The following is a 57,671-nucleotide window of genomic DNA, read 5'->3' on the forward strand; positions in this document are numbered from 1 at the left end:
TATAACATAATTTATGAAAAGGTTCTGTATATTTTTATTAGCGGTATCATGTTTAGCATGCCATGAAGATTATGTGCCAAAACCAAAGGGGTTTTTAAGGTTAGAATATCCAGAAGCTAACTATTCCGAGGTTCATTTTAAAGCGTTACCTTTTACATTTCAAGGCAATACGATAGCTCAAGATATTAAGGTAAAGCCCTTGCAACAAGTAACTAAGAGTTATGGCGTAAATATTGAGTACTCTACGTTAAATGGGACTATTTTTTTAACTTATAAAGCGGTTGAAAATGATAAAAAAAGATTATACGATTTTATAGAAGATGCCCAAAAACTCACTTTAGAACACACTAAAAAAGCCGATGAAATACCGGTGTATCCTTATGAAAATAATGCGAATAAAGTTTACGGTTTATTATCGGAAGTAAAAGGAAATGTAGCTTCTCAAGTGCAATTTTATGTTACAGATAGTATAAATCATTTTATTACAGCCTCTTTGTATTTTAATACAAAACCAAATTACGATTCTATACTTCCTGCATCACAATATATCCAAAAGGATATGAAGCACCTTATGGAAACCATTAAATGGAAATAAAAAAAACGCTTCAGTTTATTAAACCAAAGCGTTATAATTTATTTTTAAAGTAAAAAGATATTAAGCTTTTTTAGCGCAACAAGCGTCTTTACAATCTACAGCGCATTCCATTTTTTTACCTTCTTTTACTCCAGCTTTGCAGCATGCTTTTTCGCATCCTGGCTCACAAGCTTTTGTGTTTTATTTTACAGTAGAGAAGGCGTCAACAACTTTCATATTTTTTACAGTATATAAATCGGCAACACTTGTAACTGTTTTGGTAAGAGATTCAGGAGACACTTTAGCTTCATCATACTCTACCATAGCTAATTTTTTATCAAAATCAACTTTAGACGATTTTACACCTTCCATTTTTGAGATTTTTTTCTCAATCGTTGCAGCGCATCCAATAGCACAAGTCATACCTTCAATAGTAAACTCCGCTTTCGCATAAGTTGCATTTGGATCCAATTTAGCTACAGACTCACTAGCGTGTTCAACTGTTTTTACTTCTGTTTTGGCTTCATTCTTACAGCTAAATGCAAAGGTTGCCATTACGGCAAGCATTAAAATATGTTTTATTGTTTTCATAAAAAGCTTTTAAATTTAATTAAACACAAAATTACTAAATACTTGTTGCTTAGCGTCTCAAATTTTGATTTTTTATGAATCTTATAACATCTTTTATGCAATAATTTTAGTTAAAAATGCATTAGATATTAATAGGAATTTATTATTTCCTGTTAATTTTAAATGAACTAAACCCAAATAAGACATGAAAAAAATAGCGCTTTCACTTCGGTTCGGGCTGGCTACAAGTGCCATATTAATAGCATATTTTTTAGTGTTGGGGCTGTTTAATTTGCATATAAATCCGCTTTATAGCTTATTTAATTTTGTAATTATTGGGCTTGGTGTTTATGAGGTCGTGCGGTTGCGTAAACTTCAAGATATAGAAACCTTCAGTTATAGTGAAGGTTTTAAAACTGGATTATTTACAGGTAGTTTTGCTACTGTTGTTTTTTCGGTATTTTTCTTAATTTATTCAACTGAAATTAATTTAGAATACCTGCCTAAACTTGTGAATTCTATGAATGGAAATTTCAATATTAATGCGGGTTTAATCACTTTTATTGTGGCTGTTATGGGCTTCACTACTACTTTAATTTCAACACTAGTGGTTATGCAACGATTTAAAATAAGTCAAAATATTTCCGAAAATAGATAAAACGTTTGTAAATTAATTAATTAGCAGTATATTTGCACCCGCTTATGGGTAAAATAAGCACATTTTATAAACAAATTAATTAATAAAAACGTTACGCTATGTACGCAATTGTAGAGATAGCAGGGCATCAATTTAAAGTTGAAAAAGACCAAAAAGTTTTTGTTAACCGTTTAGCAACAGAAGAAGGTAAGGAAGTTTCTTTCGATAACGTACTTCTAGTTGGTGATGGTGACAATGTAACTGTAGGCGCCCCAGCTATAGATGGAGCACAAGTAAGTGCAAAAATCTTAAGACACCTTAAAGGTGATAAAGTTATAGTTTTCAAAAAGAAAAGACGTAAAGGTTACCGTGTTAAAAATGGTCACCGTCAAGCTTTAACCGAAATTGTAATTGAAAGTATTGCTGCTTCTGGAGCTAAAAAAGCTGCACCAGCAAAAAAAGCTACTGCTAAAAAAGCAAAAGCCGATGACTTGAAAAAAGTTGAAGGTATTGGACCAAAAATTGCAGAAACTTTAGCTAATGCAGGTATTAGTACTTTTGCTGAATTAGCAAAAACAGATGCCGCTAAAATTTCTGAAATCATCGCTGATGTTCGTGGAAATCACGTAACAGATACATGGCCAGCACAAGCTCAATTAGCTGCTGATGGTAAATGGGATGAGTTGAAAAAATGGCAAGACGAATTAGATGGTGGTAAAGCTTAATTGCTTAACTACTTAAGTATAACAATATAAAAACCTTAAGATCATGGCTCATAAAAAAGGAGTTGGTAGTTCGAAGAATGGTAGAGAATCAGAATCGAAACGTTTAGGCGTTAAAATTTTTGGTGGTCAAGCTGCTATTGCTGGCAACATTATCATAAGACAACGTGGTAACACACATCACCCAGGTGAAAATGTGTACCAAGGAAAAGATCATACTTTACATGCTAAAGTTGATGGTCTTGTAAAATTTACTAAGAAAAAAGATAACAAATCTTACGTTTCTATAGAGCCTTTCGAAGCTTAGAAACTAAATTCTTAATAATTTAAAACCCTTTCTGTTAACAGAAAGGGTTTTTGTGTTTATTAAAATTAATGTTTTTTTTATGTTATCAACGTGTTAAATATAGATAATATATGAAGCATTATTAACATTAATTTAAAAAACACGTAATCTAGTTTGGTGTGTAGTTTTATTATTTCGTGCAGATAAAATAACTATTAACACATTATGAAAAAGAACAACGCATTTTTATTAATTGCACTATTATTTTCCTTTATAGGAATGTCTCAAGAAGGTAATATACAAGGGGTTATTACCGATAACGACGGATTAAAAGTTCCGTTTTGCAACATTATTATCGAATCATTAAAAAAAGGAGCAATTTCCGATGTAGATGGTAATTTTGTGCTTGTAGATGTTCCTGTTGGTAACCATACCGTAACAGTACGATATATAGGTTACGATGACGCTAATGCAGAAGTTATGGTATCTTCAAATGCAACCGTAACGCAGAATTTTACAATTGTTCCAAAGGCTTTAGAGCTCGACGGCGTAACTATAACGAGTTATGCTAGTGGACAAGCAAAAGCTTTAAATGCTCAAAAAAACAAGCAGAACATTACTAACGTAGTTTCCACCGATCAAATCGGGAAATTTCCTGATGCCAATATTGGGGATGCTATTAAGCGTATTCCTGGTATTACTATGCAAGTCGATCAAGGTGAAGCAAGAAATATTATTGTTCGTGGTTTAGCACCGCAATTAAATTCGGTAACTCTAAACGGTAGTCGTATTCCTTCGGCTGAAGGAGATAACCGTAACGTGCAAATGGATTTAATTCCGGCCGATATGATTCAGCTTATAGAAGTCAGTAAAGCGGTAACTCCCGATATGGATGCCGACGCTTTAGGGGGGTCTGTTAACTTAGTAACACGTACATCTCCCAATGGGTTCCGTGTATCAGCAACTGCAGGGTCGGGAGTTAATTATATTTCAAACAAAAAAATACTTAACGGATCTTTTTTATTAGGGAATAGAAGTGATAATGGAAAATTTGGATGGATGCTTTCGGCTTCGGTTAACGACAATGATTTTGGAAGTCATAACTTTGAATCTGAATGGGAAGATGAATTTGAGTATAATGCTAATGACGATGAAGATAACTTAGTTGAAGAAAACGTTAATCCGTACGTGAAAGCTTTTGAAATTAGAGATTATGTCGTTCAACGTGTACGACGTAGTTTTTCGGCTAATGTGGATTATGAATTTAATGCAAACAATAGTATTTATTTTAAATCTATTTACAACTGGAGAGATGATCGTGAAAATAGATTTAGATTAGAAAGTGAAATTTTAGATGGTGAAGATATTGCAACAGGAGATTTTACTATAGATGCCAATGGAAATTTAAGCATGTTTCCAGTTGAAGCAAAACGCCAAACAAAAGGCGGTATTGATAACAGTAGAAATAAAAATACAAGACTGGAAGATCAACGTATGCAAAATTACAATATTGGAGGTAAACATTTGCTTAATAAGCTCCAAATGGATTGGATGGCATCATATTCAAAAGCTTCAGAAGAGCGTTTAAACGAGCGTTATTTAGAGTACGAAAGCGAATATAGTATTAACTATAATAATGATTCTAGATTTCCTTTATTTACACCTGTAAATGCTAATGATGCGCTTTATAACAATTTTGAATTTGGCGAGCTAACGGAAGAAAATCAATATACCGAAGAAAAAGATTTTAATATACTAGCAAACTTTAAATTGCCTTTAAATTTGTTTAATGATGATAATGGATCGTTAAAATTTGGAGTAAAAACAAGATTAAAAAACAAAAATAGAGACAACAATTTTATAGAATACAGTCCAGAAGATTCTGCATTCGATTTACTTGGGGGTATTCCAACCCAAGACTATAGTAACCCAGATTTTTTAGCTGGAAGCCAATATGCGGTGGGATCGTTTGCTTCAAAAGAATTTTTAGGAGGGTTAGATTTAAATGACGTCGCAAAATTTGAAGCAGAAGATTTACCTGATGAATACTTAACAGCCAATTTTGATGTAGATGAAAATGTGTTTTCGGGATATGCTATGACAAACCAACAGGTGAGCGAAAAATTAAACATTTTATTAGGTGTTAGATTAGAGCATACTAGCATTAACAGTACAGGTAATGAAATTATTTTTGATGAAGATGGTGATTTTGCAGGAAGTAATAGCGTAACAGACAAAAACTCGTATACTAACATTTTACCTGGTGTACATTTAAAATACAACTTAACAGATCAAACTATATTGCGTTTTGCATGGACAAACACTTTAGCGAGACCAAACTATATCGACCTGGTTCCTTTTAGAGAAGTGAATAATGAAGATGAAGAAATTAAGTTAGGAAACTCCGAGTTAAACCCTACAACATCTATGAATTTTGATGTTATGGCCGAGCATTATTTTAAATCTGTTGGGCTTATTTCAGGCGGTGTTTTCTATAAGGATATTCAAGATTTTATTTATGTTTTTCAATATGAAGATGAAAATGATTATGATGTTTACCAACCATTTAATGGTGATAAGGCATCTATTTTAGGGTTTGAATTTGCTTTTCAACGTCAGTTAGATTTCTTACCTAGTTTTGCTAGAAATCTAAGTGTTTACTTAAATTACACGCATTTATCATCTTCAGCCGATGGTATTAGAAATGAAGATGGTGATGTGCGTACCGATTTAGATTTACCAAATACAGCTCCAAATATGTTTAACACATCGTTAGCTTACGCCGACAGAAAATTTAATGCAAGACTTTCTGGTAATTATTCTGCGGCCTATGTGGATGAAATTGGTGGGCGTGCTTTTGAAGATCGTTATTACGACAAACAATTTTTCTTAGATTTTAATGCAGGCTATAAATTTAGCAGCAACTTAAGTGTTTACTTAAGTTTAAACAATATTACCGACCAGCCGTTACGTTATTATCAAGGTGAAAAATCGAGAACCATGCAATCTGAATATTACGGGCAACGTTTAACCTTTGGTTTAAAATACGATTTGTTTAAAAGAAAATAATTATGATAAACTACAGTAAAATTGTAGCAATTAGCGGTTTAGTATTATTAGCGTCTTGTGGCAATAAGTTTCCTGAAATAGCGCCGGATGTTATTACAGAAAACACTTTGCATGACACCGATGATCCTGCTATTTGGGTGAACCCGACCGATGCGTCAAAAAGTATTATTTTTGGAACCGATAAAGAAACCGATGGTGCTATTTATGCCTTTGATTTAGACGGAAAAATTATTGAAGACAAAACCATTAGAAATATTAAACGACCAAATAATGTGGATTTGGAATATGGTTTTAAACTTAACGATTCAACCAAAACAGATATTATTGCTTTTACGGAGCGTGAAAATAAAACCATGCGCCTGTATTCGGTGCCAGATATGAAACCTTTGGACAACGGTGGGTTTCCTGTTTTTGAAAATGAAACGGAATTAGAATTTGATGCACCAATGGGGATTGCACTTTACAAATCGCCAAAAACCAATGATATTTATGCTATTGTTGGTCGGAAAAATGGACCGAAAGAAGGCTATTTACACCAGTATTTATTAACGGCGGATAGTTTAGGCGTACATGCTAAATTTGTTAGAGCTTTTGGTGCTTTTAGTGGTAAAAAGGAAATTGAAGCTATTGCTGTAGATAACGAAAATGGCATAGTTTATTATTCGGATGAAATGCACGGTATTCGTAAATATCACGCAGAGCCGTCTCAAGGTGATAAAGAAATTTATGTTTTTGGAGGTGAATATTTTAAACGTGATATTGAAGGTATTGCCATTGCAAAATATGATGACAAATCGTTTTTAATAGTGTCCAACCAACAAGCACACACCTTTTGTATTTTCGATTTAAAAACCAACGCATTTATAAAAGAGCTTAATTTGGGAACTTTAGAAACCGATGGTTGCGATGTTACTACGGTTGCTTTAGGTGATAAATTTCCTAATGGTGTTTTTGTATCTATGAATGATGAACAGAATTTTTATTTTCATGATTTGGCAAAACTGAAATTGTTAGAATAGATAATTAATAATTTTATTAAAAAGGTTGTTTGAACGGTAATATCAATTTTAGATTGAGTTACTTTTTTGAACAACCTTTTTTGTTTTAGTATAGATGTTAATATAATTGTTATATTGTTGAAAATATATTTTTAAATTATTAATTTGATAATTTTTTGCAAATTATATTGAATAATTGATTAAATTTAGACTTGTTGTATTTATATAATGTTTAACTTAATTCTTATGCCTATGTTACCTTTTAGATCTGAAATTAGAAATTCCCCAAGCAAACAAACGATTAAGATTTATTTAAGTGATCAATCGTTAGATTCTAGAATTAAAAAGCATTTGAAACACTTTAATGAAATAGAACTCGTTGAAACGAGAGAAAGTATTGGTCAGAACCGAGTAGCAAAGAATCTTACTGTGTTTTTAAAGGATGATATAGACATCGCAAAAATGAAATCTTCTATAGATTCTAGTTTGTGGTGGTATTTTGAAGAAGGGCATTTGGATTAATTTTTACAAGTATCAGTTGTTTAAGTGCTGTCTCTCTTCGGTCGACATGATTGATGATGCTATAAAAAGAAAATGCCGGAGTTATTTCGACGTAAGGAGAAATCGCATCCTAACTTGCGACTGTTGAGTCTGTTTATGTGATGTCTCTCTACGGTCGACATGACAAATAATGCTATAAAAAAAGAGAACTAGAATTACAGAAGAAGAAACATGGGCTTCTTTGTCATTTCGACGTGAGGAGAAATCACATCCTGCTTTGCCGTTGCTAGTCGGTAATTTGAGGAAGGGCATTTGGATTAATTTTTACAAGTATCAGTTGTTTAAGTGCTGTATCTCTTCGGTCGACATGATTGATGATGCTATAAAAAGAAAATGCCGGAGTTATTTCGACGTAAGGAGAAATCGCATCCTAACTTGCGACTGTTGAGTCTGTTTATGTGATGTCTCTCTACGGTCGACATGACAAATAATGCTATAAAAAAAGAGAACTAGAATTACAGAAGAAGAAATATGCGGTTTTCTGTCATTTCGACGTAAGGAGAAATCACATCCTGCTTTGCCGTTACTGGTCGGTAATCTCGCGATAGGGATTGCAGAGGCATCCTTTTTTTGCTAGCCAAAACTTGATTTTTTACTGAATTTTGTTTGAAATGGACAGATCTTGAAACAAGTTCCGAATGACTTTGCAAAAAAAGATATAGCGGAAAGCCCGGTTTATTTTGGCTTTTTTCGGCCAAAATAAAATTGCCAAAAACATATAAAACCAGTGTTCCCGATTCTTTTTAGGCGCTAATAGAAATTACATTCTGCTTTGCCTCTTGTGTGGTGTCTTCTACTGTCGACATGGCAAATGCGCATTCATGTTATAATAAAAAAATCCCAAACATATCTGCTTGGGATTTAATTTATAATTGAGATGCTGAAACAAGTTCAGCATAACAAAACGGTCGTTTTTTTAGTATCTGTAATGTTCTGGTTTGTATGGCCCCTCTACGGTTACTCCGATATATGTGGCTTGGTCTTCACGAAGTTCGGTTAGTTCTACGCCTATTTTTGCTAGGTGTAATTTTGCTACTTTTTCGTCTAAGTGTTTTGGCAACATATATACTTTGTTTTCGTATGCATCGGCATTGGTCCAAAGTTCAATTTGCGCTAATGTTTGGTTTGTAAATGAGTTAGACATTACAAAACTAGGGTGTCCTGTAGCACAACCTAAGTTTACTAAACGCCCTTCTGCAAGAACAATAATATCGTTTCCGTTAATGTTATATTTATCTACTTGTGGTTTAATAGTATCTTTTGTGTTACCGTAGTTTTTATTTAACCATGCCATATCGATTTCGTTATCGAAATGCCCAATATTACATACAATAACTTTGTCTTTCATGGCTTCGAAATGACGCCCTTGGATGATATCTTTATTTCCTGTAGTGGTGATAATGATATCTGAATTTGCAATAACGGTTTCTAATTTTTTAACTTCAAAACCATCCATAGCTGCTTGAAGTGCGCAAATTGGGTCTATTTCTGTAATGGTTACAATAGATCCAGCTCCTTTAAAAGAGGCTGCTGTACCTTTACCAACATCCCCATAACCACAAACGGTTACACGTTTACCAGCAAGCATAATATCGGTTGCACGACGAATAGCATCTACTGCAGATTCACGACATCCGTATTTGTTATCGAATTTAGATTTTGTTACCGAATCATTCACATTAATGGCAGGCATTGGTAATGTTCCGTTTTTTACACGCTCGTAAAGACGGTGCACTCCAGTTGTTGTTTCTTCTGAAAGTCCGTTAATTCCTGCTGCTAATTCTGGGTATTTATCTAAAACCATGTTGGTTAAATCGCCACCATCATCAAGAATCATGTTTAATGGTTTTCTATCTTCTCCAAAGAAAAGGGTTTGTTCTATACACCAATCAAATTCTTCTTCTGTTAATCCTTTCCACGCATATACGGCTGTTCCTGCTGCTGCAATGGCTGCTGCTGCTTGATCTTGCGTAGAGAAAATATTACAAGAACTCCAAGTTACCTCAGCACCTAAAGCTTGTAAAGTTTCTATTAAAACTGCGGTTTGTATGGTCATGTGTAAACATCCAGCAATTCGTGCGCCTTTTAATGGTTGTGCTTCACCATACTCTTCACGAAGGCTCATTAAACCTGGCATCTCTGCTTGGGCTAATTCTATTTCTTTTCGTCCCCAAGCTGCAAGAGAGATATCTTTAACTTTGTTAGCTACGTAAGGAATTGTTTTTGTGCTCATATTAGTTTTCTTTTTTATTTAAAACTTAAACAAGGATTGCGAATAGCACTTAAAATAGTTAAATTCGCTCGTCGAAATTGTATAATTTGTTTAAGATTGTGCAAAGGTAATCAATAACATTCAGAATATTAAATGCCACTTTATAAAACCATTACACCAAATTCACAAACTGTTGTTAAAATCTGGAAGATTACCGAGTCTTTTAATGATTTAATGTCGGAAATAACCTTAAAGCCGGAAACCTTAAAACGGGTTTCGGGAATGAAAAGTGAGCTGCACCAGCGTGGTTTTTTAAGTGTTCGTCATTTACTTGCAGCGTTTGGCTATGAGGATGCCGATTTGTTTTATGATGAAAATGGTAAGCCACATTTAAAAGATGGGAAACAAATTTCGATTACACATTCTTTTAATTTTTCTGCTGTAATTATTAGTGATCACATTATTGGAATTGATATTGAAAAACAGCGGGATAAAATTACCTTGATTGCTCATAAATTTATTGGGTATGAGGATGATTATTTAGATAAAACAGCCCCCGATTATATAAAAAAACTAACCACCGTTTGGTGCGTAAAAGAATCGCTTTACAAACTTTTTGCAACACCGGGCACGAGTTTTAAACAGTGCTTTTTGGTGATTCCGTTTGAAATACAAGATGAAGAAACCATGGCTTGGATTGATTATAAAGAAAAAAAACACCGTTATTTAGTGCACTTTTTTGAGTTTGAGGGTTTTGTGTGTGCTTTTGCTATTGGAGCATAATGATTGTTTATAAAAACATACAAAAAGGGAATAGGCAACTTGCGATTTTAATAGATCCTGATAAATTTTTAGTTGAAAAAACGGCTGCTTTTATTGAAAAGGTAAACCACTCGATAGCGACGCATATTTTTGTTGGCGGCAGTATAGTTGACGATTTTTTAACCGATATTTTAGTTGAAGAAATAAAGAAACACACCACAATACCTATTGTTTTATTTCCGGGCGATGTTACTCAAATTACTAAAAAAGCAGATGCTATTTTGTTTTTGTCTTTAATTTCAGGGAGAAACCCGGAGTATTTAATTGGGAAACATGTTGAGGCTGTTTCAAAATTAAAAAACTCGAATTTAGAAGTTATTCCAACAGGGTATATTTTAATTGAAAGCGGAAAAAAAACTGCTGTACAACAGGTTACCGAAACACTCCCTATGCCAGAAAACGACATTCAAAATATTGTAAATACCGCCAAGGCTGGTGAATTATTAGGCATGAAACTTATATATTTAGAAGCTGGAAGTGGCGCAGATTTTCCTGTTTCCACGCATATTATTTCAAAAGTAAAAAAAGAACTAAATATTCCGTTACTTGTTGGTGGTGGTATTAGAACTTTAGAACAGTTAGAAAAAGCCTATCAATCGGGAGCCGATTTAGTAGTTATTGGTACCGCTTTTGAAGAAGATGAATTATTCTTTGAATCAATAAAAAAACACTAATTTTTATGAACGCAATCTTTGAGTTTTTCTTTAAACAATATTCAGATTACGAAACTATTGATATTATTCTCGAAATAATAGCGGTAGTTTTCGGCTTTCTTTCCGTTTGGTATTCTAAACAAAATAAGCTTTTAGTATTTCCAACCGGCATGATTAGCACACTTATTTTTGTGTACTTATTATTAAAATGGGAACTTTTAGGCGATATGATGATAAATGCGTATTATTTTATAATGAGCGTTTATGGTTGGTATATTTGGACCCGGAAAACCGGAGACACCGTTTTAAACCCTGTTTCTAGAACGACTCTAAAAGAGAAAAAAACAAGTGTTATTATCTTTATTTCTACACTTATATTTGTTTTTGTGGTATACAAAGCGTTCGATAAATGGACCAGTTGGATGGCTTATGTAGACACCCTTACCACCGCCATATTTTTTGTTGGTATGTGGCTCATGGCACGAAGAAAAATAGAAAATTGGATTTTTTGGATTATTGGAGATATTATTTCAGTTCCACTCTATTTTTACAAAGGGTTCACCTTTACAAGTTTACAATATTTCGGATTTACATTTATTGCCATTTTTGGATATTTAGCATGGAAGAACACTATAAACAAGAACCTTCAAACTGTATAAAAATAGTTTTGTTCGATCTAAATTTTATTAAAAATCAACACTTTCTAAACAATTAGCTTGCCATTATATGCAAGATATATGTAAAACATATAAAATAGGCAGTTTGTTATCTAGTGTCAAATACCAAATAAAGAGAAACAATAATAGAACTAAAAACACGGGTACTGTGCTAAGTTCTCACAACTATCTATTAGAAACCAAGCGATGCTCTATAACCTATTGTTTAGAGATTTATGTTTCTAAAGTTGAAAAATATAAACTAGAAAACACCTACAGTTTATGTTTTTTATCCTATATTGACACACATTAAGGATGGGTGCCTGAGTAGGTAATTCAGAACCGTTTAAATTATGCTTATAGCTTTTTAAAATAAATTTATAAATAACGACCAACCAGATGTGTTATAAAGTGAAAAAAACACTAGGCACATTTTGAAATATAAAGATTAACCTAATTAAAACAAAAAATGATGTTTTCTGAAAAAGACACCAGACAAATTAACAGTAAAGGTATTGCACTAAAACAAGTTGAAGCACAAGTTTCCCGTATAAAAAACGGGATGACCTATTCTAATTTAATTGCCGCTGCAAACATAGGAAAAGGTATTGAAAGCTATAATAGCTACAAGAGTCAAGAGTTTATAAAACGGTTTGAAGACAAACAAAACGAACTCGATATTGTAAAATTTGTTCCAGCATCTGGTGCAGCATCTAGGATGTTTAAGTTTCTTTTTCAATTTCTAAAAAACTTTGATTCGAATAACGAAACAATTGACGCATACATTGAAAACAAAAATGATAAGCTTATAAAAACCTTTGTTGCTGGATTAGAAAACTTTCCATTTTATACAGAAGTTTTAACAAAAGCAAAAGCGATATATCCAAATTATGATAACTTCAGTAAAAGTGAAGCTTGTACAGCGTTTGTAAAAACGATGCTAGATGAAAATGCTTTAAATTATAGCTTTTTCCCAAAAGGACTATTACCTTTTCATACCTACAATAACGTTGCTGTAACCGCTTTTAGAGAGCATTTGTTAGAGTCAACCTTATACGCATCATCAAATAATAAAGCGAATCTTCATTTTACAGTTTCCGAAAAACATCATAAGTATTTTAATGCTGAATTAAGTAAAATTAAATCGGAATTAGAGGAAAAAACAAATACAACATTCAACGTCTCTTTTTCTTATCAAAAAGAAGAAACCGAAACGTTAGCTTTAACTACCGATAACCAAATTTATAGAAACGAAGATGGTTCTATTCTTTTTCGTCCGGCAGGTCACGGTGCTTTAATAGAGAACTTAAACGATTTAGATCACGACATCGTTTTTATTAAAAACATCGATAATATTGTTGTTTTCGAAAAAAATAAAGATGTCTCGGAATACAAAAAAATGCTTGGAGGTGTTTTAGTTGAAGCGCAAGAACGGGTTTTTAATTTCTTAAAACGATTAGATGATACCGATGTTTCAGAAGCTGAGCTGTTAGAAATAGCACAGTTTATTACTTCTAAAATGAATGTATCTATTGGTGATGATTTTGACGATTTAGCTTCCGAAGACAAGAAAAACTACCTAAAAACCAAATTAAACAAACCTATTCGTGTTTGTGGTATGGTTGAAAATGTTGGTGAACCTGGCGGTGGTCCTTTTTATGTAAAAGATAAAAATGGTGACGTGTCTTTACAAATTGTAGAGTTTGCTCAAATTGATATTGATAATACAGCACAGGCAGACATTGTAAAAAACGCATCGCATTTTAACCCAACAGATTTAGTTTGTGGTATTAAAAATTATAAAGGTGAAAAGTTTAATTTATTGAATTATGTAGATCCGGAAGCCGCTTTTATTACTATGAAAACCCAAAACGGAACCGATATTCAAGCCTTAGAGCTTCCCGGTTTATGGAACGGGAGTATGGCCGATTGGATTTCTATTTTTGTAGAAGTACCTTTAAACACCTTTAGCCCTGTGAAAACGGTAAACGACCTTTTAAAACCGGAACACCAAGGGTAATATGTTTAGTGAAGCCGCATTAATTCAAGAATTACAATTTAAAGCTGTAAGAAGCTCTGGTGCAGGCGGACAACATGTAAACAAAGTAGCTTCTAAAATAGAGTTGAGTTTTGATTTATTAAACTCTCAAGCCTTTTCCGAAGCAAAAAAAGCGCGTTTGTTAGCAAAGTTACAGCCTCGTTTAACGAATAACGGCGTGTTATTGATGCAATGCGGAGAAAGTAGAAGTCAGCATAAAAACAAGGATATCATAATTAAACGCTTTTTAGCATTGATAAAATCATCACTTATCATTCCTAAAAAGCGTATTCCTACTAAAATTCCAAAATCTGTGATTAGAAAACGTTTAAAAAACAAACGTAACCTTGCCGATAAAAAAGCCAATAGACGCAAGCCAGACTTAGATTAAAAAATTTTCAACTTTCTTACTTTAAAATTCTAAATTGTTACCTAAATTTGCACCGTTCTCAAAAAAGGGGTGCCTAATATCGGCTGAGATCATACCCATTGAACCTAGAACAGGTAATGCTGTTTAGGAAAATAACGTTTTTAGTTAGTGTAAAAAGACTTATCAAGTCTGAACACCAATTCTAATGGCGTGTGGAAAAACGAAGTCTATACTTCAAAAACATAATTTTTAATTTTAAAGAATAATGACCTCTTTTTATTCGATTATAAACATAATCGTAATGAAAAATAACTTTCTTTTTTTAGCACTATTTGTGCTATCACTCTGTGCAAATGCACAACAAAATCAAGTTCAAAAAGATTCGACTACTACAGAAATCCTTGATGAAGTTTTAGTAAAAGCGGTTCGTGTTAATGCCGATTCGCCCATTACCCATTCTAATCTTTCAAAGGAAGAACTTGAAAAACGTAATTTAGGACAAGATATACCTACCCTTATAAACTTTTTACCCTCAGTAGTTACTACAAGTGATGCTGGTGCAGGTGTGGGTTATACAGGTTTTCGTGTGCGTGGTACCGATGGTACACGAGTGAATGTAACTATTAATGGAATTCCATATAATGACCCCGAAAGTCAAGGCTCGTTTTTTGTAAATTTAGGCGATTTTGCTTCTTCTACAGAAAGCATACAATTGCAACGTGGTGTAGGAACATCAACCAATGGGTCTAGTGCATTTGGAGCAAGTTTAAACTTACTTACCGATGCCAATAGCGACGAAGCTTCGGGTGAAATTTCTAACAGTTTTGGAAGTTACGGCACCCGTAAACACACCGTAAAATTAAGCACAGGCTTATTAAATGACCATTTTGAAATTTCTGGACGTTTCTCAAAACTAGAATCCGATGGCTATGTAGATCGCGCTTTTACCGATTTAAAATCTTATTTTTTACAAGGGGTTTACAAAGATGGAAACACTTTAATTAAAGCCTTAACTTTTGGAAACGAAGAACGCACCTACCAAGCTTGGTATGGCTTAACAGCCGAAGAACTGAAAGAAAACCGTAGACAAAACCCATATACTTACGAGAATGAAACCGATAACTATTGGCAAGATCATTATCAATTACATTGGAATCAACGTTTTGATAATAACTGGTCGACTAATTTAGGTTTAAACTATACCAAAGGAAAAGGGTATTATGAACAGTTTGAAGATGATACTGACGAAATTAGCTTGTATAATGGTATAGTAGAGGCAACAGATTCATACGTTAACGATGACAACGAAATAGTTCCGATTACTGATGTTATTAGAAGACGTTGGCTAGATAATAATTTTTATGTTGTAAACGCTAACGTTACTTATAAAAATAATACGTTAGAGGTTATTTCGGGATTATCTTATAGTTCTTATGATGGTGATCATTTTGGAGAAGTTATTTGGGCAAAAGCGTTTTCTGAAGAAGGAAACATTCGTGATCATTATTATGATGGCGATGCCACTAAAAATGATTTTAGCCTATTCTCGAAAGCCACCTTTAAACTAAACAAAAAATTAACGGGTTTTGTAGATTTACAAGGGCGTTTTGTAGATTATAAAACGAACGGGTTAAACTCAGATCGTGTGGATTTTATTACCGATGCTAATTTTAGTTTCTTTAATCCTAAAGTAGGGTTAACCTATAAAAACTCGCAATTTAGTAGCTTTTATGGATCGTTTGCAGTAGCAAATAGAGAACCTAATCGTGATGATTTTGAAGCGGGAGTTACCAAAAATGAAACTCTTAATGATATTGAGTTAGGCTGGCGATTTAATAAAAATAAAGTAAGTGTGAATTCTAATTTATACTACATGTTTTACAAAAATCAATTGGTTTTAACAGGAGAACTTGATGACGTTGGTAGCCCAATTAGAGCCACTAGTGGAAAAAGCTATCGTTTAGGATTAGAGGTTGATGCTAACATTCAATTTAGTAAACAATTTAGCACGTCGACGAATGTTTCTGTAAGCGACAATAAAAACAGAAACTTTAATTCGGAGGTATCGGGAACATTAGAAAACCTAGGAAATACTAACATTTCGTATTCTCCTAATTTGGTTGTTGGTAATGCTATTAATTATTCGCCCGTAGAGCGTTTACAATTAGCATTATTAAGCAAATTTGTTGGCAAACAATATTTAAATAATATTGATGATAAAAACTCAAGATTGGATAGTTATTTTATAAACGATTTAAATATTCAATATGAAATAAAGCCAAAATCGATTTTTAAATCGATTGTATTATCTGGTTTAGTAAACAATATTTTTAACGTAGAATATGTTTCTAATGCTGTAGATTACGGTGGTGGTTACATCTATTATTTCCCACAAGCTCCTGCTAACTTTTTGGTTGGTGCTACCTTTAAATTTTAATTAAAAGCATGATTATACATCTTTCTAAATCTCACACTGCTAAGATTTAGAAAGATGTTAATTTGAAATGGTTAAGATACTCCCGTTTTTTCTCACTGGGTAAAACTTAAGTGTATATTCTAAGTTAGAAATATCTACATCTTCCTCTATTCTTACGGGTTCTCCAGTTGCTAAATTATATGTGTTTTTATCACTACAACCACAAGTAGCGTTAAAACCAGAATTAACCAAAACAGAACAATCGGCTTGTTGGTGGTTTGGATCTGCCGCATCCCAAGCAAAATAACCCGTACCCACTTTAATTACAATAATCCCTTTATTGCCTTCATTTGGTATATAAATGGAATTTCCAGTAAATTTTAATTGACTATATTCTGGAAGGGTTAAATTAATAGACACATTTACAGGTACATTTAAAAGATAGGGATTATCATTATTGTAATTTGAGTTATCACTGCATGCGATAAAAACAAAAGAGACTAAAAAAAGAAATGTATATCGCATGTGTTTTAAAATTTAATTAGTCCCAAGGGATGCTTTAGTTAAACGAAATATAAATGCTATTTCGGGATTCAAATATAGATGAAAATTTATCTTTAATAACGGTATAATTTTTAATTAAGTATAGCGTTTGTGGTATTCTATTTTTTAAAGCAGAACACTGGTAAAAAACGAAACGCGGCTAACACCAACTATTGCTACGAACTGTGCGCAAGGGATAGTAGTGGAAAGCCCACAGCTATACCAATGATAATTGGTGTAGCGCGGACTTGCAGCGGATAGCCCGACCCGCAGGGTTGCGCCCAAAACTAAAAAAGCCTCCAAAAAAAAATGGAGGCTTTTACTTTACAATTTTATTAAAATATTATGCTGAGTTTCTACTAGCATTAATGTTTCCGAAAAGTGATCGGGTTACAATTTTTTCGAAAATTTTAATTTGTTCTTCATCACGCACTTCGGCTTTTTCTAATTCTTGAATCTTTTTAAGCGCATATTGTTGTATGGTTAACAACGGCAACACAATAGATTCGCGAACTTGAATAGAGGCGCGGCCTGCGGGCTCGTTTTCCATAAGTTCTTTATAGCCTGTTAGTTTTAATAATAGGGCTTTGGTCGATTTGTATTCGTTATAAATAATATCCCAAAAGGCCCCAAACTCTTCGTCGTTGGACATGTATTTTGTTAAATCGAAAAACGATTTTGTTAAAGACATCATACTGTTTTCTAGCAGTGTTTTAAAGAATTTCGAGTTGTTGTATAGTTGTTCAACTTTATGAAACTCGCCACGATCTTCGTAAGCTTTTAATGCTTTTCCTACTCCGAAAAATCCTGGTACGTTTTGTTTTAACTGGCTCCAAGATCCCACAAAAGGAATAGCTCTTAAATCTGAAAACACCAATTTATCTGATGAGCCACGTTTTGATGGACGCGATCCAATATTTGTTTTTGCATAAAACTTTAACGTACTCATACGCTCTAAGTACGGAATAAACATCTCGTGACTTTTAAAGTCTTTATAAGCGGTATAGCTCATTTCAGCAAGGTCGTTCATTACAATTTTATCTTCCTCGCTCATGGGTTCGTTATTTTTGCCAATTCGATTAGAGATTCCAGAACTTATTAATTGTTCTAAATTATATTGCGATGATTCTAAAGTTCCAAAATTAGAACTAATAGTTTGCCCTTGTATGGTTAATTGTACTTCTTTATCCTCGATTGTAGGTCCTAAAGATGAGTAAAATTGGTGTGTTTTTCCACCACCACGTGCTGGAGGTCCACCGCGACCATCGAAGAAAATAGCTGTAATATCGTATTTTCTAGAAATGGCTGTTAAGCGTTCTTTGGCTTTGTAAATTCCCCAGTTTGCCATAAGGTAACCACCATCTTTGGTACCATCTGAAAACCCTAACATAATAGTTTGTTTATTGCCTCGTTTTTCTAAATGGGCACGGTAAACAGGATTGCTGTACAATTGCTCCATTACATCTGGTGCATTTTCTAAATCTGGAATGGTTTCAAAAAGTGGTGCTACATCTACGGTTAAATCATCTTTAAATGCAACTAATTTAAGCATAGCGAAAAGTTGCATCACGTTTAAAGCGGTTTGGTTGTTACTAATAATGTAACGGTTTGCACCACGCTCGCCATTAGATTTCTGAATTTTTTTAATAGCCTTAATGGTTTTTAGCGTGTTGCTTACCATTTCGTCTTCAAAAACATCGATATCTATTTTGTCTCCACTTACTTCTGATAGAATTTTAACTTGTTCAGTATCTGATAAATCGTGATAATTTTTTGGGAACGATGGGTGGTTATTTTCAATTAAGTGATTAATTACTGTTGTAAATACACTATGGTGAATACGACTATCTTGTCGAATATCTAAGGTTGCGAAATTGAATCCGAAAAGGTGAATTTTGTTTATTAAGCTATTAATTTCATTAACATAAAGCGATTGGTGATCGGTTTCAATAATACTTCTAATATTTAATAATTCTTGAAGTAATTCCTTAGCGGTTATTGTTTTTTCGGTCTTTAAATTTATACTATAATTATAAAGGATTTTTTCTAATTTAATAATACGCTCTTCCACACCTCTAAAGGTAAGCTTACGTCTTAAGTTTTTAATATCTGCATGATATTTTTTAAGTATGGCTTGCTTTAATTTATTAGCAACTTTAATAGTTGTATTTGGTTTTACAAATGGGTTTCCATCTCTATCACCTCCTGGCCAAAAACCAATATTTATAATCTCGTTATGTTTTTTTGTATCGTCGTAAATATTAGCTTGAATATAGTTGTAAATATCTCCAAAGGACTGATAAAACACATTTTCTAAGTACCAAATTAAACTTTTAGCCTCGTCGTAAGGTGTTGGTTTTGCACGTTTAAAAAATGGTGTTTTTCCTAACTGGGCAAATAGGTCGTTTATACCATTTAGGTTGTTTTCTTTAACGGCTTTAGCCAAATCTGTAATAATTCCTAAAACCGATCCGGGGTAAAACTGCGTTGGGTGCGCGGTTAAAACAATACGTACTTTAAATTCTTCAAGATAATTTTGAAGGTCTTCTAATTGATTTACCGAAATAGCCGCTTCTTTAAGGTTTCTAAGGGTTCCAATACCTTCCATATTATTTACAATAGGGAAAGCAGCATCTTCAACCGCATCAAACAAAACGACTTGACGTTCTATATATTGAATAAAACGAAATAATAAATTTATTTGGCTTTCTTCCGATCGGCGCGCTTGATATTTTTCGAAAAACGTATTCACTATCGTTGTCGGGTTATCACCCTTAGCAAAACCTTTTTCACAAGTTTCATGAAACAATGGTAGTAATACTCCCGTTTTTGTGATAGTATCAAAAGGTAATGTCATAAAAATACTATTGTAAATTTGGTATTTAGACAATACACTTTGATTAAATCGTGTTAATTTTGGCTCTACAGACATATTTTCTTTTTCTATTCTAAAATTAAAACATAAAAATACTAAAGCTATCTTTAAAGATAGCAGGCTGTTTAAAGTTTTATTAATTTTTGTTGTTTGTAGATTTCTTGTTATGAATAATTTAAAAAAACAATACTTATGCCATATTGTTTACAATGAAGAAACTTAAAATCGCTGATTTTTCTGAATAATTTAAAATATGAAATTAACATTTATATCTATTTAAAACATGATATTTATCATCTTTATCAATCTATTTGCGCCCTACTTTTGTTGATTAATTCGATTAATATGAAAAAAACACATTCATTTCATATTCCTGTCATGGGAATAGGATTTACAATAGATACCCCTTTAAAAGTAGCGCAATACGGTATGGATTCTGTAATTTCTTTGGTAGATGATATTCTACTAGAAAAATTAAGAAAAATGTACAGCGAAAAATTTGAGGTGCCTTACCACGAAATTTCAGATAAAATAGAAGATTTTAGAGCCAAACGCATTACCTCTTATTTAAATCTAATTAGTGACTTAGCTAGTAAAAAATTTGAAGATTTAAAAAACGTATCGGCAGAAAAAAGTGAAGAACTTTTTAATTACATCAGCATGTTGCCGGACGGATCTAAAATAAAATCTGAATTCGAAAAATTAACAGCTACAGATTTAGATTTCTCTAAGCTTAAAAACTGGGTTTCCAGTAATTTATCAATGGGAGCTATTGATGTTAATATTATGACTAAAGTCGACAAAGACAATTATATTAAAAACGAAAAACTACCTGTAGAATTTAACGATGCTCATGCGGCATTGCGTGGCTTTGCTAACAGTAAATTAAATTCTTCGGTAGTGCTTTCTGCGGGGATGAACCCAAGATTGTACGCTTATATGTCGCAATTTGAAGATTTTTTTCCAGATGAAAATGGGCTATTTAAAAAACGTATTATTTTAAAAGTTAGCGACTATAGATCGGCTTTAATACAAGGTAAATTTTTAGCTAAAAAAGGATTGTGGGTTTCGGAATACAGAATAGAATCTGGCTTAAATTGTGGAGGACATGCGTTTGCTACCGAAGGCCATCTTCTAGGTCCCGTATTGGCAGAATTTAAAGAAAACAGAGAAACATTGCAGCAATCTATTTATAGTGTTTTAACTCAAGAACTCTCAAATCAAAACAAACCCATTCCAACCGAAGACTTAACTTTTGAAATTACAGCACAAGGTGGCGTTGGAACTTTTGAAGAACATGAATTTTTAATGGATCATTACAATTTGGATTCTATAGGCTGGGGTAGTCCGTTTTTACTAGTACCCGAAGTTACTGCTGTAGATAAAAAAACTTTAGACATGTTAGCTAAAGCTCAAGAAAAAGACTTGTATTTAAGTGATGTTTCTCCTTTAGGTGTGCCTTTTAATAATCTTAGAAATAACACAAAGGATGCAGAAAAAGACGTTTTAATAAATAAAGGAAGACCCGGAAGTTCGTGCCCAAAGAAATTTGTGGCCTTGAATAAAGAATTCAAAGAAACTGGAGTTTGCACGGCTTCTCGAGAATATCAGCATTTTAAAATTAAAGCACTAAAAGCGCAAGATTTATCGCCAGAAGAATACCAAAAACAATACAAAAAAATTATTGTAAAATCTTGTACTTGTGTTGGCTTAGGGACATCGGCACTTTTAGCTTATAATTTAGACACTAAAGTAGAAGGTGAAGGCGTTTCCATTTGCCCAGGGCCTAATATGGCCTATTATTCTAAAGTAATGAGTTTAAAAAACATCACCGATCATATTTACGGTCGTGATAATATGGTTTCTCGTACAGATCGCCCAAATTTATTTATTAAAGAATTGCAGATTTATATCGATTTTTTAAAAAATAAATTAGAAGAAGCGCGAGATTCTATGAATAAAAAAGAAGAAAAATATTTGCTCAATTTTACAAAAAACATGAAAATGGGTGTAGCTTATTATCAATCACTTTTTAATAACCTAAAAAGCGAATTTAAGGATATAAAGGACACGGTTTTATCTGAACTTTTTGCAAGCGAATTAACTTTAAACGAAATTCAATTAGAAGTGCAAAACCTAACGGTTAAGGCTTAAATTTAAGGCGTTTTGTTCTAATTGAACAAAACGCTTTTTTATTTTTGTTATTAATTTATGTATTTACTTAACAATAATTTAATAATTTAATAAAAAGAATGTCAGGTTTTAATAACCACTCTTTTTTTACGTAATTCTGAATTTTATACTCATTTTAATTAAGATATTTGTACTCAAATTGAATATTACCATGGATTTAGTAAAAGAAATAAATCGTTTAAAGAAAGAGAAAAATGCTGTTATTTTGGCTCATTACTATCAGGATTCGGAAATTCAGGATATAGCCGATTATGTTGGAGATAGTTTAGGCTTATCTCAAAAAGCTGCTGAAACCGACGCCGATATTATTGTATTTGCCGGCGTACATTTTATGGCCGAAACTGCTAAAATTTTAAATCCATCCAAAACCGTTCTTTTACCCGATGTAAATGCTGGTTGCTCTCTAGCAGATTCTTGTCAGCCAGCAGATTTTGAAGCCTTTACAAAACAACATCCAAACCATGTTGTTATTACTTATGTAAATTGTTCGGCAGAAATAAAAGCACTAACAGATATTGTTTGTACCTCTTCCAATGCCTTGAAAATAGTACAATCTATACCAAAAGAAACCCCTATTATATTTGCTCCAGATAAAAACCTCGGGCAATATATTATTAATGAAACGGGTAGAGATATGCTACTTTGGGATGGTAGCTGTATTGTTCACGAAGCATTTTCAATTGATAAATTAATTGAATTACACAAAAAATATCCCGAACATAAAATTATAGCGCATCCGGAATCTGAAACTCACATATTAGATACTGCCACTTACATCGGTTCAACTTCGGGCATGATTAATTTTGTAAAAGAACATGCTAACGAAAAATTTATTGTAGCTACCGAAGCTGGTATTTTACACAAAATGCAAGAAGCCGTACCTAATACGGAATTAATTCCTGCACCGGCAAAAGATGATAATACCTGTGCCTGTAGTGAATGTCATTTCATGAAAATGAATACCATGCAGAAACTGTATGATTGTTTACTGAACGAATCGCCACAAATTGAAATTGATAAAAAAATTAGTGAGCGCGCATTATTGCCAATAGAACGTATGTTAGAACTTTCAAAATAACAGGATGAAGGCAGATTATTTAGTCATTGGTTCAGGGATTGCAGGATTAACATTTTCGGTCAAAATTGCCGAGAAGTTTCCGAAGAAAAATATAATTATCGTAACAAAAGCTTCCGAAGAAGAATCTAACACTAAATATGCCCAAGGTGGTGTTGCTATTGTTTTAAACCACGAAAAGGATTCGTTTAAAAAACATGTAGATGATACTTTGGTTGCAGGCGATGGGCTTTGTAATAAGGCTGTAGTTGAAATGGTGGTTAATGAAGGCCCTAACAGACTAAAAGAATTACTAGAATGGGGTGCTAATTTCGATGAAGATGCCACTGGTAATTTGGACTTAGGAAAAGAAGGAGGACATTCAGAATTTCGTATAGTACATCATAAAGATATTACAGGTTTTGAAATTGAAACCGCTTTATTAAAGCGAGTTCATCAATTAGAAAATGTTACGCTATTACCGCATCATTTTGCTATAGATTTAATTACAAACCACCATTTAAAACATCCAAAACCATCTCAAAAAAAATGTTATGGCGCTTATGTTTTAAACCAAAAATCTGGAGAAATTTTCACTATAAGAGGGAATAGTACCTTATTAGCATCTGGAGGTATTGGACGCGTTTATGGGCATACTACCAACCCTGTTATTGCTACTGGAGACGGTATTGCTATGGCTTACCGGGCTAAAGTGAAAATTTCAGATATGGAGTTTGTGCAGTTTCATCCTACCGCGTTGTATGATGTACGCGGCGATCAATCTTCTTTTTTAATCTCTGAGGCCGTTCGTGGTTTTGGCGCTTATTTACGTAATAAAGAGGGTCATCGTTTTATGTTGGATTATGATGAACGTGCCGAACTAGCATCGCGAGATATTGTTTCACAAAGTATTGACAATGAACTGAAAAAAACCGGAGAAACTCATGTGTTTTTAGATTGTTCGCATTTAAATATTGAAAAGTTTAAAGCCCATTTTCCAAATATTTACCAAAAATGTTTAGATAATCATATTAATATTGAAACCGATTGGATTCCTGTGGTTCCTGCATCTCATTATTTATGCGGAGGGATCAATGTAGATTTAGATGGAAAAACATCTATGAAAAACCTTTTTGCCTGTGGCGAGTGCACAAAAACAGGGCTCCATGGTGCAAATAGATTAGCATCGAACTCCTTACTAGAAGCTATGGTTTTTGCTCACAATATTTTTAAATATCATTGTGAACATCATTTAGAAACTTTAAATGTAGAAATCCCTGATTGGGATGATAAGGGAACAACCATTGCAAAAGAACATATTATTATTCAGCATAATTTAAAACAATTACAAGCCATAATGCGTGATTATGTTGGTATAGTTCGCAGTAACGACAGACTTAACGGTGCTCGTAAACGTTTAAATTTAATTTATGATGACGTAGAACCTTTTTATAAAAAATCTAAAATAACTACCTCACTATGTGAATTACGCAACATGCTAAACGTTGCTCATTTAATTGTGAACCAATCTTTAGAACGAAAAGAAAATAAAGGTGGTTATTTTAATATTGATAATGTCTAATAATCCATCTTATTATTGAACTATCCTTAAAATAATTAAGATATATTTTAATAACAATATTTGAATAGCTATTAACAATAAAACCACCTACTTTAAAAATCTATGTTATCGTAGCGTAGACTCCTATTTCCTACAATTTTTTTGATTTTTGATTATTTTTTACTTAGATTTGTTTTTAACAAATAAGTTAACGTAGTTATTTCAAATTTTCAAAAAAGAACAGTAAATAATATTGTCATAATGCCTTGTTGTTTAAATGGTTAAGAAAATCATTTCAGGGTTGTGATAAAGTTCGTTGTTCTGAATCAAAATTTTGGTATATTTGCGCCTAATTTAGAATTTAAAAGAAATTATTATGAAACAAATTTATGTTTTAGCTATATTGTTTTTTGGTATGGCTAATACGGCTGTAACAGCCCAAGAAACTACTAGCCCATGGTCTTTTGAGGGTGGTGTAAATGCCGTTGACGTTTATCCTGTTGGAGAAAATGCTGCAACAGCACAAGGAGATTATTTTGATGAGTTTTTTAACGTTAATGATCACTGGAATTTAGGTGGATTTAACTTTGGAGCTACAAGAGCATTTGGAAAACATTTATCTGCTACCGCTACGTTTTCGGTTAACGAAATTAGTAAATGGGGAGAAACTCCTACTGAAGAAAGTGCTTTTGTTGGAAACTCTGAGTACTTTGGTTTAGATGCCATGATTAACTATGCTTTTGGAAGCGGTAAATTACAACCTTACATTGCTGCCGGTGGTGGTTATACTTGGATTGGAGAAGACAGGTTTAACACTTATTCTTTAGCGGCAGGAAACGACAACGAAGTTGGCGCTGGAACTGTAAATGGAGGAGTTGGTTTAAAATATGCATTATCTGAACGTTTTGGATTAAAACTTCAAGCTATGTACAAGCATTCTTTTAAAGATTACTTGACAAAACATTTTCAACACAGCTTAAGCGTAACGTATAAACTTGGAAAAATAATTCCTCCTGTTGTACCTGTGGTTGATACTGATGGTGATGGTGTTGAAGATGCCCATGATTTATGTCCTGATGTTGCAGGTTTAAAAGAATTTGCTGGATGTCCTGATGCTGATAATGATGGTGTGCCAGATAGTTTAGATGATTGTGATAATAACCAAACAGGAACAGGTAAAGGATGTAAAGAGCCTGTTAAAACTGTAGAAGTTCCTGTTACACCTACAACATTAGCTAAAGTTATCTATTTTGATACTGATAAAGCTGATTTAGATAATAATTCTAGAGCTATTGTTAATGATATTGTTAAGTTTGCTGAAAATGGAAGCCAATACTCTATCTCTGTAAATGGATATACTGATACCGTTGGTGGTGCTAACTACAATAAATCATTATCTTTAAAAAGAGCTAATGTTGTAAAAGAATATTTAGCATCTAGAGGTGTTTCTGTAAACAACATTACTATTGAAGGTTATGGTGAAGAAAAACCAGCAACTACAAATGCTACTAGAGAAGGTAAATCTTTAAACAGAAGAGCAGAATTAACAATTAATGTTACTTCTAAATAATATAAATATAATTATTAAGTGTTATATTATTATATTTAAAAGGACCGCCTTTAGAGGCGGTCCTTTTTTATACCTTAATTTTAAATGTACTTTAAAAAAACAATGCAACCAGATTAGGGTTGCATTGTTTTTTTTACTTTAGGGCTATTCTACTTGCTTAACATCAAAAGCTCGTTACAAATTATTTCGGTTACATAACGTTTGTTTCCATCTTTATCATCATAACTACGGTTAGTTAATTTGCCTTCTATAGCAATTTCTTTACCTTTGGTTACATAGTTCTCAACAACTTTTACAAGGCCGCCTCGAACCACAATATTGTGCCAGTAAGCACGTTCCACTTTGTTTCCATCTTTGTCTTTGTAACTATCATCGGTAGCTAGCGAAAATTTGGCCATTTTGTTACCGTTGGTAAAGTTTACAATTTCTGGGTCTTGACCTAATCTACCAATCAACTGTACTTTGTTTCTAAGTGCGTTCATAATTTAAATTTTTAATGCCTACCGTCTATGGTAAGCTCGTTAAACAGTTAATACTACTAAACCTTAAGTGGTTCAGCTCTGCAAATATCATATAACACCCAAAAATTATACGGTAATTACTTACTTAAAATCGTTTGTAAGTGTTTGTTGTCGTTTGTAAACGGATAAATTTTCGATTCTCTTAATTAATAAAAATCGGTTAGTTTTTATTATTTAAATGAAATGATAATATCAAATGTATGGTCGTAAATGTTAGCAGATTATAAAATCTGCATCATATTTGTTTAAGTTATAGACTCTTATTTACAGCCTAGTCCGCACATCATTTAAAAAAGTACTGTAATTATTCAACTCGAAATGAACATCGGCATTTTTTTCCATATCATGAAAATGATGTGTAGCTAATAATTCCATACCTGTAAACGCGTTCATTCTATGAAACCCAAACATGACACCTTGGTCTACACTTTTTTTATTAAAAAATTCATTTTCTAAAGTAAAAGCAGTTTTAGGGGCGTTCCAGCTAGTAGTTAATATATATTTTTTTCCGTGCATTAAACCACCTGTTCCGTAGTTAATGTCTGGATTTTTTCTACTTCTTCCATCGCTTTCATAAATGCCATTTTGATGCCCTTCTGTAAACACTTCATCTATGTATTTTTTAAATCCAAAAGGAATTTGAAACCACCAAATTGGCGTATGATAAATCACTAAATCTGCCCATTTAAATTTTTCTACTTCTTCTTTTGCATTATAATTGTCGCCTACTTGAGTGGCTTTTACTTTAAATCCTTTATGTGATTCAAAATATGAAATAGTGGTATTAAAAAGTGTTTCGTTAAATCTTCCGCCAGAATGTGCAAATGGGTGTCCACCATTAATTATAAAAATATTTTTCATTTGTTTCTTTAATTTTATTTGCGACAAAACTAAAGCAACATTTGTTATTGTAAAAATAATACAAATCATACCTTTGTATTAATAAATTAATAGTTATGGTAAATTTAGAATGGTATAGAACCTTTAAAGAAATATATGACAATGGCACTTTAACCAAAGCTTCTGTTGCTTTATATGTTTCACAACCTGGCGTGAGTGTGCACTTAAATGCTTTAGAGGCTTATGTTGGTAAAAAATTATTTGAACGCACTTCAAGAAAAATGATTCCAACAGAAGATGGAAAATTTTTATATGAATATATTATAGAGTCTTTAAAAAAACTTGAAATAGCAGAGCAGCATTTTAAAAAAACAACGCAAGAAAAAAAGCCATCGCTAAATATTGGCATGTGTTCTGAAATGTTTCAATTAATTATAGAACCAGAAATACCAAAATTAAACTTTGATTTAGTTGCCAGATTTGGAGCACATACCGATTTAATAAAAGATTTAAACAATGGTATTTTAGATTTAGTAATTACACCCAAAAAACAGCAGGAAAAAAAATCTTTGGTGGAGTATACTTCGTTTTCAAAAGAAAGAATCGTTTTAATAGCAGGAAATAAAACCAATACCAGTGAAATACAAAAACATATTAAAGCGAAAGACTTAAAAAAATTAGAAGAAGAATTACTTCAACATATCTGGTATAGTTCATCAAACGAAATGGAACATTTTAGACGCTTTTGGTTTGAGAATTTTAACAAAAAACCTGCTTTTAAACCAAACTATATTTTACCTAATATTACTTCTATTATTAGATGTTTAAACCATGGAAATGGTTTGGCTTTGGTTCCAGATTTTTTATGTCGAGAACAAATTTTAAAAAACGAAATACATTTAGTTTGGGAAGGAAAGGTAAAAACGGAAAACACCTTATATTTTGCATCAAGAACAGATTTGAAATACAAAAAAGAATTAGATACTATTAAGAGTATATTTACTTTAAAAATGAAATAAAAAAATCTCAAATCAAATTCTGACCTGAGATTTTAAAACTTACCCAGTTTATGACATACTGCAAAAACTATTACCTGTATTTTAATTACCTGTAAATTTGTGTGTTATTCATTATTAGATTGTTTTATAACTTCGTTAACCATGGTGTCGGTTTGGTTAAAAATTTCGTAAAATGTACCGTTACCATATAGTTGTTCGCCTAGTGTTGCTTTAAGATATTGTTTCACTTCGGGCTGGTAGGCAGCGAAAGTAATATTCGACTCTGTTCTTACATTTAAGTAATCTTGAAAAGATAACACCATAGCCTGATCTACTTCATAACTATCTATAAAATCTCGACGTGAAATAGTATTGTATTTATCGCGATCTTTTTCCAATTCTTCAAAGATAAAATAGCGAATAAAACCGCGGCGTTCTAAAAACATTAAGGTTTCATTTTGCATGCTATCATTAATAGGAACAAACACATCGGGAATAATACCACCACCACCATACACTATTTTTCCGCCAGGTGTAGTATATTTTAACGAATCTACTACGGGTATTTTATCGGGATCGAGTAATTCACCATTTTTTATACGATCATAATATTCGTCGTAGTAATCTTTATTACCGTTTTTCTTATAAGGTCTTTGAATTGAACGTCCGGTTGGTGTATAATAGCGAGACACGGTTAAACGCACGGCGCTACCATCGCCCAAATCCATTTCGTGTTGCACTAAACCTTTACCGTACGAGCGTCTGCCTACAATAGTACCTTTATCGTTATCTTGAAGAGCACCCGCAACAATTTCGCTAGCCGAAGCCGAGTTTTCGTTAATAAGCACGTAAATTTTACCGTCTTCAAAGTCGCCTTGTTCTGTAGCAAAACTTTTATGAATTTGACCACGTTTATTTTTTGTAAACAATAAAAGTTTATCGTCTTCTAAAAATTCATCCAGAATTTGTTCTGCAATATTTAAAAAACCTCCAGGATTGTCACGTAAATCCAACACCATTTCAGTGGCGCCTAAATCCTGAAGTTTATTTAAGCCGGCTTTAAACTCCTTGTAAGTCGATTCGGCAAAACGATTCATTTTAATATAGCCCAATTTATCGGTAAGCATATATGCAGCATCAACACTTTTTAATGGAATATGGTCTCGCTTTACTGTAAATTCTAGCAAATCGGGTTCTCCTTTTCTAAAAACTTTTAGTTTAACTTCTGTATCAATAGGGCCTTTAAGTTTTTTAACCATATTTTTTGTACGTAGGTTAATACCATAAAGCGTGTCTTCATCTGCCATTACAATTCGGTCGCCTCCTTTAATACCGGCTTTGTCGCTAGGTCCTCCTTCAATAGAGCGGATTACTGCAATGGAATCGTTATATGGATAATAACTCACCCCAATACCTACAAAATCACCTTTCATGTTTTCTATACTACTCGCCATATTTTCTTTTGGAATGTACACCGAATGCGGATCCAAATTTTCTAAAATATTGTTCACCGTAATATCAACAATACTGTCGGTATTTATATCATCAACATAATCGTAATCAATATAATCTATAAGTCTATTAAGCTTTTCTTTTTTACTGTTTTTAGAAAACAAACGGTCTGACGAATTGGCAAAGTTTAGCCTTCCTCCAATATAAATGCCGCAAGCCATAGTAACCCCTAAAATTAAAGGTAGATATTTTTTTTTATAAGTCATTCAGCTGTTAAATCTTCAATTTGTTCAAGTTTAATCCCTGCTTTTTTAAGAAAATTTAATCCCGAATCATCTTTGTAAGCCTCGTGATAAACCACTTTTACTATTCCTGCTTGGTGTATTAACTTGCTACAATCTTTACAAGGCGACAAGGTAACATACAGCGTGGCACCTTTACAAGACTGGGTTGAAGCTGCAACTTTTAAAATAGCATTAGCTTCGGCGTGTAGCACATACCATTTGGTATAGCCCGAATCATCTTCGCAAAAATTCTCAAAACCCGATGGCGTTCCATTGTAACCGTCCGAAATAATCATCCGGTCCTTAACTATAATAGCTCCTACTTGACGACGTTTGCAATAGGATAATTTTCCCCATTCTTTCGCAATGCGCAAATAGGCTTTATCATATTTTTTCTGTTTATTTTTTGACATGAATTTGTTTTTATAATGGCGTTACCCTCATTTTAAATTTCAGGCTGTAATTGTCACACATCAGGCTTATTCGGGTCAGGCTTTCCGCTATATCTTTTTTTATTAACCTTCCTGCTAGGGCAGTAATGCTAATAAAAAAAGGATGCCGCATCAATCCTTAACGCATCGCTTAAATGTACAAAACGAATATACTTCCTTTGTGTTTTAATTTCAACCCTGCAAGGTTAAAGTTTTATAAAAATTAAGCTAAAAATTCGCTGTTCATTATCATAGGGATTACCAAACCAATTACAATAGCCGAAACTACCATAACCCAATCTCGTTTAGAAAACCTAAATATAGTTTGCGATATATAGCCTAAAAATAAGACCGCAAATACAATAATAACTTGAGCTAACTCGATACCCAAAGCAAACTCTAGCAATAACAAAACTTTATTGTCGGTGTCTCCTAAAAGCATTTTAAACTCTCTTGCAAAGCCTAAACCATGTATTAGCCCAAAGGCTAGCGTAATTAAAAACAAAACGCCTACCTTGCTTTTTTGTGGGCCTTTGCCTGCTGTGAATACATTAAAAATAGCGGTGAGCAATATACTAACCGGAATTAGGAACTCCACAATAATCCCATTTACAGAAATTACATTATAAGAGGCTAAAACTAGGGATAAGGTGTGTCCTAAGGTAAATATGGATACTAAAAAAAACACACGTTTCCAATCGCGAAAGGTATAGGCAATGGTTAGTACAATTAAAAATAAAACATGATCATAAGCGTTTATATCCAAAACATGATTGATACCATACTCTACATTAAACCAAAAATTTTCTAACATAATTAATTCTAATTTTAGGGATTATACCAAGTTAGTAGTCAAGTAAAACTAAACCTTTTAAGTTAAAAGTAGTTTTGTTAATTAAAAACATTTTTGGTATTGTTCAAATATACAATCTAAATGGAAATATTTTAAAAAGACTTCGTTCTTTAACACAACTAATAGTTATATGTCTAGTCTCATTATAATATTACCTAGCTTATCGCCTTTTATGGAAAGCTTTTGTTAAAAAACATTAAGGATTAGTATATCTTTGTAACTTATCTTTTTAAATTGAATACCATGAAATTTAAGATTTTAATAGTACTAAGTATTTTGTTTTCATTTTTAGCTTGTAAAAAAGCAGTAGACACTCAAATAGAACAAATCGAGGCCCCTAATACACTTGGAGTTTCAAAAAAAAGTATTTCCAAATTAAAATTCGTAGAGTATGCTTTAGATGCTAGAACCGAAAAAATGATTGAAGATTGGCAGGAATATTTTCAATTAGAAACCGTAATAAATAATGTAAAAAAGGCCGATCTTTCTTTTTTTTACGATAATGATAAAAATATTAAAACACTTTTAAAAGACTTAAAAAAGAACATTCCAGAAGGCGTAAACAGCAATGCTACTATGGCAAGGATAACAGCATTAGAAACCTATCTTTATAAACTTAAAAGCCTATCAAATTTAGATACTACTAACCAAAACGAACTGCTTTTATGCATTAAAGATTTTTTAAAATCATTTTCTAACCTTAATTTTCAAATGAATCAAAAAATTGAGGCCGATAATATTATTATTGATAAACCTTAATACTGTTTTTGCTTTTCGGTTTCATTTTTAAATTAAAACCCTGTAATTTACTGTTATTTATATGTATTTTAGCAACTGTTATTACATATTAAAGCAACACATTACTATAAATACAAAAAATGAAAATGAACTCGAATTATTTATCAATCTTAGGTGGGCTTGCTTTTTTATCTATTGTGTCGTGTAAAAGTGACCAAAAAGAAGTAGTTGCCCAAGTAGAATCTGTTCCAGGAATTAACATTGAATTCATGGATACCAAAGTCAAACCAAATAGCGATTTTTTTAGATACGTTAACGGAAAATGGTTAGACCATAATGAAATTCCATCCGATAAAACTCGCTGGGGGAGTTTTGACGAACTTAGAGAAAAAACAAATCAAGATGCACTATCTATTCTTAAAGCAGCAGTGTCAACAGATAAAGATTTGAAAAAAACAGAAATTGTCCCAGGATCCGATCAAGATAAAGCTGTAAAATTATACCAAACTATAATGGATACCGTGGTTAGAAACCAACAAGGGATAACACCATTAAAACCATACTTAGCAAAAATTGATGATATAAAAAGTATAGACGATTTGGAGAACTATCTGATAGATATGGAATCTAAAGGAGGATCTGGATTTCTCGGATTTTACGTGGGTGCACATCCTAAAGATAGCAATAAAAATGTAGGTTATCTTGGTGGTGGTAACCTTGGCTTGCCAGATCGTGATTACTATGTTAAAGACGATGAAAACTCTAAGGAAATTAGAACAAAATATGTGGCGTATATTACAAAAATGCTTCAATATTTAGGAGCGTCGGAAACGGCTGCTACGGCAGAAGCTCAACAAATTTTAGATTTTGAAACCCGTATGGCACAATCTAAAATGGATAAAGTAGAACGTCGCGATGCACGTAAACGTTATAACCCAAGATCGATTGCCGATTTACAAAAAATGGTTCCAGCAATAAACTGGAAAACCTATTTTAAAGGTATTGGTGTAAAATCTATAGACACCGTTATTGTTAGCGAAATAAAATATTTTGATGCTTTACAAGCTATTTTAGAAGATAATAATGTAGCCGATTGGAAAGCGTATTTGCGATGGAATACTTTTAATGACGCAGCTGAACTTTTAAGCACTAATTTGGAAAAAGCTAGTTGGGAATTTTATAGTAAAGCACTTCGTGGTGCAAAAGCTCAAAAACCATTAAATGAACGAGCCTTAAGCACTGTAAACAATACCGTTGGTGAAGCTTTAGGGAAATTGTATGTAGAAAATTATTTTCCGCCAGAAGCTAAGGCTAAAGCCGAACGCATGATTAAAAATGTTATTTTGGCATTTAAAAATAGAATTTCTAACGTATCGTGGATGACGGAAGAAACTAAGCAAAAAGCAATAGAAAAACTATTAGCGTTAAAAGTGAAAATTGCCTATCCGGATCAATGGAAAAACTACGATGAATTGGAAATTGATGGACCAAAGGAGAATGGATCGTATATGCAAAACATAGTAAATGTTAGAGCTTGGAATCATAAAAAAATTATTGAAGATTTATCGAAACCTGTAGATAAAAGTAAATGGGGAATGGCACCACAAATTGTAAATGCCTATTTTAACCCACGATATAACGAAATAGTTTTTCCTGCAGCTATTTTACAACCACCTTTTTATAATTTTACCGCCGATGATGCTGTAAATTACGGAGGTATTGGGGCTGTAATTGGTCATGAAATTTCACATTGTTTCGACGATTCGGGAGCTCGTTACGATAAAAATGGAAATCTTAATAATTGGTGGACCGATGAGGATTTAAAACAATTTGAAGCTTTAGGTAAAAACTTAGCAGATCAATATAGTGCTATTGAAGTGTTACCCGACGTACATATTAACGGGGCCTTTACACTTGGTGAAAATATTGGAGATTTAGGCGGGGTAAACGCCGCTTATGATGCATTACAAATGGATTTAGAAGCTAACGGAAGACCTGAAGCTATTGATGGTTTTACGCCGGAACAACGCTTTTTTATGAGTTGGGCAACTGTTTGGAGAACTAAAATGCGTGATGATGCTTTAAAAACAAGAATAAAAACCGATCCGCATTCTCCAGGAATGAATAGAGCGGTTCAGCCATTGTTAAATATCGATTCGTTTTATACTGCTTTTGATATTAAAGATGGAGATGCTATGTATATTGAACCGGAAAATCGTGTTAAAATTTGGTAAGGCTAAAATTTAAACTACAAAAAAAGGGGTTTTCTAAATTTAGAAAATCCCTTTTTTTATATATAAGATAACTCTAGTTTTTTGGTTCAACTGTTTTTGCTGCTTGTTTTTGCCTTAGTAATTCTGTTTTGCTAAGTTTTGCTAAGTTGAAATTAGGAGCATCTATTAAAATAGAATCCAAAATACTTATAGCCGCATTAAGGTTTGCTTTTTTATCTTTATTGTAAGTAGCAATAGCATTTAAATACATAAAAGCCGATTTTAAGGGGACTTCATAAGGCGGCTGTGTTTCATAATAAGCTTTCTTCATATCAGCGGTAGTGTTTGCTAGTCCAAAATTGATATGTTTTTTAGATTCTTCAAGGTTCGTAATTTGTAAATTAAGCTCAGCTAATTCATAAGCTATTAAAGGATTTTGTGTTCTTTTAAACATTTCATTAAAATGTTCGATAGCCAACTTTGGTTTTTTTAAGGCCTTTAACGACACTGCTTTTACCTCTACAGCAATATCAGAATCGGTAGACATACTTACAATCCCTATAGTGTTTAGGGCTTGCACGTATTTGTTTTCACTCATATAAATATAAGCTAAGGTATCTGTTCTGGCTTCAGATGGAGACAAAACATTCAAATGCGTCATGGCATTTATAACGCCTTGTACATCCCCTTGAAGTTGCATTTGTTTATAATAAGCCTCGTAGTGCTTTAATAAATCAGAATTGGTTTGCCCTTGAATTTGAAACCCAAACCCCATAATGAGAACTATTAAAATTTTTTTCATTTATTTATTTTAAATTGAGATGCTAAAACTATTAAAAATAAGGATTTAAATTGTTAAAAATTTGCCATATTTTTTTAGTAGCTTGTTATTACCTTTCTTTTAGGTCATAACATCATTAAAATAATAGGTGCCGATGTCGTTATATTCAGGATATTTTGCAGATTAAAACCTTTTATTTTTATATATAAATCAAATGTTTTTGAGGTAATATTTCCAAGAAACTTCATATATAATAATAAGTAAAATTTAAACTTTTACATCATAACAACTTCGTATATATTTAGTTAACTCAATTATTTGTTTTTTAAAAGACTTGTATAGACGTTTATGTTTGTTTAGGAAAGTAGAAATAAATTCCCTATATTTAGAATTACTTTAACCAAAACTAAACAACTATGGCAATTAAAAGTTTTCAAGGCGCACGAAAGCAGCAAGCGGGCGCAACTGATAGTACTCCGCTTAAGGTAAGTGACTATATGACAAGAGATTTAATAACCTTTAGCCCACAGCAAACTATAGAAAGTGTTATGCAAAAACTAATTAAACATCGTATTTCTGGAGGGCCAGTGGTTAATGATAAGAACGAATTAATTGGTGTTATTTCTGAAGGGGACTGTATTAAACAAATTAGCGAAAGTAGATATTACAATATGCCTATGCATGATAAAACTATAGAAAAACATGTAACTATGAATGTTGAAACCATTGATGGTAATATGAATATTTTTGATGCGGCTAATAAATTTTTAGAGGCTAAACGCCGAAGATTTCCTATTGTAGAGAATGGTAAGTTGGTTGGGCAAATTAGCCAAAAAGATGTCCTTAAAGCGGCTATGACTTTAAAAGGACAAAACTGGAAATAATATACTGCATTACAAATTTTAAGTAACCGTGTAAGGCTTTTGGTTCGTTGGAAACTAAAAGCTTTTATTTTTTTGTACCGTTAAGACTTAATGTTTTTGAACAGGAATATCCTGTTAATGTACTATTAATATTTTGCTACTCGGCAATGCCTTTTACCGCAATATTTTCATTTATTGCTATAATACCTTCAGGATAGCGCAATTGTTTGTTAATACCAAAAATGCTTTTACTCGTTTTAGTATTTTAGTTTTAAATAGGTTTCTAGTCGCTCTGAAGAGGCCTTTTTATATCCTGAATTTTTGTTGTAGTTCTTTGTAAGATAAATGCGCTTGAAATTTTTATTTAAATAGGATAGTTTTACAATAGATTTTTCGGTGTTCGAATCTATAAAAAAGTCCTCACCCTTTGGTATCATCTATAATTTTTTTCCAGTTTTTATCTATTTTAAATTCTACAATAACGGTTTTGTATAAGATTAGTTGCCTGTTTTAAGTACTAAATTTAGCAAATAAATCACAGATAGAAAGTTCTCACGGACTTTCTTAAGTAGGCTAGAAACCAGCAATTAATTTTATACTTTGTTGGCAACTGGCTTTTAGTTCAATTCTTGAATTCTCCATATTGTTTTTGCTAATTTTGCTAATTCTCTTTGTCTAGCTGAAACTTTATTTTCATTCCAATCATTGTATTCCTCAGGAATAGAATTTGTAGTATGACAATTAGATTTTTTGAAAATTTCCTTTTTATCAGAATAAGGTTTAGTTTCTGCTTCTAAATTTAATCTATTTTCCAATAAAGCTAAATTTCCTAGTCTATAAATAGATCTATTTACTTGCTCATTGTTAAAATCTCCCCAATTTTCATCTGCACTTTCGGGCAAGATATGTTCAATAGTATAGTTGTCACTTTCTGAGTTAATATCATTATTAAAGGAATGCTTCTCAATTTTTGAATAAAGATATTTTACTATTTTATGATTTTTTGAAGTCCTTTTAAATTGTTTAGTTTTGAAATCATTTTCAAAGTTAATATCTGATACATAAACAGATTGGAAATCTGTTAAATTAATAGTTTTATTTTCGGATATAGAATTAGCAATTTTATTATAAACATCTTCTTGTTCATTCGGATTTAAGCCTCCTATAATATTATATCTAAATGAAATTACAGAACAAGTTTTTACTAATTTGGTAAAAGAGTTTATATCCAAATTCTTGTAAGCAGACATTAATAGTGAATTAGTTTGTTTGATTTGAAATAGTTTAAGCTCCTTTAATAATATCTGGCTTGTCACCCCAAAGTTCACTTCCAGGATCTTGAATTGCAATGTATATATCAGTTGATTCTTCTAAATCTCTTATTAGTTCAAAAGTGTCTTTTTTTGAACCAATATTGTTTTTAATTACTTTAAAAAGTTGATTTTTACGTACAGTTTTGTTTTTGCTATTCCAATAATATCTTAAGTAGTCTTCGAATTTTTTATTACCTAGTTTTCCAATTATTCTGCTCCATAATTTTTCTAATTCTTCTATTTCTGTATGATGTGGACTGGATTCATCAATGACTGAAAATAAATAGTTTTTTAGTAAATCAGAAGAGGAAAGTTGAACTCCTCTAGCGTTAAGAGTTTCAAATACTTTAAATGCATTTATTTGATCTGTAACTGTTATTACTGTGAAAAATAATTTATCAACTATAGTTTCAAGGAAGTTAGCAACTTCTTCACCAGTCGAATATTTTTTTAGTTTTTTATAAAACCATTCGAAACACGACCTCATATTTTTTTCAGAAGTATTTGTATTTCTTAGTGGTAATTCTTTTAAAAGAACCATGTAGTTTCGATAATAGTCATCACTATTTCTATTTAGTTTTAACTTATTATCAGAAATTAATGTTATTGTATTTAAAGTTCCGATATAATTGTTTCTGTAGGTGTTTATTCTTATTTCATTATTTTCAACTTCAGAACCTTCTTCAACAAAATCATTTAATCTTTTTAGAACAGCTAAGATTAATATTGTAAGTGTAGTTAACCTTTGTTGACCATCAATCACAGTATACTTCTTATTGTCTGTTGTTTGAAGAACTAAATAACCCATATAGTGTTCGTTTTCTTCATTCTCTAGGATTAGTTGAATGTCTTGCCATAAATCATCCCAATGTTCTGATTCCCAACTGTAATCTCTTTGAAATTTAGGAATAACATATTTAAGCCCGTTCCCCATTAACTTTCTATATGTCTCGTTTGAAGTATCTTGTATTCCTTTCATTATTTTGTAATTACATTTAGGGTAAAAGTATAAAATTATTTAGTTTAACATCTTAATTAGTTCGTGAGTTTTTTCAGCTTGCTTACAACATGATAATAAACGCATAATCTTCGGCTTAATAGAGCAATAAGAGATTTGTTAATAGCTTGAGCACTTCCAATTATTTTAACGTATTCTTTTTTTCTAACCGAGTTAATATTTCTTTTTCTACTTTTTATAAATCCCCCTAATTATTTGAGTTTTAGTACTGAAATAGATGGTTAAGAGACTAAAAATTATGTCCACCAAAAGGAATCAAATACCTTTCGTTTTACTGAATATGTGATAAAATATTATCCATGTATAAATTAACTATCTCGTTTTACTAGAGCATAATAGCCGCCTTCTAGTTCTAAGTAACCTTGGTCGTACACAAAATAGTATATCGTTTGTGCTTTGGTGGTATAAATACTTGTAAAATAGTTAAAATCGAACCCAGATTCTATTAATTTAGCTCGTGAGGTACGTGTTTTTTTATCGGGGTTTAAGCTTTCTAAAATTCGATAATTTTTCCGAAGCCTGTTATTTGTATTGCGAATTAAATTTTTACTATCTTTATTTACCCTATTGTTATAGGCGTTTCTGCAACCATCGGAACAGAATTTTTTATCAATTCGCCCAACAATTTTATCGCCACATTCTAGACATTGTTTTTGCATGACTTCTTTTTTTATATAGGTGTTTATATAATTTATGCTTTAACATTACAAACACAACGCAAAGTAATCATCTACCAGAATTTTCAACCTAGAAGAAGAAATCTATTACTTAGAATCATTTTTTTGAGCCTGATTTAATTCCAGATTTCATTAGAGGCGGTTAAAATTACTGGATAATTATCAGTTACAAGTATAGTTTGTTCGTGTTGTGTTACATATCCACCTTGGTTTCCTACTAAGGTCCAACCATCATTAAGTTCTACGGCTACAGTAGATTTGGTAGCAATAAAAGTTTCTATTGCTACCGTGGTGTTTTTCTTAAAGCGTTCGCAGTTGCTTTTAACTCTATAATTTAAAATATTCTCTGGCTCTTCATGTAAACTTCTACCTACCCCATGTCCTGCTAAATTTTTGATAACTTTAAACCCCGATTTTTTAGCTTCGGTTTCTATTAAATAACCAATTTCAGAAATTTTTACGCCACCTTTAATACGGCTTATAGCTTTGTGTAAAATGTTTTTAGAAGCATTAACAAGTGGTTGATGATTATGAATGTCTTTTCCAAGTATAAAAGAGCCGCCATTATCCGACCAAAAGCCATTGAGTTCTGCAGAAACGTCAATATTAATTAAATCACCTTCTTTAAGTATTTTTTTATTTGATGGTATTCCGTGAGCTGCTTCTTCATTTACACTTATACAAGAGTAACCCGGGAATCCATAAGTTTCGTATGGTGCAGATTTAGCCCCATAGCGTCTTAAAATAGTGCCTCCATAATTATCTAATTCTTTGGTAGACATACCAACTTTGGCGTACGCCCTCATTAATTTTAGTGTCGTTCCAACAACTTCACTAATTTTTTTCATGCCTATTAATTCTGATTCTGTTGTTATTGACATTTTATTTTGAATTAGTTTTAGAGGTGTCGTGTTTGCTTTATAACGTGGTCTAGCTTGAGCTTCTCATATCGTAAATATACAGAAAATGGGTGTATTTGGAGATGTAAGGGATAAAAAAGCTAATATTAGGTTTGTTTTTTATAGAAGGCGTTATGGTATTAAAAGCAAAGATATTTATAGTTTATGTGTTTTATTAGATTGGTTTGTAGTGATTTATGGTGTTGGTGATAATTATTGAAACTATATAGCATTATTCTAAACCAGGGTGTAGTTAAAAACTCGGGTAAAATAATTATATTCGATTTTCTAAATGTTATTTATTTTAATAGTGATTCTAAAACTACTTCTAATCTATTGAGTGCAGACCCCCAACCGTTATAAAATCCCATTTCTTCTTGCTGTTTACAATATTCGGGTGTGGGGTGAATGACACTAAATATAAATTTGGTTTTTTCTTCATGTGCTTTAAAATAGGTTTGTAATTCTACACCTTCGGTCATAGGTTTAAAATCTGCGGAAGAAACAATTTTCTTTAAATTAATAATTTCTTTATAAGTTCCCTCTGATATAAATTCATTTCCGTCGGGCATTGGCATAGAATATTTCCATTTTCCACCAACTTTAAAGTTATGTTCAATAACCTTAATGTCCATTCCATTTGGAGCCCACCACTTTAAAATGTGTTCTGATTGTGTCCAAGCATCCCAAACTACTTGTACAGGAGCGTTAAATGTTTTTTCAATTGTTAAAGTTCTATTGGTTAAATCCCTCATTTTTTTTCGTTTTTGGTTTGTAATTCATTAATATAATTTTCAAAAGAATCTATTCTATTTTCCCATAATTTATTGTATTGGTTAATCCATAAAAAAGCTGGAATTAATTTTTGTGGCTGCATGAGGCATAAACGAACTCTACCAATTTGATTAAATTTGATTACGCCACATTCATTTAATATTTTTAAGTGTTTTGAGATAGCAGGTCTGCTAATTTTAAATTTTTCTGCTACTTCATTTACACTTAAAGTTTCTGTTGCAAGTAATTCAATAATATCTCTTCTAATTGGATCGGCAATTGCTTGAAAAACATCTCGTCTCATAATTTTAATAACTGTTTGGTTACAAATATAAGTGTAACCATATGGTTACGCAAATAAATAATTAAAAAATATGTTTGGGCTGTAATTTTTGCTAACGTTTTTGGGTGTAGGTAGTTTTATTTTGGGTTAAGCACCAATGTATCTATTGGATATAATCTGTTTAACACGTATAAAATAGTTGCTTTTAATAGGTGAAAGCATGTTTTTAAGGAACTTATGTCACCATTTTTTTAGTTGAATAAACTTATTTTAAGTATAGTTTAGTAATGTTATTAGAAGTTTTAGGCTTTGTGTTTTATTGAAAATTGTGCAAAATCGCCGGTATTGTGTGCTTTTTTTTTGATTTTGAATCAATTTATCAAAATTATTTCTGGATGATATGCAAGTGTTTTTTGATTAGTAGGAGTTAATCGTTTTTATCAAATTGCACGCTAGGTGATTTTTAGGTTTGCAATATGGCGCTTGTATAGTTTTCGGTTTATCTGCTCAGATTTTTTGCAACAAAATGTGGTATAGTTACCATGTAAGAACTTTTGTTATAAGGTTTAATTACACTTAATTCATGTTATTCCAAAACTTATAAAATTTAGATTTAGGGTTTATTTAAACAAAATCGCTCCATTTTAATTAAAATGGAGCGATTTTATTATTTAAAAAAAAGGATACTATTTTCCTTTATTTACTTTATCAATATACTTTTGTAACGCCATGGTCATCGAAGGTGTTTCCGGTGTTGGTGCTGCAATATCTACGCGTAACCCTTTTTCTTCAACCGCTTTAATAGTGGTGTTTCCAAAAACAGCAATACGCGTGTCATTTTGTTTAAAATCGGGAAAATTTTTAAATAAAGATTCAATTCCCGAAGGACTAAAAAACACTAAAACATCGTAAAGTACATCGGCCAAATCGGTTAAATCACTAACTACGGTTTTGTAAAATGTAGCTTGTTTCCAATCTACACCTAAAGCATTCAAAGTATTTGGTACTTCTGGTTTTACTTTGTCGGTAGTTGGTAAAAGGAATTTTTCGTCCTTATATTTTTTAATTAATGGCGAAAGTTCGGCAAAAGTTCGTTTTCCAACGTAAATTTTACGCTTTCTGTAAACTACATATTTTTGTAGATAATAAGCTACCGCTTCAGATTGGCAAAAATACTTTAGGCTATCTGGAACTTTAAAACGCATTTCGTCTGCCACTCTAAAAAAGTGATCAACGGCATTTCTACTTGTTAATATTATAGCCGTGTACTGTCCTAAATCTATTTTTTGATGTCTTATTTCCTTGGCTGAAACCCCTTCAACGTGAATAAAAGGGCGGAAATCTATTTTTACCTTTTGTTTTTCTTCTAAATCGAAGTAAGGCGAGTTCTCTATTTTAGGTTCTGGTTGAGATACTAAAATGGTTTTCACTTTCATAAGTGTAATCAGTTTTATTCTGTTATTTTAAAATCAAAACCTTATATAAAAACAGATAAGGTGCAATTTCAAGTGTGCAAAGATACAAAATAAAATAAAACAAGTTGTTTTTTATTCGATTTTGATGTCTTTTAAATGAGGTTATTAGCCCTATTAAATTAACTAAAACCAACAGACCAATACATCCATAAATTAGCTCTATTGTTAGCGAAAACGTAAAAATTAACAAGGCATTAATGGGTAATAAAATGATACCTAAAAAATTTTTATAACTTATTTTTTGAAAAATATATAAATCTATAAGGTCTTTAATAGAAAAAATACTTGCCAAAATACGTTCTAATAAGACTTTGAGAAATAAAAACGTTCCCACTCCAACGGCTATTTTAACAAACATATTAATGGATACATTGGTGATATTATACATATTTTGATAAATAATATAACAAAATATAGAGCTTGATAGAATTAAATTCCCAAATAAAAGCAAATCGAACCTATCAAAAAATTTTTGATCTCTAGAATAAATATTGAGGTATTTGGAATTTATAACTATAACACTAAAATCTGTAAAACGCTTTGGTGCAATAAGTTTAGCAATAGCAATAATAGCCAGGCCTATTAATAATAAGACGGTAAATAGTTCGTTTGATGGTATAGCTCTAATCACTGGATAAAATTATTACAATTATTAATAATACACCTAAAATATTAAGGAATTTTTAAAGAACTCAATTTTTAAAAAATGTACATTTGCTAAAAATTTTTAGGCTCTCAAAAGAAGAATGATGAAGGATAGCGTGGTAATTATTCCAACATATAATGAAATAGAAAATATAGAAGCTATTATTAAGGCGGTTTTTTCTCAATCGAAATTAACTCATATCCTTATTGTTGACGATAATTCACCAGATTTAACAGCATCAAAAGTTAAAGAACTTCAAAACGTGTTTCCTAATCGATTATTTTTAGAAATTAGAAAAGAAAAGTCGGGTTTAGGTACCGCATACATACACGGTTTTAAATGGGCTATTGCAAAAAAATATGATTTTATTTTTGAAATGGATGCCGATTTTTCTCATAATCCAACCGATTTAATTAAATTGTACAACGCTTGTGCCATTGAAGGCGCCGAACTCTCTATTGGGTCGCGTTATAAAACAGGTGTAAATGTTGTTAATTGGCCAATGAACCGCGTGCTTATGTCTTATTTTGCATCAAAATACGTTAGTATTATTACCGGAATGAAAATTCATGATACCACGGCAGGTTTTGTTTGTTATAAACGAGAAGTTTTAGAAAACATAGATTTAAACGCTATTAAATTTATAGGCTATGCGTTTCAAATTGAAATGAAATTTAAAGCTTATTTAAAACAATTTAAAATTATTGAAGTCCCTGTAATTTTTACAGATAGAACAAAAGGAGTTTCTAAATTAAGCTCCGGAATTATTTCTGAGGCTATCTTTGGAGTGATTACAATGAAATTAAAAAGTCTATTTAAAAAATAGAAAAGCTATGAAACAAAGAACGACACTTATTAAAAATGCCCATATTGTTACCGATGGAAAAATAACAAAAGGCGATATATTAATTGAAGGCCATTATATAAAAGAAATTAACCATTCTATAAGCGCAAAATCGGCCGATGTACATGTGCTTGATGCCGAAGGTAAGTATGTTTTACCTGGCGCTATCGACGATCAGGTGCATTTTAGAGAACCTGGCTTAACCCAAAAAGCCAATATTGAAACCGAATCTAGAGCAGCAATTGCAGGAGGCATTACATCGTTTATAGAAATGCCAAATACCAACCCGCAAACTACAACTATAGAAAAACTTGAAGCAAAATTTGAAATTGCGGATAAGACATCCTACGCGAATTACTCGTTTATGTTTGGTGGTACCAACGATAATTTAGACGAAATTTTAAAGGTTGATCCAAAAACTGTGGCTGGATTAAAATTGTTTTTAGGCTCATCGACCGGAAATATGTTAGTGGATGATCCTGCGGTTTTAGAAAATATTTTTAAAAGTACCGATATGGTTATTTCGGTGCATTGCGAAGATGAAGCCACTATAAAAAAGAACCTACAAGAGCATATTGATAAATTTGGAGATGATATTCCTATAAACTATCACCCAATTATTAGAAGTGAAGATGCTTGCTATATGTCATCATCTAAAGCGATAGAATTAGCAAAAAAAACAGGCGCACGATTACACGTTTTTCATTTATCTACAGGAAAAGAAACTAGTTTATTCAGTAATAAAATTCCTTTAAAAGATAAAAAAATCACCGCCGAAGTTTGTGTACACCACCTTTGGTTTAGCGATGAGGATTACGAGAAAAAAGGCACCCTTATTAAATGGAATCCCGCAGTTAAAACAAAAAGCGATCGCGATCAACTTTGGGAAGCTCTACTCGATGGTCGTATCGATGTTATTGCCACGGACCATGCCCCACATACTATAGATGAAAAAACTAACGTTTATACTAAAGCCCCATCGGGAGGACCATTAGTACAACACGCGCTACCTGCTATGCTAGAAATGTACCATAAAGGAAAAATATCTATAGAAAAGGTGGTGGAAAAAATGTGTCACAATCCATCCATTTTGTTTCAAGTAGAAAAACGTGGTTATATAAAAGAAGGCTATTTTGCCGATTTAGTTATAGTCGATTTAAACAACCCATGGACTGTTAAAAAAGACAATATTTTGTATAAATGTGGTTGGTCGCCTTTTGAAGGTTCAACCTTTAAATCTCGAATAACGCACACCATTTTAAATGGCAAACTAGTATATCAAAACGGTAAATTTTCCGATACAAAAGCAGCAAAACGACTAACCTTCGACAGATGATTTTAAAACGATTTCTAACCTATTTAGGCATGGCACTATTGGTAACCGCATGTTATCAATTTAAAGAACCTAAAAAACCCAAGAATTTAATTTCTAAGGAAAAAATGGTCGATATCTTAATAGATTCTAAAATAATAGGATCTTCAAATATAACCAATAGGCGCATTATGGAAAACCATGGTGTCGATTTAAAAACCTACGTCTTTAAAAAACATAACATCGATAGTTTGCAATTTGTAGAAAGTAACACCTATTACACTTTCCATATTAAGGAATACAACGAAATATATCAAAAAGTAAAAGATAGTTTAGAAGTCTTAAAAGTATTTTATCAAAACTTGGAGAAAAAAGAAATAGCTGCTGCTAAAGCAAAAAGAAAGCAAGATTCGCTACAAGTAATTACTACAATAAAAGACTCTATTTCTAATTTAAAAATAACCGATTCGTTAAAAACACAGTTAACTAAAAAAGTTTTAAAGGATAGCTCATTCTTAAATAAAAAAGTGGCTAAGTTTATAGATAAAACCAAAAATTTATCAGAGCAGCCCTCCAAAAAATTACAGGAAGTAATAGAATCCAAACCCAAAAATTAATAAAAAAAGCGTGACTTAGGCCTTTAAATAAAGTCGACCTATTTCGGAAATAACAACACTTACAGCTTTAAATTCAAACTTTAAAGCTGTTTTTATTTTATCGCTACTATATTCAGTTTTTGTCGATAGCACATTTACTAAATTTCGTGTTAGTTCTCTGCGCGATCCTATAAGTTTCGTTTTAAGCCAATCTAATTTCCATCCCAAATTTAAAACCCAACTTGAAGCTAATTTTTTAGCAGGTTTAGCATTAACAGCTTTGGCTAATGCTTCTAAAAAATGTTTATAAGTCCAATGCTCTGCAACCAAAATAAACCGCTCATTACTCAACTTACTTTTCATTAAAGCCACCATGGCAGTAACAACGTCCTCTACACCAACCAAGGCAATAGTTCCCGAGGTGTAAAACCGAAATCCCTTTTCCGCTTTCGTAAACAAACCTCCCGTGCCATTATCCCAAAATCCAGCACCTAAAATAACACCAGGATTTACAATTATAGCATCCAAACCTTCTTGTGTACCACGCCAAACTTCCATTTCGGCACCATACTTAGTAATAGCATAATCACTATTATCGGCTTCCGTATCCCAAATAGTTTCTTCGCTCACGGGTTTATTGGTTAACTCTTTACCTAAGGTAGCAATGGAACTTACATGGCAAAGTTTTTCAACCTTTTCCGATAAGCATAAGTTAACAATATTAGCAGTACCATCAATATTAGTACGCCTTAAAAGATGATATTTGTTAGGCTCGAAAGACACAAAGGCAGCACAATGATACACACGAGTTACTCCCGCAAAAACCTCTATTAACCTTGGGACATCTAAAATATCGGCTTTCACCCATTCAATGGCATCAAAAAGCGCATCAGTATGGTTATTAAAAGATTCAAACCATTGTTTAACCAATTGTAATTTATGCTCATTTCTGTAAATTGCTCTAACCCTTTCCTTTTGCTCAGCCAATTTATACAGCAAATGTGCACCAACTAACCCCGTACCACCAGTAACTAAAATCATGCAACTAAAGTAATAAATATTTAAACTATAGCTGTAATTTTAATTTAATTTGGGCAATTTTATTTTGGCAGAAAAAGCCAAAATAAACCGCGCTTTCCGCTATATCTTTTTTTGCAAAGTCATTTGGAACTTGTTTCAAGATCTGTCTATTCCAAAAAAGAATCAATAAAAAATCAAGTTTTATCTAGCAAAAAAAGGATGCCGCTGCAATCCCTATCGCGAGATTACCGACCAGAAACGGCAAAGCAGGATGTGATTTCTCCTTGCGTCGAAATGACAAAGAACCCCATGTTTCTTCTTGTGTAATTCTAGTTCTCTTTTTTTATTCGTATTTGTCATGTCGACCGTAGAGAGACATCACATAAACAAGCTCAACACACGCAAGCAGAATGCGATTTCTCCTCACGTCGAAATGACAAAGAAGCCCATGTTTCTTCTTGTGCAATTCTAGTTCTCCTTTTTTATTCGTATTTGTCATGTCGACCGTAGAGAGACATCACATAAACAAACTCAACACACGCAAGCAGAATGCCATTTCTCCTCACGTCGAAATGACAAAGAAGCCCATGTTTCTTCTTGTGTAATTCTAGTTCTCTTTTTTTATTCGCATTTGTCATGTCGACCGTAGAGAGACATCACATAAACAAGCTCAACACACGCAAGCAGAATGCGATTTCTCCTTGCGTCGAAATGACAAAGAAGCCCATGTTTCTTCTTGTGTAATTCTAGTTCTCTTTTTTTATTCGTATTTGTCATGTCGACCGTAGAGAGACATCACATAAACAAACGCAACACACGCAAACAGGATGTGATTTCTCCTCACGTCGAAAAGACTTGAGGATTTTATTTTTCCTTTTACCGCATTATTTGTCATGTCGACCGTAGAGAGATATCACATAAACAAGCTCAATATACACAAGCAGGATGTGATTTCTCCTCAGGTCGAAATGACAAAAAAGAACAAATAGTAATGAACAAAGAATTTCATATAAAGCGTAACAAATTCTACACGTATTTTTATATTTGCCAAAGATTACTAAATACACATAATAATGATAAAGAATTTTGTTGAAGAACTAACTTGGAGAGGCATGATACACACCGTGATGCCAGGAGCAGAAGAACACTTAATGGAAAGCATGCGTAGTGCTTATGTGGGTTTCGATCCCACAGCCGATTCTTTACATATTGGTAATTTAGTGCCTATCATGTTACTCGCACATTATCAACGTTGCGGACACAGACCTGTTGCTTTGGTTGGTGGTGCAACCGGCATGATTGGCGATCCATCTGGAAAATCTAACGAGCGTAATTTATTAGACGAAAAAACACTTCGCCATAACCAAGAATCTATAAAAGCACAATTAGCACATTTTTTAGATTTTGAAAGCGATGCCGACAACGCAGCCCTTTTAGTAAACAATTACGATTGGATGAAAGATTTTTCATTCTTAGAATTTATTCGCGATGTGGGTAAACACATTACCGTAAATTACATGATGGCTAAAGATTCTGTGAAAAACAGATTATCATCAGAATCTACCGAAGGAATGAGTTTTACAGAGTTTACATATCAACTAGTTCAAGGTTACGATTTTCTTCATTTATATAAAGAAAAAAATTGTTCACTTCAAATGGGCGGTAGCGACCAATGGGGAAACATTACCACAGGAACCGAGTTTATTCGTCGTGTTGGTGGCGGTAAAGGTTATGCTATTACTTGTCCGTTAATTACAAAGTCCGATGGATCTAAATTTGGAAAATCCGAAGGAGGAAATGTTTGGCTAGATGCCAATAGAACATCACCTTACAAATTCTACCAATATTGGTTAAATTCTGCCGATGATGATGCAGAGAAGTATATTAAAATTTTCACATTCTTAGCCGAAGATGAAATTAACGCGCTAATTAAAGAGCATCATGAAGCTCCACATTTACGTGTGTTACAAAAACGTTTAGCCGAAGAAATAACCACTATGGTGCATTCTAAAGAAGATTTAGACAACGCTATAAAAGCAAGTGCGATACTTTTTGGAAAATCGACTAGTGAAGATTTAAAAGGCTTAAACGAACAAACCTTTTTAGATGTCTTTGATGGGGTGCCATTAACCGAAATATCACAATCTGAAATTGATAACGGTTTAGATATTATCGCGGCTTTAGCTGAAAAAGGAGGCTTTTTAAAATCGAACGGTGAAGCTCGTCGTGCTTTAAAAGAAAACTCTATTTCGGTTAATAAAGAAAAAGTAAAGGACGATTACTCGATTACTACTGCCGATTTAATCAATAATAGATTCGTGCTCCTTCAACGTGGAAAAAAGAACTATTTTGTATTGCGTGTAGTTTAAAAAAAACGATCGTATTTTCAAATTATAGAAATAAAAAAAAGTCTTTGATTAATTTTATCAGAGACTTTTTTTATGTCATTTTTTTATTGTTGCGTCTGTCATTTCGAACGCAGAGAGAAATCGCATAAAGCGGCTTGTTTTACGTTACTTTTATTATGTGGCTTCTCATTTCATTCGAAGTGACATGGATTGAGGGAATCTCTTAATTATTTAAACGTCAATGTTTCTGGGTAACCCCAATCGGCACGAATTTCAATGGCTTTAAAATGACTCACTTTTTCGGGCTGTATCTTTTTTAAATAATTACCCGTATCGTATTTCTCATTGCCGTTGGCATCATGAATGACTCTAATTTTATAGGTTGCTGGTTTTAAATTTAAAAAGTTAACAGGTTCATTGGTTTTGGCAAATTGTTCATATTTAACATCGCCTTTATCATCGGTTAATTGTATAATTAAAGGAAATGTGGCGTTTACCAAAGTGAAACGTGCATATCCAAATTCCGATTCTTTTTTTGTTTTAAACGTATAATTTAAAGTATCATTTTTATCACCATAAAAATCGATAAAAGCTTCTGGTAATACTTGTATTTTATAGCTGTTATCTTCTGTTTTTTCAAAGTCGAATTGATACGTATTATTAATGGTATCAAACTTTGTTGTAAACGCTACTTTTGTAGAATCCTTATCTAAAATGGTCATTTTTTTAGCATCGAAATTCGTAAATGGCGTACTTCCTAAAATATAAAAAGATTCATTATAACCCACAGCTCCAGAAGGTTCCGATTGTATAATTAAACTATCTCGATCCATTTTTCTTATTCTAACAGTATAATCCTTTTCGTAATCCGTATTAGAAACCGTAAATAATAAAGAATCGACTTCTAATTTCGGTTTGTACCAATAATTAAGGGTGTCTGTTTTAAAATCTTTTGTAATGCGGTATTCAAAATCTTTTGGAACATTAGAATTTAACTTAATTTTCATGCCGTTATACTGGCCTTCATAACCAAAAGCTATTTTTTCTCCGGAAACAATCATGGGGCGTGTAGCCTTAAAATCAATAGATTCATTAAATAATTTTAAGGTGTAAAGTGAGTCGTTTGGAACGGTTATAATGTCTTTATGAAATGCTATTTTATCCGTTTTTTGTTGAAATTTATTATCTGTGTTCTCATCCTTTAAAGCGATAAGCATGTATTTCCCAGCCTTAATATTATCAACAGAAAAGGTGGTGACACTATCCAATGTGTTGGTTATATATTTTGGTGTTTCTTTATAAATAATAGAATCTGTAAAGGTAGAATCTACTTCGTACAGCATAACCGAAACAAAGGTGTCTGGCTGTTCTTTTAAGGCATCTACAACGCTTCCTTTTACATTTAGCGAGTCGATATAACTCCCCGTTGAAAACACATAACGATAATACGGGTAGGGGTTGCCCTCGTTGTTGTCCTGTATACTATTACCAAAGTTTATGGCATAAGTAGTGTTAGGTTTTAGTGTATCGTGAATTTTAATAGTAATGTATTTACTTGCCGAACTTAAAGGTGTAATTTCGGGCTGTACTTTCATGGGTGGCGAAATAATAAGTTGCTTATTTAAATCTTTCATTTTAACATATTCGTCAAAATAAATTTTTATTTCTTCAGCTTTAAAATTGGTGCTTAAATTGGCGGGTTCGGTTTTTACAATAACAGGGGGTGTTACATCTTTTGGCCCACCATCGGGCGTTCCACGATTGGCACAATTAATAAAAATGAGACCAATAACTGCTGCTAAAATAAAATTTGAAAGTGTTTTATTCATTACCCATTAAAAATTTTCACAAACCTACATAAAATTATAATTATAACGTTTATTTGGTTAAGCAATTGCCATGGTAGCAATACTTATTTTTATGTTTTTTGCCTGATTTAAAACTAAAATACAAGCTTCTAAAGTGGCGCCGGTAGTAATCAAATCATCAACTATTAGAATATGCTTGTTTTCTATGGTTTCCATGTTTTTTAAAGCAAACAGTTCGTCACTATTTACCCAACGTGCAATTCGTCCTTTTTTAGTTTGCGATTTTGTGTTGGAAATTTTAATTAGTACATCATTCAAATAATCGGCTTTTAGGGCTTCAGCTATTTGTTGTCCAAATTTTTCAACTTGATTAAACCCTCGAGATCGCAACTTCTTTTTATGTAAAGGTACTGGGATAATCACATCAATTTCGCGGTAAGCCTCTACTTGCTGCAATTCGGCGCCAAGCCAATTTCCTAATACAAAACCAATATTTTGGTAGCCTTTATATTTTAATCCGTGAATGAGCTGTTGTACCAAACTCTTCTTTTCAAACCTAAAAAGTGCCGTGCCGTTTTCTATTTTACAACGTCCGTACAACACTTTTTGAATGGCATCATTACCATCAAAATGAAAATTGGTAACCGGTAAATCGTGACGACAATCCACACAAATGCTATCTTCATGATCACCTAAAAGACCAAGACACGCATAGCACACTTTGGGAAAAAATATATTTAATACCGATTTAAACATGTAATTTTAAAGTTGTTCTGTAAATTTAGTTAATAATAACGAAAAGTTTCAAACGCTTTTTTATTTTTGCAGGATGGCAAATCAAGATGATAAATTTAAAAAGGTAATATCGCACGCAAAGGAATACGGGTATGTATTTCAAAGTAGCGAAATATACGACGGTTTAAGTGCCGTTTACGACTACGCCCAAAATGGTGCGGAGTTAAAGAAAAATATACGTGACTATTGGTGGAAAGCCATGGTGCAAATGAATGAAAATATTGTTGGTATTGATGCCGCAATATTTATGCATCCAACTACTTGGAAGGCTTCTGGCCACGTCGATGCGTTTAACGATCCTTTAATTGACAATAAAGACTCGAAAAAGCGCTACCGTGCCGATGTTTTAATTGAAGATTATTGTGCGAAAATTGAAGCTAAAATAGAGAAAGAAGTTACTAAAGCAGCAAAACGTTTTGGTGATGCTTTTAATAAAGAAGAATTTTTAGCGACCAACGGACGTGTTGTTGGATATCAAGAAAAAATAAATGCTACGCTTTCGCGGATGGGACAATCTTTGGAAAAAGAAGATCTTGCAGATGTTAAAGCCTTAATTGAAGAATTAGGAATTGCCGATCCATTAACAGGAAGTAAAAACTGGACCGATGTTAAGCAATTTAACTTGATGTTTGGAACCAAACTTGGTGCTTCTGCCGAATCGGCAATGGATTTATATTTACGTCCAGAAACGGCTCAAGGTATTTTTGTGAATTTTTTAAACGTTCAGAAAACGGGACGTATGAAAATCCCTTTTGGAATTGCACAAACCGGAAAAGCCTTTAGAAATGAAATTGTTGCAAGACAGTTTATTTTTAGAATGCGTGAGTTTGAACAAATGGAAATGCAATTTTTCATTAAACCAGGTACGCAAGTAGAGTGGTACAACCATTGGAAAGAGACCCGTATGAAATGGCATTTATCTTTAGGGATGGGTGCGGATAATTACCGTTTTCACGACCATGATAAATTAGCGCATTATGCAGATGCTGCTGCTGATATTGAGTTTAAATTCCCGTTTGGATTTAAAGAATTGGAAGGAATTCACTCAAGAACAGATTTCGATTTAAAAGCGCACGAAAAACATTCTGGAAAGAAATTACAATATTTCGATCACGAAGACAATAAAAGCTATACGCCATACGTGTTAGAAACCTCTATTGGTTTAGATCGTATGTTTTTAGCAGTATTCTCTAATTCACTACAAGAAGAAGAATTAGAAAACGGAACCACTAGAACGGTTTTAAAATTACCAAGTGTATTAGCGCCTGTAAAAGCGGCTATTTTACCATTGGTTAAAAAGGACGGTTTACCTGAAGTAGCGCGTAAAATTGTAGAAGAATTGAAATGGGATTTCAACGTAATTTACGATGAAAAAGATGCAGTAGGACGTCGTTACAGAAGGCAAGATGCTAACGGAACACCGTTTTGTATTACGGTAGATCACGATACTTTAAAAGATAACATGGTAACTATTCGCCATAGAGATACTATGGAGCAGGAACGTGTTAATATTTCTGATCTACAAAAAATCATAAAACATGAAGTAGATGTACGTTCTTGGTTGATGAAGATGTAAACACTAAGTTTATCAAATTTGTATTTTATTAAAACCCTCTATTGAATTTAATTCAGTTGAGGGTTTTGCTTTAGTTTTAAAATATTGAATGTAGTTTATTAAACGTTTTTTATGATTTACGTTCGGTGTTTGTAGTACCTTATTTTTGTTGAGCAATTAAAAAAAACCGCTGAAAATCAATTGATTAACAACGGTTAAAGTACTCAAGGCGGGAACGAAACCCACTTAATTTAGATAGTTTCTTAAACCTTATAAAAACAGCCTTGAACACTTGATTTTATTACTAGTTACAGCGTTTTTTAATAAGGTGTGAAATAAGTATAAGTTAGAGGTAATTCATATAAATATTGAAAATGTGGGGAAAATGTGGGGAAACATTTTTATTTAATTATATTTGAGTGTTCAAATTAATTACTTTGTATGGCTACGCTAAGATTTTTATTAAAAGGCAATAATAACCCAAGTACAATTTATGCCCGCTTTCGTCATGGGCGTAATATTGATTTTATAAAGTCAACAACCTTAGTTATAAATCCCAAGTACTGGAATAAACCCAAAGGAACCGTTAAACAAGTTGCGGAGTTTGTAGATAAAAAGAATTTGCAAAACGATTTAAACGCGCTTCGTACAACTATTTTAAATAGTTTTAACGATCATTATTCTAATGGTGGTATAATTAATTCAGATTGGTTTAGTCAAACCATAAAACAGCATTTTAATCAAGATAGTAAAACAGATTTAAATTATTTACTGGACTATGCGAAATACTACAAAGAAAATTTAAACTCTAAAGTTTTAGTAAGTGGTAAAACAGGTGTTACTGCTAACACACTAAACCGATATAAAACCATTATTAATAAAGTTAAGGCGTTTGAATCTAAACAAAAAAAACGCTATACTTTTGAGAATGTTGATTTACGTTTTTATAAGGATTTCAAAAACTATCTTCTTAATGTCGAAAAACTTAGTTTAAACACCGTTGGACGTTATATAAATTATATTAAGACTATTTGTATTGATGCTGAAAAATACGGCATTAAAATAAACCGCGCTGTTTTAAGTGGTGAATTTAGAGCGACAAAAGAAAAAGTAAATTTTATTACACTTTCAGAAACCGAAATACAAACCATTTTTGAACACGATTTTAGTAAAACACCATATTTGGAAAATGCGCGCAACTGGTTAATTGTTGGTGTTTGGACTGGTGCGCGTGTTAGTGATTTATTACAGTTCACCAGTAATAATATAAATAATGGCTTTATAGAATACACCGCAAAAAAAACGGATCAAAAAATAATACTTCCATTACACCCACACATTAAAGAAATACTTTTAAATAATGATAACCAGTTCCCGCGGGAAATTTCGGCTCAACGTTTTAACGATTATATAAAAACCGTTTGTAAAGATGCAGGACTTAAACAACTGGTTTACGGATCTAAACAAAAGAAAATTAAAAAAAAGGTTTGGAGAAAAACTAAAGGCGAATATCCAAAACATGAGTTAGTAAGTACGCATATTTGCAGGCGTTCATTTGCTACTAATCATTATGGAAAATTACCTACACCAGTAATAATGGCCGTAACTGGCCACACTACGGAACGTATGTTTTTAAATTATGTTGGTAAAACTGCAAAAGATAACGCCAATGTTTTAAACGATTTTTGGAACGTACAAGAACAAAAGAAACAAAATAAAACACCACAATTAAACGTAATTAAAAACCAAACGGCATGAATAAAAAATTAGATATTACTACTTCAATTGGATTTTATTTAACTTATTTCGATTTATTACCAGTGTATAAAACAAGAGAGGATGCTTTTAATTTCTTAAATGATCAAACGGAATACATAGCAGGTCGAAAACTCTATTATAATTATTCACACTTTAGACAAGATCTTTACGGTAGTGATGAAGATTGATTAAATTAGTATTTCGAATTGTTCAAAATGGGTATTTTAGAAGATCAAAATAAAGTTAGGCAACAAAATTTAGATTTTTTGGTAAACTATGCTAAAAAACTATTTAATGATTTGTTTGATAGGCATAAAACGAATATTGAAACTCTTATAACTAAGAATGTTTTTGATACGTCCGATATTAAAGAAGTTAAAATAGAACTAAAAACTATTTTTAAAAATGTGGATATAAATATTTATTGGGGTAGTAGTCCTCCTTATAAGTTTTTTGAAAGTGTGAAAATTGAAAATAATAAATTTATTTATGATGTTGACGAAATTATAAAACCCGCTATTAATAGTCAGTTAATAAACCCTTATGAGTTAATAGAAAACAAATTTAGCAGAGGGCATGATTTTAATCAGTGGGTAGGTAATATTGTTTATACTACTAAGAAAGTTTATCTTAAATATTTACTGGAGCAATTAAAACCATCTAGTGTAAAATACAATCAAACCTATTTGTATTTATTTAAACCGTGGGGTTTTGAATTGTTTGAGTTTCTTAATGATCGTTTTGAAGGTGCTCCTGCCGAAACAGTTAAATACACAATATTATTTCATTTTTTAAAATCTCAAGGTTTTGTAAGTGGTTTAAATGCTCGATACTTAGAGTTTGTAAAGTCAAATTATAGTAAACGTAATTTTAATAGATTAGATTTTGATGATGTTTGTAATGAAAAACTAAAGAGAAACGAACAACGTTTAAATGATATTTATCGTGAATTTTTGCAAACTCATGATTTATGAGTTTGTATGAGTTTTAAATGAGTTGATGTGAGATTATTATTGCCATAACATTAATAATAAAACATTATAAGTTATGGAATCAATTCAATTTATCGGTACAAGTCCAAACGCTTTAGCAAACCTAATTGATGAAAAAATTAAATCTCAATTAGATGAACTAAAAACAAAATTCACTTTAAAGGAGCCTGATGATTTTCTTACACGTAAAGAAACGGCCGAACTACTAAAAATTTCTTACGTCTGTTTGCACGATTGGTGTAATAAGGGGATTTTGCACCCTTATAAAATGGGGAACAAAACGTATTTTTCACGTAAAGAAATAACCGAAACAATGTTTAACTCAAATAAACAATAAGGTTATGAAAACGGCAAACATAAAATTTACTAGGGCAATTTATAATCTTAAATCAATCAATAAAGATGAAACGGTAAGAGATTATACACTACTTAAAACGGATCTGGAGCAAAACGAAATTTTCACAGATATTATACGAATTGAAAAAGATAACGGCTTCCATGATCGGAGCCGAAAATTTGAACATTATTTATATTTAAGAAATTGCACCAACTGGAAACGCTGTTCAAAAACTGGATTAGCATTTACACAAAAAAATAATGTTTTCGAAGGTAATATTTCGCGAGTTGTAGAACTGCAAACCAAAAACAAAAAAGGTAAAGATTTTGAAACCCCACAACATTTTGTAATAGTTCAATTTTTAGAGAATAAAAATATTATTGTGCTTGATGTATTTGAGAATTTTTACCCACAGTCCAAAGAGTTATTAAATAAATTTATTGCTGAACATAAGTTATACAGATAAAAAAAGGAGCATTTTTAAAGTGCTCCTTTGAATTGTTCAAAATGTTGTACTAACTAGGCATCGTTAACACAAGGTAAATTTAATGAAAAAAAACAATAAACCGCTAAAGAAGGTTGTTAAGAACTGTAAGAACTTCAATTTTGCTTCTTATGTTAATTACAAGGCTTTTAAAGATTATCACGTAAAACACGGGATTGATGACGAATATATGACTTCAAATTATTGCGTGCTGTTGGCTTATATTATTGAAAATTTTCAGAAAAACAGTAATATGCCACGTATCAAAAGAAATGGTTTAGATTACGCTTTAATGAATACTGGGTTTATACTAGAAAATTTAATTTATTTACGCATTGAATCAAGGTCGTTAAAAAGTTATATAAAGGTGCTCAAGGATAACG

At 32.3% G+C, this 57,671-nt stretch carries 55 protein-coding genes (2 of these 55 cut by a window edge); 33 read left to right on the forward strand and 22 right to left on the reverse strand.

From position 1 onward, the window contains the following. Together FQU21_RS06745 and gldD are read left to right on the forward strand one after the other, a co-directional pair. Positions 1–10, forward strand: partial view of a gliding motility-associated protein GldE gene (locus tag FQU21_RS06745; protein ID WP_147677231.1) — the final stretch only. The gene continues 1,295 nt to the left of window position 1, outside the view; only the last 10 of its 1,305 coding nucleotides appear in the window; its start codon lies off the left edge, out of view; its stop codon occupies positions 8–10. A 3-nt stretch (positions 11–13) separates the two neighbouring features. Then, positions 14–595, forward strand: a complete 582-nt coding sequence (gene gldD, locus FQU21_RS06750) for a gliding motility lipoprotein GldD (RefSeq protein WP_147677232.1) — start codon at positions 14–16, stop codon at positions 593–595. A gap of 180 nt (positions 596–775) precedes the next feature. Here gldD and FQU21_RS06755 read toward each other — a convergent pair whose 3' ends face one another. Further along, entirely contained in the window at positions 776–1,165 is a 390-nt protein-coding gene (locus tag FQU21_RS06755) for a heavy-metal-associated domain-containing protein (protein WP_246124781.1), read from the reverse strand. 184 nt (positions 1,166–1,349) lie between these two features. Here FQU21_RS06755 and FQU21_RS06760 point away from each other — a divergent pair, with 184 nt between their 5' ends. The 6 genes from FQU21_RS06760 (at position 1,350) to FQU21_RS06785 (ending at position 7,378) form a co-directional block, all read left to right on the forward strand. Beyond that, the gene (locus FQU21_RS06760; RefSeq protein ID WP_147677233.1) at positions 1,350–1,802 is read left to right on the forward strand and encodes a DUF4199 domain-containing protein; all 453 of its coding nucleotides are present in this window, start codon (positions 1,350–1,352) and stop codon (positions 1,800–1,802) included. A gap of 98 nt (positions 1,803–1,900) precedes the next feature. After that, positions 1,901–2,506 (forward strand): 50S ribosomal protein L21, encoded by a 606-nt coding sequence (gene rplU / locus FQU21_RS06765; protein ID WP_147677234.1) that lies wholly within the window; start codon positions 1,901–1,903, stop codon positions 2,504–2,506. A gap of 43 nt (positions 2,507–2,549) precedes the next feature. Beyond that, positions 2,550–2,810 carry a 50S ribosomal protein L27 gene (gene rpmA, locus FQU21_RS06770; protein ID WP_013869859.1) on the forward strand — a complete coding sequence of 87 codons (261 nt, stop codon included), beginning with the start codon at positions 2,550–2,552 and terminating at the stop codon, positions 2,808–2,810. 204 nt (positions 2,811–3,014) lie between these two features. After that, positions 3,015–5,858 carry a TonB-dependent receptor gene (locus FQU21_RS06775; protein WP_147677235.1) on the forward strand — a complete coding sequence of 948 codons (2,844 nt, stop codon included), beginning with the start codon at positions 3,015–3,017 and terminating at the stop codon, positions 5,856–5,858. A 2-nt stretch (positions 5,859–5,860) separates the two neighbouring features. Next, the gene (locus tag FQU21_RS06780) at positions 5,861–6,877 is read left to right on the forward strand and encodes a phytase (protein WP_147677236.1); all 1,017 of its coding nucleotides are present in this window, start codon (positions 5,861–5,863) and stop codon (positions 6,875–6,877) included. A gap of 225 nt (positions 6,878–7,102) precedes the next feature. Beyond that, on the forward strand, positions 7,103–7,378 hold the full coding sequence (locus FQU21_RS06785; protein WP_147677237.1) for a hypothetical protein: 276 nt from the start codon (positions 7,103–7,105) through the stop codon (positions 7,376–7,378). Positions 7,379–8,333: 955 nt separating this feature from the next. Here the strand turns inward: FQU21_RS06785 and ahcY are convergent. Next, complete coding sequence (gene ahcY, locus FQU21_RS06790) at positions 8,334–9,650, reverse strand: adenosylhomocysteinase (RefSeq protein WP_147677238.1); 1,317 nt, start codon at positions 9,648–9,650, stop codon at positions 8,334–8,336. Positions 9,651–9,782: 132 nt separating this feature from the next. On the opposite strand from ahcY, the gene FQU21_RS06795 reads away from it, so the two are divergent. From FQU21_RS06795 to FQU21_RS06820, 6 genes are all read left to right on the forward strand, one after another. After that, positions 9,783–10,412 (forward strand): 4'-phosphopantetheinyl transferase family protein, encoded by a 630-nt coding sequence (locus FQU21_RS06795; RefSeq protein WP_147677239.1) that lies wholly within the window; start codon positions 9,783–9,785, stop codon positions 10,410–10,412. Further along, positions 10,412–11,125 (forward strand): phosphoglycerol geranylgeranyltransferase, encoded by a 714-nt coding sequence (locus tag FQU21_RS06800; RefSeq protein WP_147677240.1) that lies wholly within the window; start codon positions 10,412–10,414, stop codon positions 11,123–11,125. The genes FQU21_RS06795 and FQU21_RS06800 overlap by 1 nt, the downstream gene beginning before the upstream one ends. Before the next feature lie 5 nt (positions 11,126–11,130). Continuing rightward, the gene (gene pnuC / locus FQU21_RS06805) at positions 11,131–11,763 is read left to right on the forward strand and encodes a nicotinamide riboside transporter PnuC (RefSeq protein WP_147677241.1); all 633 of its coding nucleotides are present in this window, start codon (positions 11,131–11,133) and stop codon (positions 11,761–11,763) included. Positions 11,764–12,229: 466 nt separating this feature from the next. Further along, the gene (locus FQU21_RS06810) at positions 12,230–13,780 is read left to right on the forward strand and encodes a DUF4301 family protein (RefSeq protein WP_246124782.1); all 1,551 of its coding nucleotides are present in this window, start codon (positions 12,230–12,232) and stop codon (positions 13,778–13,780) included. A gap of 1 nt (position 13,781) precedes the next feature. Then, complete coding sequence (arfB, locus tag FQU21_RS06815) at positions 13,782–14,189, forward strand: alternative ribosome rescue aminoacyl-tRNA hydrolase ArfB (RefSeq protein ID WP_147677242.1); 408 nt, start codon at positions 13,782–13,784, stop codon at positions 14,187–14,189. A 280-nt stretch (positions 14,190–14,469) separates the two neighbouring features. Beyond that, the gene (locus tag FQU21_RS06820) at positions 14,470–16,605 is read left to right on the forward strand and encodes a TonB-dependent receptor (RefSeq protein WP_147677243.1); all 2,136 of its coding nucleotides are present in this window, start codon (positions 14,470–14,472) and stop codon (positions 16,603–16,605) included. Between the two features lie 57 nt (positions 16,606–16,662). On the opposite strand, the gene FQU21_RS06825 is transcribed toward FQU21_RS06820, so the two are convergent. Next, positions 16,663–17,109 (reverse strand): Rieske (2Fe-2S) protein, encoded by a 447-nt coding sequence (locus FQU21_RS06825; protein WP_147677244.1) that lies wholly within the window; start codon positions 17,107–17,109, stop codon positions 16,663–16,665. Positions 17,110–17,470: 361 nt separating this feature from the next. Beyond that, a complete protein-coding gene (locus FQU21_RS06830; RefSeq protein WP_147677245.1) occupies positions 17,471–20,059 on the reverse strand; it encodes a phosphoenolpyruvate carboxylase in 2,589 nt (862 codons plus the stop codon). 288 nt (positions 20,060–20,347) lie between these two features. Here FQU21_RS06830 and FQU21_RS06835 point away from each other — a divergent pair, with 288 nt between their 5' ends. The 4 genes from FQU21_RS06835 to FQU21_RS06850 all read left to right on the forward strand — a co-directional run bounded on the left by FQU21_RS06835 (position 20,348) and on the right by FQU21_RS06850 (position 26,380). Further along, complete coding sequence (locus FQU21_RS06835) at positions 20,348–22,156, forward strand: hypothetical protein (protein WP_147677246.1); 1,809 nt, start codon at positions 20,348–20,350, stop codon at positions 22,154–22,156. A gap of 190 nt (positions 22,157–22,346) precedes the next feature. Beyond that, on the forward strand, positions 22,347–23,273 hold the full coding sequence (gene nadA, locus FQU21_RS06840) for a quinolinate synthase NadA (RefSeq protein WP_147677247.1): 927 nt from the start codon (positions 22,347–22,349) through the stop codon (positions 23,271–23,273). A 4-nt stretch (positions 23,274–23,277) separates the two neighbouring features. Then, entirely contained in the window at positions 23,278–24,831 is a 1,554-nt protein-coding gene (nadB, locus tag FQU21_RS06845; RefSeq protein WP_147677248.1) for an L-aspartate oxidase, read from the forward strand. A 355-nt stretch (positions 24,832–25,186) separates the two neighbouring features. Beyond that, positions 25,187–26,380, forward strand: coding sequence for an OmpA family protein (locus FQU21_RS06850; protein ID WP_147677249.1), 1,194 nt, complete (start codon positions 25,187–25,189; stop codon positions 26,378–26,380). Positions 26,381–26,529: 149 nt separating this feature from the next. Here FQU21_RS06850 and FQU21_RS06855 read toward each other — a convergent pair whose 3' ends face one another. Together FQU21_RS06855 and FQU21_RS06860 are read right to left on the reverse strand one after the other, a co-directional pair. Continuing rightward, entirely contained in the window at positions 26,530–26,862 is a 333-nt protein-coding gene (locus FQU21_RS06855) for a single-stranded DNA-binding protein (RefSeq protein WP_147677250.1), read from the reverse strand. A 303-nt stretch (positions 26,863–27,165) separates the two neighbouring features. Next, positions 27,166–27,762 (reverse strand): NAD(P)H-dependent oxidoreductase, encoded by a 597-nt coding sequence (locus tag FQU21_RS06860; protein WP_147677251.1) that lies wholly within the window; start codon positions 27,760–27,762, stop codon positions 27,166–27,168. 95 nt (positions 27,763–27,857) lie between these two features. On the opposite strand from FQU21_RS06860, the gene FQU21_RS06865 reads away from it, so the two are divergent. Beyond that, positions 27,858–28,760 carry a LysR family transcriptional regulator gene (locus FQU21_RS06865; protein ID WP_147677252.1) on the forward strand — a complete coding sequence of 301 codons (903 nt, stop codon included), beginning with the start codon at positions 27,858–27,860 and terminating at the stop codon, positions 28,758–28,760. A gap of 104 nt (positions 28,761–28,864) precedes the next feature. Here the strand turns inward: FQU21_RS06865 and FQU21_RS06870 are convergent, their stop codons facing one another. The 3 genes from FQU21_RS06870 to FQU21_RS06880 form a co-directional block, all read right to left on the reverse strand. Beyond that, a complete protein-coding gene (locus FQU21_RS06870; RefSeq protein ID WP_147677253.1) occupies positions 28,865–30,457 on the reverse strand; it encodes a S41 family peptidase in 1,593 nt (530 codons plus the stop codon). Further along, positions 30,454–30,888, reverse strand: a complete 435-nt coding sequence (locus tag FQU21_RS06875; protein ID WP_147677254.1) for a deoxycytidylate deaminase — start codon at positions 30,886–30,888, stop codon at positions 30,454–30,456. Before FQU21_RS06875 ends, FQU21_RS06870 begins: the two co-directional genes overlap by 4 nt. A gap of 241 nt (positions 30,889–31,129) precedes the next feature. Continuing rightward, complete coding sequence (locus FQU21_RS06880) at positions 31,130–31,720, reverse strand: HupE/UreJ family protein (RefSeq protein WP_147677255.1); 591 nt, start codon at positions 31,718–31,720, stop codon at positions 31,130–31,132. Positions 31,721–32,002: 282 nt separating this feature from the next. On the opposite strand from FQU21_RS06880, the gene FQU21_RS06885 reads away from it, so the two are divergent. Together FQU21_RS06885 and FQU21_RS06890 are read left to right on the forward strand one after the other, a co-directional pair. Continuing rightward, the gene (locus FQU21_RS06885; protein ID WP_147677256.1) at positions 32,003–32,518 is read left to right on the forward strand and encodes a hypothetical protein; all 516 of its coding nucleotides are present in this window, start codon (positions 32,003–32,005) and stop codon (positions 32,516–32,518) included. Positions 32,519–32,643: 125 nt separating this feature from the next. Beyond that, positions 32,644–34,731 carry a M13 family metallopeptidase gene (locus tag FQU21_RS06890; protein ID WP_147677330.1) on the forward strand — a complete coding sequence of 696 codons (2,088 nt, stop codon included), beginning with the start codon at positions 32,644–32,646 and terminating at the stop codon, positions 34,729–34,731. Between the two features lie 73 nt (positions 34,732–34,804). Here the strand turns inward: FQU21_RS06890 and FQU21_RS06895 are convergent, their stop codons facing one another. Further along, entirely contained in the window at positions 34,805–35,512 is a 708-nt protein-coding gene (locus FQU21_RS06895) for a hypothetical protein (RefSeq protein WP_147677257.1), read from the reverse strand. Between the two features lie 395 nt (positions 35,513–35,907). On the opposite strand from FQU21_RS06895, the gene FQU21_RS06900 reads away from it, so the two are divergent. After that, the gene (locus FQU21_RS06900; protein WP_147677258.1) at positions 35,908–36,375 is read left to right on the forward strand and encodes a CBS domain-containing protein; all 468 of its coding nucleotides are present in this window, start codon (positions 35,908–35,910) and stop codon (positions 36,373–36,375) included. Between the two features lie 236 nt (positions 36,376–36,611). On the opposite strand, the gene FQU21_RS17415 is transcribed toward FQU21_RS06900, so the two are convergent. The 9 genes from FQU21_RS17415 to FQU21_RS06935 all read right to left on the reverse strand — a co-directional run bounded on the left by FQU21_RS17415 (position 36,612) and on the right by FQU21_RS06935 (position 43,424). Beyond that, positions 36,612–36,791, reverse strand: coding sequence for a hypothetical protein (locus FQU21_RS17415; RefSeq protein ID WP_187269338.1), 180 nt, complete (start codon positions 36,789–36,791; stop codon positions 36,612–36,614). Between the two features lie 180 nt (positions 36,792–36,971). Beyond that, positions 36,972–37,604, reverse strand: coding sequence for an HNH endonuclease family protein (locus FQU21_RS17555; RefSeq protein ID WP_222707997.1), 633 nt, complete (start codon positions 37,602–37,604; stop codon positions 36,972–36,974). A 34-nt stretch (positions 37,605–37,638) separates the two neighbouring features. After that, positions 37,639–38,646, reverse strand: coding sequence for a DUF262 domain-containing protein (locus FQU21_RS17560; RefSeq protein WP_222707998.1), 1,008 nt, complete (start codon positions 38,644–38,646; stop codon positions 37,639–37,641). 347 nt (positions 38,647–38,993) lie between these two features. After that, on the reverse strand, positions 38,994–39,344 hold the full coding sequence (locus tag FQU21_RS06910) for a hypothetical protein (protein WP_147677259.1): 351 nt from the start codon (positions 39,342–39,344) through the stop codon (positions 38,994–38,996). Positions 39,345–39,478: 134 nt separating this feature from the next. After that, positions 39,479–40,243, reverse strand: a complete 765-nt coding sequence (gene map / locus FQU21_RS06915; protein WP_147677260.1) for a type I methionyl aminopeptidase — start codon at positions 40,241–40,243, stop codon at positions 39,479–39,481. A gap of 317 nt (positions 40,244–40,560) precedes the next feature. Then, positions 40,561–41,016: an SRPBCC family protein gene (locus FQU21_RS06920; protein ID WP_147677261.1), complete on the reverse strand. Its 456-nt coding sequence runs from the start codon at positions 41,014–41,016 to the stop codon at positions 40,561–40,563. After that, positions 41,013–41,339, reverse strand: a complete 327-nt coding sequence (locus FQU21_RS06925) for an ArsR/SmtB family transcription factor (RefSeq protein ID WP_147677262.1) — start codon at positions 41,337–41,339, stop codon at positions 41,013–41,015. The genes FQU21_RS06920 and FQU21_RS06925 overlap by 4 nt, the downstream gene beginning before the upstream one ends. A gap of 665 nt (positions 41,340–42,004) precedes the next feature. After that, on the reverse strand, positions 42,005–42,754 hold the full coding sequence (locus tag FQU21_RS06930; protein WP_147677263.1) for a uroporphyrinogen-III synthase: 750 nt from the start codon (positions 42,752–42,754) through the stop codon (positions 42,005–42,007). Positions 42,755–42,776: 22 nt separating this feature from the next. Continuing rightward, positions 42,777–43,424: a DUF4271 domain-containing protein gene (locus FQU21_RS06935; RefSeq protein WP_147677264.1), complete on the reverse strand. Its 648-nt coding sequence runs from the start codon at positions 43,422–43,424 to the stop codon at positions 42,777–42,779. 118 nt (positions 43,425–43,542) lie between these two features. Here FQU21_RS06935 and FQU21_RS06940 point away from each other — a divergent pair, with 118 nt between their 5' ends. From FQU21_RS06940 to FQU21_RS06950, 3 genes are read left to right on the forward strand one after another with little or no spacing between them, the layout of a single operon-like run. Then, positions 43,543–44,265 carry a polyprenol monophosphomannose synthase gene (locus FQU21_RS06940; protein ID WP_147677331.1) on the forward strand — a complete coding sequence of 241 codons (723 nt, stop codon included), beginning with the start codon at positions 43,543–43,545 and terminating at the stop codon, positions 44,263–44,265. A 7-nt stretch (positions 44,266–44,272) separates the two neighbouring features. Next, positions 44,273–45,619, forward strand: coding sequence for a dihydroorotase (locus FQU21_RS06945; protein ID WP_147677265.1), 1,347 nt, complete (start codon positions 44,273–44,275; stop codon positions 45,617–45,619). Further along, entirely contained in the window at positions 45,616–46,212 is a 597-nt protein-coding gene (locus FQU21_RS06950; RefSeq protein WP_147677266.1) for a DUF4296 domain-containing protein, read from the forward strand. Before FQU21_RS06945 ends, FQU21_RS06950 begins: the two co-directional genes overlap by 4 nt. Before the next feature lie 15 nt (positions 46,213–46,227). Here FQU21_RS06950 and FQU21_RS06955 read toward each other — a convergent pair whose 3' ends face one another. Continuing rightward, positions 46,228–47,232, reverse strand: coding sequence for an NAD-dependent epimerase/dehydratase family protein (locus FQU21_RS06955; RefSeq protein WP_147677267.1), 1,005 nt, complete (start codon positions 47,230–47,232; stop codon positions 46,228–46,230). A gap of 1,052 nt (positions 47,233–48,284) precedes the next feature. Between FQU21_RS06955 and tyrS the strand changes: the two genes are divergently transcribed. Then, positions 48,285–49,580 carry a tyrosine--tRNA ligase gene (gene tyrS / locus FQU21_RS06960; protein ID WP_147677268.1) on the forward strand — a complete coding sequence of 432 codons (1,296 nt, stop codon included), beginning with the start codon at positions 48,285–48,287 and terminating at the stop codon, positions 49,578–49,580. A 206-nt stretch (positions 49,581–49,786) separates the two neighbouring features. On the opposite strand, the gene FQU21_RS06965 is transcribed toward tyrS, so the two are convergent. Both FQU21_RS06965 and FQU21_RS06970 read right to left on the reverse strand, forming a co-directional pair. Then, complete coding sequence (locus tag FQU21_RS06965; RefSeq protein WP_147677269.1) at positions 49,787–51,388, reverse strand: Ig-like domain-containing domain; 1,602 nt, start codon at positions 51,386–51,388, stop codon at positions 49,787–49,789. Positions 51,389–51,445: 57 nt separating this feature from the next. Next, a complete protein-coding gene (locus tag FQU21_RS06970) occupies positions 51,446–52,123 on the reverse strand; it encodes a ComF family protein (RefSeq protein WP_147677270.1) in 678 nt (225 codons plus the stop codon). A gap of 73 nt (positions 52,124–52,196) precedes the next feature. Between FQU21_RS06970 and FQU21_RS06975 the strand changes: the two genes are divergently transcribed. From FQU21_RS06975 to FQU21_RS07005, 7 genes are all read left to right on the forward strand, one after another. Further along, a complete protein-coding gene (locus FQU21_RS06975) occupies positions 52,197–53,738 on the forward strand; it encodes a glycine--tRNA ligase (protein ID WP_147677271.1) in 1,542 nt (513 codons plus the stop codon). Positions 53,739–54,158: 420 nt separating this feature from the next. Then, positions 54,159–55,475: a tyrosine-type recombinase/integrase gene (locus FQU21_RS06980; RefSeq protein WP_147677272.1), complete on the forward strand. Its 1,317-nt coding sequence runs from the start codon at positions 54,159–54,161 to the stop codon at positions 55,473–55,475. Continuing rightward, a complete protein-coding gene (locus tag FQU21_RS06985; protein WP_147677273.1) occupies positions 55,472–55,663 on the forward strand; it encodes a hypothetical protein in 192 nt (63 codons plus the stop codon). Before FQU21_RS06980 ends, FQU21_RS06985 begins: the two co-directional genes overlap by 4 nt. A gap of 27 nt (positions 55,664–55,690) precedes the next feature. Beyond that, complete coding sequence (locus FQU21_RS06990) at positions 55,691–56,449, forward strand: hypothetical protein (protein ID WP_147677274.1); 759 nt, start codon at positions 55,691–55,693, stop codon at positions 56,447–56,449. A gap of 73 nt (positions 56,450–56,522) precedes the next feature. Further along, positions 56,523–56,804: a helix-turn-helix domain-containing protein gene (locus tag FQU21_RS06995; protein WP_147677275.1), complete on the forward strand. Its 282-nt coding sequence runs from the start codon at positions 56,523–56,525 to the stop codon at positions 56,802–56,804. Between the two features lie 4 nt (positions 56,805–56,808). Continuing rightward, positions 56,809–57,270: a hypothetical protein gene (locus FQU21_RS07000; protein WP_187269339.1), complete on the forward strand. Its 462-nt coding sequence runs from the start codon at positions 56,809–56,811 to the stop codon at positions 57,268–57,270. Positions 57,271–57,352: 82 nt separating this feature from the next. Then, a protein-coding gene (locus FQU21_RS07005; protein WP_147677276.1) for a hypothetical protein crosses the window boundary here: on the forward strand, positions 57,353–57,671 show its 5' portion. The gene runs 308 nt beyond the window's last position; 319 of the gene's 627 nt are visible here — the first part of the coding sequence; the start codon lies at positions 57,353–57,355; the stop codon falls past the right edge of the window.

It is taken from the genome of Algibacter pacificus, from assembly GCF_008033385.1.
Taxonomy (GTDB): domain Bacteria; phylum Bacteroidota; class Bacteroidia; order Flavobacteriales; family Flavobacteriaceae; genus Algibacter; species Algibacter pacificus.

Bases quoted from the DNA above. Each gene is read 5' to 3' on its own strand.
- gldD (WP_147677232.1), top strand. From the start codon at position 14: ATGAAAAGGTTCTGTATATTTTTATTAGCGGTATCATGTTTAGCATGC.
- FQU21_RS06755 (WP_246124781.1), bottom strand. From the start codon at position 1,165: ATGAAAACAATAAAACATATTTTAATGCTTGCCGTAATGGCAACCTTT.
- FQU21_RS06760 (WP_147677233.1), top strand. From the start codon at position 1,350: ATGAAAAAAATAGCGCTTTCACTTCGGTTCGGGCTGGCTACAAGTGCC.
- rplU (WP_147677234.1), top strand. From the start codon at position 1,901: ATGTACGCAATTGTAGAGATAGCAGGGCATCAATTTAAAGTTGAAAAA.
- rpmA (WP_013869859.1), top strand. From the start codon at position 2,550: ATGGCTCATAAAAAAGGAGTTGGTAGTTCGAAGAATGGTAGAGAATCA.
- FQU21_RS06775 (WP_147677235.1), top strand. From the start codon at position 3,015: ATGAAAAAGAACAACGCATTTTTATTAATTGCACTATTATTTTCCTTT.
- FQU21_RS06780 (WP_147677236.1), top strand. From the start codon at position 5,861: ATGATAAACTACAGTAAAATTGTAGCAATTAGCGGTTTAGTATTATTA.
- FQU21_RS06785 (WP_147677237.1), top strand. From the start codon at position 7,103: ATGCCTATGTTACCTTTTAGATCTGAAATTAGAAATTCCCCAAGCAAA.
- ahcY (WP_147677238.1), bottom strand. From the start codon at position 9,650: ATGAGCACAAAAACAATTCCTTACGTAGCTAACAAAGTTAAAGATATC.
- FQU21_RS06795 (WP_147677239.1), top strand. From the start codon at position 9,783: ATGCCACTTTATAAAACCATTACACCAAATTCACAAACTGTTGTTAAA.
- FQU21_RS06800 (WP_147677240.1), top strand. From the start codon at position 10,412: ATGATTGTTTATAAAAACATACAAAAAGGGAATAGGCAACTTGCGATT.
- pnuC (WP_147677241.1), top strand. From the start codon at position 11,131: ATGAACGCAATCTTTGAGTTTTTCTTTAAACAATATTCAGATTACGAA.
- FQU21_RS06810 (WP_246124782.1), top strand. From the start codon at position 12,230: ATGATGTTTTCTGAAAAAGACACCAGACAAATTAACAGTAAAGGTATT.
- arfB (WP_147677242.1), top strand. From the start codon at position 13,782: ATGTTTAGTGAAGCCGCATTAATTCAAGAATTACAATTTAAAGCTGTA.
- FQU21_RS06820 (WP_147677243.1), top strand. From the start codon at position 14,470: ATGAAAAATAACTTTCTTTTTTTAGCACTATTTGTGCTATCACTCTGT.
- FQU21_RS06825 (WP_147677244.1), bottom strand. From the start codon at position 17,109: ATGCGATATACATTTCTTTTTTTAGTCTCTTTTGTTTTTATCGCATGC.
- FQU21_RS06830 (WP_147677245.1), bottom strand. From the start codon at position 20,059: ATGTCTGTAGAGCCAAAATTAACACGATTTAATCAAAGTGTATTGTCT.
- FQU21_RS06835 (WP_147677246.1), top strand. From the start codon at position 20,348: ATGAAAAAAACACATTCATTTCATATTCCTGTCATGGGAATAGGATTT.
- nadA (WP_147677247.1), top strand. From the start codon at position 22,347: ATGGATTTAGTAAAAGAAATAAATCGTTTAAAGAAAGAGAAAAATGCT.
- nadB (WP_147677248.1), top strand. From the start codon at position 23,278: ATGAAGGCAGATTATTTAGTCATTGGTTCAGGGATTGCAGGATTAACA.
- FQU21_RS06850 (WP_147677249.1), top strand. From the start codon at position 25,187: ATGAAACAAATTTATGTTTTAGCTATATTGTTTTTTGGTATGGCTAAT.
- FQU21_RS06855 (WP_147677250.1), bottom strand. From the start codon at position 26,862: ATGAACGCACTTAGAAACAAAGTACAGTTGATTGGTAGATTAGGTCAA.
- FQU21_RS06860 (WP_147677251.1), bottom strand. From the start codon at position 27,762: ATGAAAAATATTTTTATAATTAATGGTGGACACCCATTTGCACATTCT.
- FQU21_RS06865 (WP_147677252.1), top strand. From the start codon at position 27,858: ATGGTAAATTTAGAATGGTATAGAACCTTTAAAGAAATATATGACAAT.
- FQU21_RS06870 (WP_147677253.1), bottom strand. From the start codon at position 30,457: ATGACTTATAAAAAAAAATATCTACCTTTAATTTTAGGGGTTACTATG.
- FQU21_RS06875 (WP_147677254.1), bottom strand. From the start codon at position 30,888: ATGTCAAAAAATAAACAGAAAAAATATGATAAAGCCTATTTGCGCATT.
- FQU21_RS06880 (WP_147677255.1), bottom strand. From the start codon at position 31,720: ATGTTAGAAAATTTTTGGTTTAATGTAGAGTATGGTATCAATCATGTT.
- FQU21_RS06885 (WP_147677256.1), top strand. From the start codon at position 32,003: ATGAAATTTAAGATTTTAATAGTACTAAGTATTTTGTTTTCATTTTTA.
- FQU21_RS06890 (WP_147677330.1), top strand. From the start codon at position 32,644: ATGAACTCGAATTATTTATCAATCTTAGGTGGGCTTGCTTTTTTATCT.
- FQU21_RS06895 (WP_147677257.1), bottom strand. From the start codon at position 35,512: ATGAAAAAAATTTTAATAGTTCTCATTATGGGGTTTGGGTTTCAAATT.
- FQU21_RS06900 (WP_147677258.1), top strand. From the start codon at position 35,908: ATGGCAATTAAAAGTTTTCAAGGCGCACGAAAGCAGCAAGCGGGCGCA.
- FQU21_RS17415 (WP_187269338.1), bottom strand. From the start codon at position 36,791: ATGATACCAAAGGGTGAGGACTTTTTTATAGATTCGAACACCGAAAAA.
- FQU21_RS17555 (WP_222707997.1), bottom strand. From the start codon at position 37,604: ATGTCTGCTTACAAGAATTTGGATATAAACTCTTTTACCAAATTAGTA.
- FQU21_RS17560 (WP_222707998.1), bottom strand. From the start codon at position 38,646: ATGAAAGGAATACAAGATACTTCAAACGAGACATATAGAAAGTTAATG.
- FQU21_RS06910 (WP_147677259.1), bottom strand. From the start codon at position 39,344: ATGCAAAAACAATGTCTAGAATGTGGCGATAAAATTGTTGGGCGAATT.
- map (WP_147677260.1), bottom strand. From the start codon at position 40,243: ATGTCAATAACAACAGAATCAGAATTAATAGGCATGAAAAAAATTAGT.
- FQU21_RS06920 (WP_147677261.1), bottom strand. From the start codon at position 41,016: ATGAGGGATTTAACCAATAGAACTTTAACAATTGAAAAAACATTTAAC.
- FQU21_RS06925 (WP_147677262.1), bottom strand. From the start codon at position 41,339: ATGAGACGAGATGTTTTTCAAGCAATTGCCGATCCAATTAGAAGAGAT.
- FQU21_RS06930 (WP_147677263.1), bottom strand. From the start codon at position 42,754: ATGAAAGTGAAAACCATTTTAGTATCTCAACCAGAACCTAAAATAGAG.
- FQU21_RS06940 (WP_147677331.1), top strand. From the start codon at position 43,543: ATGAAGGATAGCGTGGTAATTATTCCAACATATAATGAAATAGAAAAT.
- FQU21_RS06945 (WP_147677265.1), top strand. From the start codon at position 44,273: ATGAAACAAAGAACGACACTTATTAAAAATGCCCATATTGTTACCGAT.
- FQU21_RS06950 (WP_147677266.1), top strand. From the start codon at position 45,616: ATGATTTTAAAACGATTTCTAACCTATTTAGGCATGGCACTATTGGTA.
- FQU21_RS06955 (WP_147677267.1), bottom strand. From the start codon at position 47,232: ATGATTTTAGTTACTGGTGGTACGGGGTTAGTTGGTGCACATTTGCTG.
- tyrS (WP_147677268.1), top strand. From the start codon at position 48,285: ATGATAAAGAATTTTGTTGAAGAACTAACTTGGAGAGGCATGATACAC.
- FQU21_RS06965 (WP_147677269.1), bottom strand. From the start codon at position 51,388: ATGAATAAAACACTTTCAAATTTTATTTTAGCAGCAGTTATTGGTCTC.
- FQU21_RS06970 (WP_147677270.1), bottom strand. From the start codon at position 52,123: ATGTTTAAATCGGTATTAAATATATTTTTTCCCAAAGTGTGCTATGCG.
- FQU21_RS06975 (WP_147677271.1), top strand. From the start codon at position 52,197: ATGGCAAATCAAGATGATAAATTTAAAAAGGTAATATCGCACGCAAAG.
- FQU21_RS06980 (WP_147677272.1), top strand. From the start codon at position 54,159: ATGGCTACGCTAAGATTTTTATTAAAAGGCAATAATAACCCAAGTACA.
- FQU21_RS06985 (WP_147677273.1), top strand. From the start codon at position 55,472: ATGAATAAAAAATTAGATATTACTACTTCAATTGGATTTTATTTAACT.
- FQU21_RS06990 (WP_147677274.1), top strand. From the start codon at position 55,691: ATGGGTATTTTAGAAGATCAAAATAAAGTTAGGCAACAAAATTTAGAT.
- FQU21_RS06995 (WP_147677275.1), top strand. From the start codon at position 56,523: ATGGAATCAATTCAATTTATCGGTACAAGTCCAAACGCTTTAGCAAAC.
- FQU21_RS07000 (WP_187269339.1), top strand. From the start codon at position 56,809: ATGAAAACGGCAAACATAAAATTTACTAGGGCAATTTATAATCTTAAA.